This window comes from Bacillus sp. 05T21, assembly GCF_056396785.1.
Genome location: NZ_JBFTMD010000011.1, coordinates 57,672 through 115,342 on the forward strand (window position 1 = coordinate 57,672; position 57,671 = coordinate 115,342).

Below are 57,671 nucleotides of genomic sequence, written 5' to 3' on the forward strand. Positions count from 1 at the left end.
ACAGACGATGAAGTAGAGCATATTTATAATGTAACGTACTTTTTATATGAAGAAATAGCAGAGTAGTATAATAAACCCCCACCTTATTAAAAATATAGGGCGGGGGTTTATTTCGTTTTTTATACATGAGAATGATTTTCATGTATAATAATGTAAGATTGGAGGAATTTCACTATGAGTTCATGGCTATTATTCGCACTATTATCAGCAATTGCTGCTGCCCTCGTATCTATTTTTGGAAAGATTGGCTTAGATGGAATCGATGCCAACGTTGCAACAACGATTCGCTCTATTATTATGGCATTATTTATGGTAGGAGTTATTATTATACAAGGTAAATTTCAAAATATCGGTGATGTCCTCCTAAATAAAAAAGCACTGCTATTTATCACATTAAGTGGAATCGCTGGTGCTTCGTCATGGCTATTTTATTTTCTTGCATTAAAAACAGGAAAAGTTTCACAAGTAGCACCTATCGATAAATTAAGCGTAGTATTTTCCATTATTCTCGCGATGATTATATTAGGTGAAAAGTTAAACTTTATGACTGGTATTGGTGTAGTCTTTATTACAGCTGGTGTATTATTTGTTGCTTTCAGCTAAAAAACCGCTATTATTAGCGGTTTTTTCTTTTCCTTATGTAAATCCACACAATAAATGTTACAATTGCCGAAACTAATAAAATCCATATTCCATAATGATGGAAACTATATTCAACAAAGCGCCACTTCTCTCCCAGTTTCCAACCTAAGCCAATAAAAACACTTATCCAAATTAGTGCACCACCGTAAGCATACAAACAAAACCGCCACAATGTTAAATTTGAAACTCCAGCAAAATATGCTGTTAAATGACGTACTCCCGGTATAAAGTAGCCAATCATTAAAAGAAATGGACCGTATTTTTCAAATAAAATATGTGTTTTTTCAATATGATGTTCCTTAATTCTAACTTTCGGACCATATTTTTTTAAAACAGGGAGCCCAAGTTTTAAACCTAATATGTAACTTAATGTAATGCCAAGCATTGCACCTGCCATTCCACTTAAAAAAGCAGCTGTTCCTGACATAACTCCTTTTGAAATGTTATATCCGATAAAAGTCAATAAAAACTCATCCGGTATAGGTAATCCAACAATCCCGCCAGCTAAAGCTATAATAATTCCAAAATATCCATAATGTGCGATTAACTCGCCAATATGTTGTTCCATTCGGAAGACACATCCTATACACGATCGTTATTCCATATTGTGCCCATTCTATCTTTAAGACAAACATGGTATACATATTCACTATACATTGTTTTTATAATGAACTCTACTTCTATTCCATTCCTTAAACAGAGATTTAATCAGTGGGGTTTTTTATCCATCCCAACTGATTATTAGCCTGAACCAATCGGGATTTTACGGGCAGCAGGGCTCCTACTTAGCTTCCCTGCATTCGCTAAATTTTGGTGTGGGAGTCTTACTGCCTATAAATAGCGAGATAAAAAAATAAAAATTCATAGGCTTATTTTTTTGTTACAATAAAGGGAAGTTACTTTTTGCAACGGTTTAACTCTCAAGAAAAATGATATATCTAGCAAAAACATAGTTTGGTCTATATAATGCAACTTCTACCTATTAGAGTAACATGCACCCYTTTACATACAACATCATTTTTCTAAATTATACAGGGGGAACGAACATGACCATTGAAAAACAATTTATCCAAAAGATTTACTATAAAACATTTTTAACAGAAGACTCTTCCATTCCGGTAGCGGAAGTACTCGGTGAAGCATATATAAATGAATCAAAAAATGAATTCTCCAACATATCTAATATTCGCTTTGCACAAGGTGAAGTTTATTTCCAAACTAACGACTTTGAAGCCGCTATATTCAAATGGGAGAAAGTAAATAATGAACTTGCTCTCTGGGCTATGAAGAATATTGCAGATGCTTATTTCGAATTAGATTTCTTACCAAAAGCAGAAGAAATTTATAAATCTATCCAAACAGAAGATACAACTCTTACGATGGAAGTTTCCCTACAACTTCTTTCTCTTTATATCGAGCAAAATCGTTTAGGTCTAGCATTTAAGACGATTAGTGACGCTGTTGCGTTTCAACCGGACTATCCAAATATTACTGCAATCGCTCGATCGTTCTATGAAAAACAAGAAGATTGGAATAATGCTATTGAACTAGCGGTTCAAGAAGGAATTCGAACTAAATCTTTACACTGGTTTGATACTTTAATCAATTATGTAAACAGAGGCTTTACTAACAAGATAAAACCTGAGTATTTCTATGAATCTTTAAAAGCCTTATATGCTATTGATCAAGTTCAGTTTAAAGAACTTGTTATTTCACTTTGGAACAGCTATGAAAATGAATCATTCCATCTACCTTGGATTCAAACAATAAATCACCTATTCTTACATATTGAAGTAGATGCTAATGATGATTGGAATGAAATTTCTACTCGCTATCAAGAGACGTACTTCGAATTGATTACTGGACAACATTTCATGCACGAATTACAAGGACTTGTACCAGATTTATTAACAAATTGGTTTAGTTTAACGAAAGCGGAAGATTCTTTACTTGTCTCCGCAGCAGTATTAGCATGGAATGAAGTTTCACCGACAACTCTAGAATCATTACTCGTAAAAAGCGCATTTGCCTTACTTTCAAATGCATCAGCTCATGCAAATGTTGATATGGCAGACGTATCAGCATTATTTGAAACGATTGCTGTATGGGCTGAGAAGAATGATGTAGATTTAGGTCATCAATTCACACTACTTGTTCGTGAGTTATACGATTTAACTGTTACACAACTTCTAGTAGCAGGAGCTAGCGATTATGATAAATCAGCCTTTATTAACTCTATACTAGGAGAAAATATATTAAATGAGGCTATAACAACTTCAATTACATTTAAAGATGATAGTCAAACTGAAATAACTGAGCTTACAGAACTAGATATACGAAATATACCAAACTTTGACGAACTTCATAACATACTAGCGGTACCTTCTCAGTCAAAACTAGAAAGAAAATGTATTGAAGTTAAATTACCAAGTAGATTTTTACGAAAAAATAAGTTTTCATTCCTTGTCACACCTACTGTGCATGGACAACTTGACAAAAACAGCTCTCACTTTGAATACTTACAGGCAGCAGATAGTCTCATCTATGTACTAAATTCAGCTTCACCATTACATGATGAAGAGCTCGATACATTATTATATATTCGTGAGCAAGTACCAAATTTACAAATTAAATTCGTCTTACAAACAATTGATACGAATACTAGTGAAAATATCACGAACAGCATTAAAAAGAAAATACTCGTACATTTCCCAGAAGCACACTTTTTCCCTTACTCTCCTTCACAAGAGAGTAGTGAACAGCTAGGTAACGTAACAGACTCTATTCTTTCTAACCTTACTCAGCGTAACGTGGAAAAAGAACGCATTGAAAAATTATTATGGTTTATCCAAAAAACAATTGCATACCTTGTAAATGAACGTGTGGAATTAGAAAATACGTTAGTGAAATCCGTTCGCTGGAATAAACATATTTTAGTAAAACTTGATGGTTTTATTAATAATCTTACTGCCATTCAAAAAGATAAAATTCGTTCTATTACAGAATCTTATCTCTTAACGAAAGAAGAGATTACGCAGGATATACATTCTCAAATTCCTGAATTGTTGCAGAGTTGCTCTGACCTCGTTCAAGAAGATAGTGATTTCAAACTGGTCCATGAAGAACTAAATGTAGCAATGAATGAAAGAATTCAAAAACATGTACAGCAAGTGCTTCTTCCTAAATTTACTGGGTCTATTCAAGAATGGATTGAAACTGCTCATAATGAATTCATTCAAGCTCAGGCTTATTTAGATGAAATGAGCGATACCTTTAATAAGCTCTATGAGGAAGAGCGTATTAAACTTCCTTGTGATTTCAAATTACTAGATGACTGGGATAGAGATGTTGCAAGAATGACGAATAGAATTACAGTAGCTAACATCAATATTTTATTACGCTTTACACCGACACAATTTTTCTTAAAGAGTGCAGGGAAATTATTCGGTAATATGCAAAAAAATCAATCTATGCTATCAAATAAATATAAACAATATATTGAAACAGAAGATTATACAGAAGTTGCTCAGATGATTTCAAAACAATTCTTCCTTCAATTTGAAGTATTTGAAGGTGCGCTAGAGCGGGATATCATGATGTTCTTTAAAGACCCTCTTAGCATATTGAAACAAACCGTAGAAGCGGCCCAACTTGAAATACAAGAAGATGAACAAACATTAACAAAGCTAAGAACGAACCCAGAAACTTATCATGATCCTTTAACACTCTTTAAATTGCAATTGTTACAACGAAAATTCATGTTAAATATCGACCAAAATAATGAACATATTGCTTCACAAGAAACAATAAATAAAACACCAACTGTTTAAATAAGAAAAACCAAGCAACTAATTCGCTTGGTTTTTCTTATTTTTAATCTACAATTTTCACATGTTCAAATGGATAATATATCGCCATGAACTTTCCTAATACTTCTGTTCTATCAATTAGCCCTAAGCCGTTCCTACTATCCCTACTAACTAAACGATTATCTCCCATCACAAAAATTTTATTTTTAGGAATTGTAATCGGTCCAAAATCTTCAGTTAAATTGATAAGTAATTTTTCTGCCTGTTTTTTATTATTCTTTAAATACTCTTCATTTTTCACTTGATGATTAACATATAATTGATCATTCTTCATCTCAATTACATCTCCTGGTAATCCAATAACTCTCTTCACGTAGAAATTATCTGTCTTCACGACAATAATATCCTCTCTCTCATAACTTTCAAATCTCTTTGCAAGTTTATTAATAATTACTTTATCTCCATCTTGTAACGTCGGCCTCATCGACGCTCCTTTTACAGTCGTAGGAAAAAACAAAAAGATTTTCGCCAAAAACACCAATAAACATGCAATTGCAATTATTTCAAAGAATTCACGCAAACGTTTTTTCTTTTGCATCATTCCACCATCTCATCATCTTTTTATTTTTATTATAAGTACTCCGACTAGTTAATTTCCACAAAATTCTGAATTATAACATTAGAATATTACAAATATAAAAATAATAATCTCTATAAATTTATTATTTTTATATACTATATTTTCCATCTATCAAGCAGGATTCCCCTTATGAAATCCATACTTAGAAAGTATAAAATACTGCACAAATTAAACAAACAAATATAATAGCATAGCAATAAAAAAGATACTCTCAAAATAGTTTATCAACTATTTTTGAGAGTATCTTTTTATAATCCTACATATACAATACACATCTGCGCTGCGACATATGTAAACCAAATCCAAAGCGGTTCATACTTCAGTTTGCGCCCTCCGATATCTGTCACGCCGATAATAAAATCAGAAATCACAAACAGTAAACCACCAAGTGCTGGTATCCACCATATTCCTATATTCCCGTAATATAAGGCGAATGCAAAACATGCCATTCCTCCAACCCACAAACCGTAAATTAGAGCGCCTATTGTAAAAAGTTTGTCTTGTTTTTCATTTCGAATAAAGAAAAACCACCCTATAATTAGAAAGAGCCCGTATACGAGTAAACCGATCCAAAAACCATTCCATGAAATACCTGTTTGTAAAAATGCTTTCACATAGAAACAATGTGCAAGAGCGAAAGTAACCATTCCTCCAATTAATCGATGACCAATTGGAATTAATCCTGCCATAAATAAATCCCCTACAGTTGATAAAGTCATACCGAGTGCAACCCACGTACTGTACTCAGCCGATGGATCTTGTAACCATATCCAAATTGCACTTCCTGTTAAAGAAAAACTAAGAATAAGACGAACGGCTAAAGGTAACGGCATATTATTTCTCGTTCTCTTCGTCTGTCCTATTGCATAAATTGCTCCCATTAAAAAAAGAATAATTTGCCCGACTAACACAATGTAAAGTACATTCATAATATGTTCTCCTCAATAAATGCTTTATTCTATCTTTTTTTCGTTACATATATCACGTTCTCCTTTTTCTATGTAAAAAAAGAAGAACAATACTGTTCTTCCATTTTAATCGTTTTTCTGTTCTCTATGCTACTTGTTTTTCTTGCTCAACTTTCTTTTTAACCGGTTTACGATTTACTACAATAATTCCCGCTGCGACACATGCTAAACCAAATAGTACAAAGGAATGGATTGCTTCCCCTAAAATTAGACTTGATAGTAGCACACCAAACACTGGTATAAAGAACATATACATCGAGACTTTCCCTACTTTGTTATACTTCATAATTGTATTCCATATACAGAATCCCGCTGCTGATAAGAACGATAAATATATGAGCATAAGTATTGCATGTAGATTAAATGTGAATGGCATCATTCCAACTTGAAATGCACCTATACATAGCAATCCAATTGATCCGAAAATCATCTGATATGCTGTCATATACCCAATATCTAATGTTTTACTACCTTCTTTTGCTAGTATATTTCCATACGAATACATCATTGCTGCCCCAAGAAGTAATAAGCTACCTATTCCAAAATGAAATGATAAACTTCCATCACTCGGTACATTCACTAAAATCACACCGCAAAAACCGATAGCTACTCCAATTACTTTTCGCCTATTTAGAGCATCATCTTTATATAAAAAGTGTGCGAGTAAAATTTGAAAGAATGATGATGTTCCTGAAATAATCGCTCCTTCAATTCCTGAGCTGTAACTCATTCCAATATAAAAACATATATATTGAAGAAAAGTTTGAAACAAGCCAATTTGAACTAACTGCTTTCCTGTTCCTTTTTTGAACTTCATATCTTTTCCTAACGCTTTAAAAAATAATAAGAGCATTACACCAGATAAGAAAAAGCGATAGCCAGCAAATAATATTTGTTCCCCGACTTCTTGTGGCTGAATTCCAAGTTCAGCATAGCTTAATTTAATAAAGGGAAATGCGCTTCCCCATAAAAATGTTGCTACTATTGCAGCAATAAACACGCCAATCGGATGGGTAAAAAATTTCTCTGTCTTCAACTTGATGTCTTCCTTTCCGACCTTTTTATGAACAATATTCATATATACCAAAGGAAATGCGAAAAAACAAGTTTTCAGTTTATCCCGCTATTCGCCGGGCAGTAAAACTCCCACCTCCAAATTCGGCTGGGGCAAAGAAGTTAGCTGGGAGCCCTGCTGCCCGTAAAAGCCCGATTGGCGAGGGCTAATAATCAGCGGGAGATGAACAAAACCCTCACTAATTAAAGTTTCACTTTATACTAAAACAAAAACATATCATCTAAGAAAAACATATGCTATACTATAGAATAATTACAATATAATAACTATTAAAACCAGATTCAACAGAAATGCTGCTATCCATTATGGATGGCAGCTTTCGTCGTTTTATAGGGGTTTCGATTTTGATTCTTTTTCTCAATAAGAATTCGGAAGGAGCGAGTATTAATGAACGCAGAAGTAAAAACATTACAAGCACAAAAAGATATTTCTCATCCCTCTTTATGGGATACATTAAAGAAACATTATGAACTTATATTTGCAATCGCATCTGGTATTTTTATTTTAGCTGGTTGGTTATTCACAAAAAATGATGCAATAAGTGCAGGTATTACTTTATATATCCTTGCTTATGTAGTTGGAGGATTTGCAAAAGCAAAAGAAGGTATTGAAGACACAATTGAAGAGAAAGAGCTAAATGTTGAAATGCTCATGATTTTTGCAGCTATCGGTGCCGCAGTTATTGGTTACTGGGCAGAGGGTGCTATTTTAATCTTCATCTTTGCATTAAGCGGAGCAATGGAATCTTATACATTAAGTAAAAGCCAAAAAGAAATTTCAGCGCTTCTTGATCTACAACCTGAAGAAGCATTACGTATTTCAAACGGAATTGAGGAACGTGTTCCAGTTGAACAATTACAAATTAACGATATTATTTTAATTAAGCCAGGTGAGCGTGTTCCTGCTGATGGCACAATTCATACTGGTGAAACAAATATTGATGAAGCTGCTATTACAGGAGAACCCATTCCGAATGAGAAAAAATTCGGCGATGAAGTATTTGCCGGCACTGTGAATTTACGTGGTGCTATTGAAGTTAAAATTACGAAGCCGAGCGATCAAACATTATTCCAAAAGATTATTCGTCTCGTTCAAAGTGCACAAAGCGAAAAATCCCCATCACAACTATTCATCGAAAAATTTGAAGGAACATACGTAAAAGGTGTACTACTTGTTGTTGCGCTTATGATGTTTGTTCCTCATTTCTTACTTGATTGGAGTTGGAATGAAACGTTTTATCGCGCAATGATCTTACTTGTAGTCGCTTCTCCTTGTGCGCTAGTTGCAGCCATTACACCAGCAACTTTATCAGCAATTTCAAACGGAGCGAGAAACGGTATTCTCTTTAAAGGTGGTATTCATTTAGAACGTCTAGCTTCAGTAAAGGCGATTGCCTTTGATAAAACAGGAACATTAACACAAGGAAAACCTACTGTAACAGATGTATATGTTCGAGAAGGCATAGCAGAAAGTGAAGTACTTTCTATTACAGCAGCGATTGAAAGTCACTCTACACATCCTTTAGCAGAAGCGATTGTTAAATATGCAAAACATGCTTACGACATTACGATAAAAAAACCAGAAAACGTTGAAGATGTAACTGGTTTTGGATTAAAAGGAATATTAGAAAACAAATCTTATAAAATTGGTAAAGCTGATTTTATTGGAGAAGAAACAAAGACATTTCATAATGGCATTTCTGCTTCACTTGAAAAAGAGGGGAAAACTGTCGTTTATATTAGTGATGAGGATGGTATTCTTGGACTGATCGCTTTAAAAGATACCCTTCGCCAAGAAACGATAGCGGCTATTCGTGATTTGCAAAGCATTGGTGTCGAAGCAATCATGATTACTGGTGATAATGAAGAAACAGCAAAAGCAATTGCCAATGAAAGTAATATAAAAGAATATTACGCATCATGTTTACCGGAAACAAAAGTTGAAACGATAAAGCAGTTAAAAGAAAAGTACGGCATAGTCGCCATGGTTGGAGATGGTATAAACGATGCACCTGCACTCGCAACTTCTAGTATTGGTGTTGCAATGGGTGAAGGAACAGACGTAGCATTAGAGACTGCAGACGTTGTTCTTATGAAAAACGAATTATCTCGTCTCTCTCAAGCAATCCGTTTATCAAAACGAATTAACCGTATTGTGAGGCAAAACGTTATCTTCTCTTTAGCTGTCATTGCAATGCTGATTTGTTCTAATTTCTTGCAGTTTTTAGCTCTTCCATTCGGTGTTATTGGACATGAAGGAAGTACCATTCTTGTAATCTTGAATGGCTTACGATTATTAAAAGGAAATAAGTAACGGGTCCCTGATAAAGGACCCGTTTTTTTTAATGGTAGCTATTGTGACCGTTCGCACTACTGCTCGTTTTATGCTTTGGATGCGAACTGCTCTTTTGTTTATTATTACTTTTATTATTGTGGTTCTTTTTATTATTACTCATGAAATATCCCCCCTGTTCCCTTTTATTATGGAACAAGAGCTCATTTTTCATTACGGGAATTATTGTCACCCGTTCTATAATGATGGAGTAAACCATTAATTTCACCGCCAAGTAAAATTACCCACGCAGTTAAGTAAAACCATAACATTAAAATAATGATACCACCGAGACCACCATATGTATTAGCGTAATTTGCAAATTTATCTACATAATAGGCAAATGAGTACGATACCACAATCCATCCTACAGTAGCAAATATTGCTCCCGATATGACTTCTCTTCGCTTTAATTTCCGATCAGGCGCAAATGTATATAAAAAGCTAAACAAAGCGATTAAGACAAAGAAACTTGCTACTAAACGCGTAATACTCCAAACATAAGAAAAACTATCCGATAAACCAATTGCTTTAAACACGGCTGCCCCAATCACTTGTCCAAATACTGGGACGATTAGTGCAAACACAATCATAAAAATTATCGCTAACGTGAACACGATAGATAAAGCTCTTGTTTTAATAAAAGAACGGGTTTCTGTTACATCATAAGCACGGTTAAAAGCGTTCATAACCGCATTCACCCCGTTTGAAGCAAACCATAACATCGATAGTAAACCGAATGATAATAAACCACCATTTTGTTCGTTTACAACTTTATCTACGTTTACTTCAATTAAGTTCATCGCATCTTCTGGTACGTACGGTTCTAATAAATTGAGCACACTTTCTGTTTGAAGGTCAATAAAGCCAAGAAGCGTAATTAAGAAAACAAGCCCAGGGAAAATCGCAAGCAAGAAGAAATAAGCGAGCTGTGCTGCTAAGCCCGCTACATCATCGCGCATCGTCCGGTCATATAAATCTTTCCCAAACGAAAAAGTGCGATTTCTTTTTGCTTTTTCTAGAAATTTCCTCATATTTTTTAGACGCTTTTCTTCTCTTCTTTATTTTGCTTTAGCTCAATGTATGCTTCAGTTTTTTTTTCCTCTGCATTTGAGTCTTTCATAAATAATTCACGCGCTTCTTTCATACCACCATCTTCAGCTACCACTGGCTCTTCTTCTGCTTTAAGCTCATCTACCTTTGGAGATACAGCTTGAATTTCAATCGTTTCCGGCTTTTCTACTGGCACGATTTTTTTCTTACTAAAAATTTCTTTCGTTTCTTTTAACGTTTCTACAACAGACGGCGTCAATTTTTTGATTTCTGCTACTTTCGCTTTCACTACATTAAAATCAGCAAGTTCGCGTCCTTTATCTGTAACAGTTTGCACTTTTTCTTTTATCTTCGCATTTTCACCAATTTCAATCATCTTTGTTTTTGCTTTTTCTGCCGTGTTTTTTACTTTTTCACGGTTTTCTTTCTTTAACATAGATACAGCTACACCTGCAGCTACACCAATCGCAATGTTTCGAGCAATATTATTTTTCTTTGCCATATTCCTTCACCCTTTCATTTCTTATATTAGAAAGTATTACTTTCTAAGCTTCCTCATATTCCTTGTTCATTTCGAATGAAAGCTACTAGCTTTGCACACCCTTCTGTTACAAGGTCATACACTTCTTGGAAGTTCCCTGTAAAGTAAGGGTCAGGAACGTCTGTCCAGCCACCGTCTGGAACAAAATCGGACAGTCTACCAATATAGCCTCCAGTTTTACCAAAACTTTTTAAATCCGCTATATTCTTGTTGTCCATGGCAATAATATAATCAAACTTTGTTAAGTCTTCTTTTTCTACTTGGCGTGCTTTAATTCCTTCAAAAGAGACTTCATTTTCTTTTAAAATTTTTTTTGTTCCTTTATGTGGTGGATGACCAATATGCCAATCTCCAGTTCCTGCAGAATCAATGACAATTTTCTCTTCGAGTCCCTCTTTTACGACAAGATCCCGAAAAATTGCTTCTGCCATTGGAGAACGACAAATGTTCCCAAGACAAACAAACAATACTCGGACCATATTTTTGTTTCTTCCTTTCTTGGTGCAGTTCTTGCTATATACTTATATAGTATAAACAACCAATTATTAATTATAAAGGAAATCCCTACTAATTTAATAGGATTGAAAAGTTTCATTAACGAAAATGATAAAAAAATGTTAAGATAACCTTATGTTATTTTAAAGGGGGACACTTCGGTGGATTTATCCGTAAAATCAGAAGCAAACGTTGAATATATGGTAGAAGCTATTAAAGAAAAATTACGCATGGTTAATGCTGGAGCAATGAGAGCTGCTAGTTTTAACGAAGAAATGTACGAGGACTTACGTGACATTTATGAGCACGTTATGAAACGTGAAACATTCAGTATTAGTGAAATGCAAGCTATTACAGAAGAGTTAGGTACATTAATTAAAAAATAACAAAGAGCCTCATAGATAGAGGCTCTTTTTAATTTCAACAAATTCATGACAACTCTACGCTTTTCCTCATCACATTCTAAAATACTGTACAATGAAAGTAGAACCTCATCTTAGATTTTTTTCTCCATACATACTACTCTAAAAAAATTGCCACACTACCATTGCTAACTGTTTTTACTGGGGGTGCTTACTTATGAGCAATTGGTACAGTAAGACGAAAGATCAAACATTAATAGACCTAGAAACAAATGAACAACACGGTTTAACAGATGAAATCGTAAATGAACGTTTAAAGCAATATGGCCCTAATGAATTAACAACAAAACAAAAACGTACTTTATGGCAACGCATTTTCTCCCAAATTAACGACGTCCTCGTATACGTCCTTATTATTGCTGCCCTTATTTCCGCCTTTGTAGGTGAATGGGCCGATGCAAGTATTATCGCGCTCGTTGTTATTTTAAATGCAGTTATCGGTGTCATCCAAGAATCAAAGGCCGAGCAAGCTTTAGAAGCACTAAAGAAAATGGCGACACCTAAAGCTATCGTAAAACGAGACGGCGAACTAAAAGAAATCCCATCTGAGCACGTCGTTCCAGGTGATATCGTTATGCTTGATGCCGGACGATATATACCATGTGATTTACGGCTTATCGAAACTGCTAATTTAAAGGTTGAAGAATCTGCTCTAACTGGTGAATCTGTCCCCGTTGATAAAGATGCAGTCTACCATCCTTCCATGCAAAGTGATGAACAAGTACCGTTAGGCGATCAAAAAAACATGGCTTTTATGTCGACGCTAGTAACATACGGACGTGGCGTCGGCGTTGCTGTTGAAACTGGGATGCACTCACAAATTGGTAAGATTGCTACCCTTTTACATGAAGCAGACGATGATATGACACCACTTCAAAAAAGCTTAGCACAAGTAGGAAAATATTTAGGCTTTGTCGCTGTAGCTATTTGTGCTACTATGTTTCTCATCGGTTTTTTACAAGGACGAGATACTTTAGAAATGTTTATGACTGCAATTAGTTTAGCTGTTGCAGCCATTCCAGAAGGTTTGCCAGCTATCGTTTCTATTGTCCTTGCCATCGGCGTTCAACGTATGATTAAACAAAATGTTATTATTCGTAAACTACCAGCTGTTGAAGCTCTCGGTTCTGTCACAATTATTTGTTCAGATAAAACGGGTACATTAACTCAAAATAAAATGACTGTTACTCACTTTTATAGTGATCGCACATACGATCATTTAGAAAATTTGAATGTAAATAATGATATACACCGCCTACTATTAGAAAATATGGTTTTATGTAACGATGCTTCTTACGGTACCGACTCACAAACAGGGGATCCTACAGAAATCGCCCTTCTTGTTGCCGGAAGCTCTTTTAACATTCAAAAAGATCAGTTAGAAAATACACATGAACGCGTTAACGAGCTCCCTTTCGATTCAGATCGTAAAATGATGTCAACCGTGCATACATACGATGAAAGCTACTATAGCATGACGAAAGGTGCTATTGATAAACTTTTACCTCACTGCACCCATATCTTTATAAATAACAAAATCGAGGTCCTAACAGATTCTGATAAAAATCAAATATTAGACGCTGCCGGGTCAATGTCTCAAGAAGCTTTAAGAGTACTTTCATTCGCATTTAAACAATACAATTCAAGCGATGTGGATATAAATCATCTCGAAGAAAATCTCATCTTTATCGGTCTTGTCGGTATGATTGATCCACCACGTACAGAAGTAAAAGATTCCATTACAGAGTGTAAAAAAGCTGGTATTCGTACAGTTATGATTACTGGCGATCATAAGGATACCGCCTTTGCAATTGCCAAAGAACTTGGTATCGCTGAAGAAAAATCTGAAATTATGATTGGAACTGAATTAGATAACATTTCAGATACAGAACTAGCAAGTAAAATTAATCATTTAAATGTATTCGCTAGGGTCTCTCCAGAACATAAAGTGAAGATCGTAAAAGCATTACGTGCAAAAGGAAATATCGTTTCTATGACTGGTGATGGTGTCAATGATGCTCCATCTTTAAAGCAAGCTGATGTTGGCGTAGCGATGGGCATTACAGGAACAGACGTCGCAAAAGGCGCAGCAGATGTAGTTTTAACAGACGATAACTTCTCATCTATTGTGAGAGCTGTTGAAGAAGGAAGAAATATTTATCGTAATATTAAAAAGTCTATTCTCTTCCTACTCTCTTGTAACTTCGGCGAAATTATAGCTCTCTTTTTAGCTATTTTACTCGGCTGGGCAACACCACTACGCCCTATTCACATTTTGTGGGTAAATTTAATTACAGATACACTGCCTGCATTATCACTCGGTGTTGATCCTGAAGATCCAGATGTGATGAAGGAAAAACCACGACATGCGAAAGAAAGCTTATTTAGCGGCAGCGTTCCTTTTCTTATTTTCAATGGGGTTGTAATTGGACTTCTTACTTTAACAGCCTTTATCGTCGGGGCAAAGCTCTATACAGGAGATACAAATTTATTTCCTCTCTTCCCAGATCAAATTGATGAAGACGCTCTATTACACGCTCAAACGATGGCATTTGTCGTTCTTAGTTTTTCTCAACTCGTTCATTCATTTAACTTACGTTCAAGAACGAAATCAATTTTTTCAATTGGGATATTTACAAATAAATATTTAGTCTTCTCACTTCTAATCGGTGTTCTTATGCAAGTGTGTATTATCTCCATCCCACCTCTTGCCAATATATTCGGTGTGCATGCATTAACAATGCAAGATTGGGGATTTGTTCTCTTGTTAAGTATCATTCCGCTTGTTGTAAATGAAATCATTAAATTATTTAAGAGAAAATAAAAGGCAATGAGGACTGTTCCTCATTGCCTTTTATTTATCCTTGTAATTCTTTTTTGATGTTCTCTGTTAATGTAGCCATGCGCTTGCGGCTTTCTTCACGCTCACGTTTATTTTGCTCTTCAATTTGTTGTGTTTCTTGCATACCTCTTGAAATAATGTTCCAAGTTTCCTCAAGTGTTTCCATCTTAATACTAGAAGAACCTGATAATCTCGCTACTTCCACACTTTGAGTTGCGATATTTTGTGCATTTTTCTTAAGTAATTCATTTGTACGGCGATCAAGTTCAGCCATAGAATCCGCAACAAGCTTTTGACGTTTCGCATTTACCGCTTGAATGATACCATTTTTAAAGATAGGAATCGTTGTAATAAATGCTGTATTGATTTTACCGATTAATTTATTGTTACCGCGTTGAATCATACGAATTTGTGGTGCTGTTAATAGAGCAACCATACGTGCTTTTTCTAAATCATCAATACGCTGTTCTAAAATTTCAACAGAGTTTTTAAGCGATTCTAATTCAATACCCGCTAACTGATCATTATTACGTATGCGCTCTTCGTACATCGGAACTAACTCTGTATTTAAACGCTCTAATAACATTTCCCCTGCTACTACGTATTTTTCTAAGTCTAAATAATACTTTAAGTTTTGCTCATATAAACCATCTAACGTACCAATTGATTTTTTCATTTCATCTTGATACTTCGTAATTTCTACGTATACTTTATCCATTTCGCGACCCATCGTCTGATACTTACTAAAGATTTGTTCAATCATTTTATCTGCTTTTTTGAACATACGTGAGAAGAAACCACTTTTCTCTTCCGCAAAGTCTTTACTATCAAATCTGTCCATAATTTTACCGAGCTGTTTTAATAATTCACCAGAGTCTTCTACTTTCGATAAAGACATTGTATGTAAAATTTGATCAGCGAAACGTGAAATTTCCATAGAAGGTTCTTTTCCGAGTTCAATTAATTCTAATTGATCTTTAATGTCTACTGCGTTATAAATACGTTGCACTTCTGCATCTTGTCTAAGTTGCAAGCGAACATCTTGTGCGGTTTGCTCATTCAATTCTGTTTTCGAATCTAGTACGACTGGGTTATTCATATGGTATTCTCCCTTTCCTTATAAAAATGGACGAAATAGTCCTTTTATTGTTTGTGATAAATTTTTATAGGCTGATGAACCATGAAATTCAAGATCGAAATTAACTTCTTCAAGCCAATGTGAATCAAATGCTCCTGATTGAATATACGGTTCAATATCGTTTCTCCCCGTTGGATTAAAGTGGAATACATCTACTCCAATTTGATTTAAAAATAGTAATAACACAGCATCAGAACGACTTAATTCTCCGCTCTTCTCATTATTAAATATAACAATTTTCGGTACTTCTTGCGAATAATCAAATTTCTCAAGCTGCTCTAAAATGTTCGGTGGTATTTGAGAGAGTTGTGCGAAAACATACAGCGCTACATCTTGTTTCGTCTCTTTCGCAATTGGTTTACACATTTCACTTTCACACGTATGGATCATTGCTTCTGCAATACCATGTTGTAATCCTTCTGGTAAACGCTTATGCGGCCACCAATGGCTGTTCATAATTAAATCCGGATGTAACTTTCCCCCGCGGTCCAATGCATCTCGATAATGATATTGGAAATTTGCTTTTTGTTCTTTCGTAAACGGGAATGTATTAATTAATAAACTGTTATCAAATGATGTAACAGCCTTTAATCGCTGAAAATACTCTTTATCATTTTTTGAAACACCTGATATTTTCGCAAATAAAGAAGGGATATAAATGTGTTTATTCTCAACAAAGAATGTCGGGCGTACAAATGCCTTTTCTTTCGTAATTAAAAAGAGTTCATCATACGTTGTTTTAAGCGTACGAGCTACAGGCGTATACGAACGGAATTGCCACGGCTTGTACAACAGTGAATTATCGTGGTGAAGTACTTGCTCAATTTCTTTTGAAGCTTGATACGCTACTGTTGCAACACGTTCGCGGCGGCGATCTGGAAATGGCTCAAGAGAAATACGACCTGCATGAGACACAACAAAACTTCTTCCTTCCTCATCAATATTCTCAAATCCATCTTTTCCTTCTGGGTGATAATAAAGCACATCACAGCCGAGCATAATAAGAAAGTGTAAGAAATATATACGACTCTCCGTCGCATCACCGTACCAAACGATACGCGGCATTTGCTTCTTATAATTAATTGTAGAAAACCACTTTGCTACGTAATTTTCACTTAATTTAATCATATCGATTAAGAAACGCCGGAATCCTTCTGTTTTTAAAGATTGATTATGTTGCTTCTCATACAATTTCAATACAGAAATAAACGTCGTATGTATATAATGCTGTAAATCAGGATTGTCTACTTGCGGTAATAGTTGTTTTCCAGACAAATGTGCTACAAGCCTATTGACGGTAAGTCCATTCGGCGCTTCTTGATGTAATGCAAAAACTTCTTGAATATGGCGCAGTTTTTCGGGATCAATCACCTTATTTAAATTTTGTTCATGCAAAACCTCGATCCCTTTTGCTTCACTATAATCAAATAACACATTGATATATTCATCTACATCATTAGGGACACCAAGAATTCGACTTGCTATGTAACTAAATTTCATCTCATTCTCTGTCAGTTCATATTGTGGACGTTTTTCTAAAAGCGCTTCAAATTGCTTTAAATCTGATTCTTCTTTTAATGCACATGGTTGAAGTGTAAAACGTGAAAACACAACAGTTCACCTCCAAAAACATTTACGTTTTTTCTAAAGTTTCTCTTCTATTATAAACTATTTTTAGTTATAAAAAATGGGCGCTCGCATAACGAGCAAACCCATTTCAATTATTTATGTTCACTTTTAGTAGCTGCAACTTCTTCTTTAGCTTGTCCAGAATTCTTCATGTAGTGAAGTATAAATGTTGCTCCAAACGCTATAACTAAAATAATAAAGAACAGCGTATGACTTACTTCAATATGAATGACAGACAGTAGCATTTTTGCTGCAATAATTAAAATTAAAATATATGCTGTCGTTTCAAGTTCTGGAATACGCTCTAACAATTTTAAGAATACACCAGCGATACCACGCATCATTAAAATACCGAGCATTCCACCTAATAGTAAAATCCAAACTTCATTCGATACACCAAATGCAGCAAGTACACTATCTACAGAGAATGCGATATCCATTAATTCAACCATCGCAACCGTCCCCCAGAAAACACCGAACATTCTGAAGAGAATACTGTTTTGGTTCATACCATGGGCTTCCGCTTCTTCTGAATTGCCTTTTCTTTTATCAATGAAATATTTAATTGATAGCCAAGCTAAGTAAAGCGCACCTAACACTTTTACCCAGGCCAATTTAATTAAGAACATTCCGATTCCAATTGCAATAAAACGGAATACATAAGCTCCAATCAGTCCATAGAATAATGCTTTTTTTCGTTTTTCTTCTGGAAGATGTTTTACCATTACTGCTAATACGAGTGCATTATCGGCAGATAATAAGCCTTCAAGTACAACAAGTGTACCTATTAACCCCCAAGATACTGGATCTTGTAACACTTTAATCCACATGTCCAAGTCGAAAAACTGAGCATACGTATCAAGGATTCCTTGCAAAATACTCATCTTACCTTTATCCCCTATTCTTTGCTAGATTTATAGAAAGGTCAAAAAAAGGAAACGAATGTCGTTTCCCTTCTTATGCATCCAAGCCATACGCTTTTACAAGCGCACCTAATCCACCTTGGAATCCGCTTCCTACTGCACTAAACTTCCACTGTCCATTATGACGATATAATTCACAAAAGACAACTGCTGTTTCAATGGAGAAATCTTCCCCTAAATCAAAACGAAGAACTTCTTCGTTTGTTTCTTCATTTGCTAAACGAACGAATGCATTTGCAACCTGTCCAAAGTTTTGATTACGGCCTTCACCATCATAAATTGTAACTGTAATAGCAATTTTATGAACATCTGCTGGAACCTTTTTCAAATCGACAACAAGTTGCTCATCATCACCGTCACCTGCACCTGTACGGTTATCTCCTGTATGTAAAACTGATTCACAAGGAGACTGTAAATTATTATAGAAAATAAAATCAGTTTCCTTCGTACATTTCCCGTTCGCATCTAATAAAAAGGCAGATGCATCTAAATCGAAATCAGATCCACCATCATAAGATTTAATATCCCATCCAAGACCAATTACTGCTCTTGATAAACCTGGGCTTGTTTTAGCTAAATCTATTTTCTGTCCTTTTTGCAATTGAATAACCATATATATTCACCTCTATATTTTAATTTTTAAAAATATATCCATCAATAAATACGCGTTTCACTGATGGATATATAAATCTATTACTCTACATCTAAACCAAAGTTATTACATAGAGAACCTAATCCACCTTGGAATCCACTTCCGATTGCATTGAATTTCCATTCACCTGCGTGACGGTATAATTCGCTTACTACTACAGCTGTTTCAATAGAGAAATCTTCTCCTAAATCGTAACGAATTAATTCTGCATTCTTTTCTTCATCCATAATACGTACGAAAGAATTAGAAACTTGTCCGAAGTTTTGGCTGCGGCCTTCTCCATCATAAATTGTAATTGTGAAACAAATACGCTCAATGTTAGCAGGAACATTTTTCAAGTCTATTTTAATTGTTTCATCGTCGCCTTCACCTTCGCCTGTACGGTTATCTCCTAAATGCTCTACAGCACCATTCGCACCTTTTGGATTATTATAGAAGACGAAATCCTCTGCTCCTGAAACTTTACCGTTAGCACCTACTAAGAAGATACTAACATCTAAATCGAAATCGTTTTGTCCATCATAACGATTCGTATCCCAACCAAGTCCTACAAGAACTTTCGAAAGACCTGGATTTGTTTTTGTTAAGTCTACCTTTTGTCCTTTTTTCAATGAAATAGATGCCATATTATACTATTCCTCCTTGGTTTATTTTATTGGTAACGTGATACAATCTCACTTAAGTTTTTATCTTGTGTTCCTTCTCCCACTGCTGAAAACTTCCATTCGTTTCCATGTCGGTACATTTCACCTGCAATTAAAGTCATTTTGCCAGCATAATTATCTGACAAGTTATAACGCGCTAATTCTTCACCTGTTTGTGGGTTTTGAATACGAATATATGCATTGCGAATCATCCCAAAATCTTGACGACGATTTACACAGTCATAAATATTTACAACGAATACTAGACGATTAATACGGCTCGGAACTTTATGTAATTCTACGAAAATTGTTTCGTCGTCACCAGCGCCTTCACCTGTTAAATTATCTCCTGAATGAATGATACTACCACAAGTAGAAAGTTTGTTGCCGAAGTAAACTAAATCATTTTTGTTTAAAAAACGATCCCCTTCTAACATAACAACTGATGCATCACAATCTACATTTGGTTTACTTCCAAATAATGAAGACAGAAATCCACCTGATTGCCCAATTGGATCCCAGCCTAAGCCAACCTGCATTTTCGCTACTCTAGGTTGTCCTTTCGTTAAATCAATCTTTTGTCCTTTTTCTAAAATAATAGGCATGAAGTTTCTTCCTTTCTACAAAGCATTTTCCAACTCGGAAAACATTGTATTCTTCTCTTATATTGTAGCATTATTTATCTAATGAGAAAAAGGATAAATTCTCAATTATATGAAAACAGATACTATATTTATTTATACTGATGTAATAAGTGGTAAATAGAGCCAATCATTCCTGCACAATTACCGCTTTGCGCAAGTTTAATCTCACAATTACTATAAATCTCTTGATTTAAGTATGTTCCTATCTCTTCCTTCACTTCATTTAAGAAATCATCTCCTCTTTCAGTAATTCCCCCACCAATAATAATCATTTTCGGATTAAAAATATAAGCAAGATTGCTAATACCAATCGCCAAATGTTTAAAGAAAATCTTCACGGCTTGAGTAACACCGCTATCACCCTTATCATATAATTCGAAAATTATTTTACCATCCCACTCCTTTTTACCTTTATATCTTCGTACAAGATGAATTAATCCCGAAATTGAGGCAACCTCCTCAAAAGTTTTCCCTTCTATTAACATGTTCCCCCATTCCCCAGCGCCAAACAAATGTCCACGGTATAACTCTCCATTTATAACAATTGCTCCACCAATGCCCGTTCCAAGCGTAAGCATAATAAAATCGCTTTCTCCCCTCCCTGTACCTTTCCATTTCTCTCCTAAGGCTGCACAATTAACATCATTTTCAATAGATACAGGAACTTTTAATACTTCTTGTAATCTCTCAACAATAGAAATATTAGCATAACGCGGAATATGATCCACACCTCCCGTTATAACTCCTTTATCAATATCAACAATTCCCGCTGTACTAATACCAATTCCGGAAATAGTATATTCAGTCATTAACTTTTTTGATAAATATATAAGCTTTTGAACAATTTGTTCCCCGCCCAAGTGAATTTCTGTCGGGACCTTTTTATGTATTAGTACTACACCTATTTCTGAAACAATTCCATATTTAATTTGCGTACCACCAATATCAAATGCAATATATTCTTTCATCCGTTGCCACTTCCTCTACTGTTATGAGTGTAAATTCTCCATCACTCTACTGTTTGCAAGGAATTTACATTAACTCTTTTCTCCCTTTAGAAATACACCACCTTTTTCTATATATAGTTTTTTTTGCATAAAACTCTTTTTCCTATGAAATATTACAAAGGGGTGTATTTTAGATGGAACAATAATTTTTTCTTCAGGAGGAAAACAATGACAAAAATATTCATTTTAGCATCAACACTTTCTTTATCCTTTTTTAGTGGCTTAAATATTGGTAATGCTGCAACTGAAAACTTCAATCCAATAACAAACGCTATTGTACAAAATAACGATAATTTAGCAGAAGGTAATTCAAAAGATAATAATAAACCTCCAGGAAACAATGGCTCTCAGGACGATAGTGGTTCTGACGGCAACGGCTCTGGTGGCAGTGGTTCTGGCGGCAGTGGTTCTGACGGCAACGGTTCTGGTGGCAGTGGTTCTGGTGGCAACGGTTCTGGCGGCAGTGGTTCTGGCGGCAGTGGTTCTGACGGCAACGGTTCTGGTGGCAGTGGTTCTGGCGGCAATGGTTCTGGTGGCAACGGTTCTGGTGGCAGTGGTTCTGGCGGCAATGGTTCTGGTGGCAATGGTTCTGGCGGTAATGGTTCTGGTGGCAATGGTTCTGGTGGCAGTGGTTCTGGTGACAATGGCTCTGGTGGCAACGGTTCTGGTGGCAACGGTTCTGGTGGCAATGGCTCTGGTGGCAACGGTTCTGGCGGCAGTGGTTCTGGTGGCAGTGGTTCTGGTGGCAGTGGTTCTGGTGACAATGGCTCTGGTGGCAACGGTTCTGGCGGCAGTGGTTCTGGCGGCAGTGGTTCTGACGGCAACGGTTCTGGTGGCAGTGGTTCTGGTGGCAGTGGCTCCGGTGGCAGTGGTTCTGGTGGCAGTGGCTCCGGTGGCAACGGTTCTGGCGGCAACGGTTCTGGTGGCAGTGGTTCTGGTGACAATGGCTCTGGTGGCAATGGTTCTGGTGGCAGTGGCTCCGGTAGCAATGGTTCTGGTGGCAGTGGCTCCGGTAGCAATGGTTCTGGTGGCAATGGTTCTGGTGGCAGTGGTTCTGGTGGCAGTGGCTCTCAGGGCGGCAACCGTGTTAAAGGCGACAGTAGTTCTCAAGGTGGTAATGGTTCTCAGGGTGGCAACCGTGTTAAAGGCGATAGCGGCTCTCAAAGCGGTAACGCAAAAGATAATGCAACAAAACAAGGCAATAAGCTGCCTAATACTGCAACGCATTATCCTGCATCTATTTTAATTGGTCTTTCGACATTCCTAATTGGTGTGTTACTATTTATTCGTCGTAAAAACGCAAAATAAAAAAATCATCCTTCCATCTAAAAATACATGAAACAGATTATAAAATGAAACTTTAATCAGTGGGGATTTTGTTCATCCCCCACTGATTATTAGCCTTCACCAATCGAGCTTTTACGGGCAGCAGGGCTCCCACCTAACTTCTTTGCTCCAGCCGAATTTTGAAGTGGGAGTTTTACTGCCTGGAAAATAACGGGATAAAACTAAAAAGGACTTTGATTGCATTTTATTATGCAATCAAAGGTCCTTTTTGTCATCTAGTAGCAAGAGTATTAATACGCTTTTCCCCAATACACCATCTGCTTCGCTTTTTTACTACAGCAAATACATTCGTCAGCTAAACTTTCTTGTTCGAACGGAATACAACGTGAAGATACTCCAATTTCTTCTTTTAATTTTTCTTCACAAGCTAGTTCTCCACACCACATCGCTTTAATAAATCCTTGCTTTTCATCAGCCGCTTTTTTCATCTCTTCGAAATTCGTCACACTATACGTATTCTCATCGCGAAATACTTTTGCTTTGCTAAATAAAGAATGGTGAATTTCCTCAAGTAGTGCTGGAATGCGTTCTTCTAATTGATCCATTGATATAAATTCTTTTTCTTTCGTATCTCGCCTTACAAGTACAACTTGATTCTTTTCAATATCCTTTGGACCAACTTCTAATCTAATTGGAACACCCTTCATTTCATACTCATTAAATTTCCAGCCAGGTGTTTTATTGCTAGCATCTATTTTTACACGTGCAACCTTCTGAATACGTCCTTGCAACTCTGTTGCTTTTTCTAACACACCTTCTTTGTGCTGAGCAATAGGAACGATAACAACTTGTACTGGAGCGACTTTCGGTGGCATTACAAGTCCGTTATTATCGCTATGAACCATAATAAGTCCACCTATCATTCTTGTTGATACACCCCAAGATGTTTGATGTACGTATTGCCATTTACCGTTACGGTCTAAAAACTTAATATCAAATGCTTCAGAGAAATTCGTTCCAAAGTTATGAGATGTTCCTGTTTGAAGTGCTTTTCCATCATGCATTAAACTTTCAATCGTATAAGTTGCCTTCGCTCCTGCAAATTTTTCTTTTTCTGTTTTTTGCCCTTTAATAACCGGAATCGCTAAATACTCTTCACAAAAAGCAGCATATAGATTTAAAATATTTAATGTTTCAATTTGAGATTCTTCTGCCGTTTCATGAATCGTATGACCTTCTTGCCATAAAAATTCAGTTGTACGAAGGAATGGTCTCGTCGTCTTCTCCCAACGAACTACTGAACACCACTGGTTATATAACTTTGGTAAATCATTATATGATTGAACAATTTTTGAAAAATGCTCACAGAATAGAGTTTCAGATGTAGGGCGTATACAAAGCCTTTCCGCCAATTTCTCATCTCCGCCATGAGTAACCCATGCTACTTCAGGAGCAAATCCTTCAACATGATCTTTCTCTTTTTGTAATAAACTCTCTGGAATAAACATTGGCATGTACACATTTTCATGACCAGATTCTTTTAATTTTTCATCCATCACTTTCTGGATATTTTCCCATAATGCATAACCGTATGGACGTAAAATCATACAACCTTTCACACTTGAATAATCAACAAGCTCCGCTTTTTTTACAATATCGGTATACCACTGAGCAAAGTCTTCTTCCATTTTCGTAATGGCTTGTACTTGTTCTTTTACCATAGTTATTCTTCCTCCTTTAGAAAATAGAAAAAGCCCGCGTCCCCAAATAGGGACCGAGCTTTGTCGGCGTTACCACCCTGATTCATACACAAAAAAATTGAGTATGCTCTCTTTTTGATAACGGGAATTTCCCGCTGCATATGCAGAACTCAAAGGTAGGTTCCATATCGCCTCTTTAAGAATCTTCCAGCCAAAAGGATTCTCTCTCTGCAAAAAGGTAAGACATGTACTATTCCTTTTTCATCGTTATAATAAAATAAATTTGTTGAATATCATAATATAAATTTTATTTCAAAACAAGAGCCAATTTTCTTGTTTTTATACATTTTTTTCAATTATCACTGTTTTATACGTAACTTTTCCGAACTATTTTTACAAGTTGATGAGCAACCATACCAATTAGTGTACCAATTAAAACGAAGAAACAAATAAATCCGTATCCCATTCCTTCCCAACCACCAATAGCGATCATTGTTACAGGAAAGAAAGCTAAACAAAGAAGTACTAAACTAAGTGCAAATATAATATCAAACTGTTTGTCTGGAAAACGTTTCTTTAGTAAATATGACATAAAAAATACAAGGAGAACGGTGACTCCACCAATGATGTAAAAGATACCAAATCCATCTAGCCAATCCATAGTATTCCCTCCTTCCATTCATTCCCTTATACTTATTATATGTTTAATTTTTCTGAAAATAAATAACAAAATTTTATTCAAAAATATATTTTTACCACCAGGTATTAATAGTAATATATAAGAATAGGTTTTATATAATCAGGAGGGAAACTTTATGGATAAAGCATTAACAAATCACGTCATCATTTTATCTTTTGACTGCTTATCAGCTTTAGATTTTCCTATATTACAAAAACTACCGCATTTCCAAACTTTAATAAAAAAGGGCGCGATTGCGAAAAAAGTGGAGCCAATTTATCCTTCTGTAACATATCCAAGCCACTCAACAATTGTAACCGGTAATTATCCTAATAAGCATGGCGTTGTCAGCAATACATTACTTCAACCAGGACGTGATTCACCAGATTGGCATTGGTACCGAAAGTTCATTAAAGGGACAACTTTATATGATGAAGCACGCAAAGCAAATTTAACGACAGCAGCCCTTCTATGGCCTGTTACTGGAAGAGCAAATATCGATTACAATTTACCAGAAATTTTTCCAAATAGACCGTGGCAAAATCAAATTTTAGTTTCATTATTTAGCGGTAGCCCGCTATATCAATTAGATTTAAATCGTCGTTTCGGCCATATACGAAATGGATTGTCACAGCCTGAGCTTGATGATTTCGTCCTTGCTTCTGCCGTACATACAATCCAGACGAAAAAGCCTAATGTTATGTTTGTACATTTTACTGATTTAGATACGCAAAGACATTACCATGGCTTCGAGTCCGAGGAAACAGTAGCTGCAATCCATAGACACGACGAACGCCTTGGAAAAATTATTCATGCATTAAAAGAAAGCGGGATATACGAAGAAAGTACAATTATTGCACTTGGCGATCATAGCGCTTTAAGTGAAAACAAAGCAATCCAATTAAATGTCCTATTTCGTCAAAAAGGACTTATATCCGTAAATAAAAGTGGCAAGTTACTAGATTGGAAAGCTTATTGCCAAAGCTGTGATGGATCTGCCTACGTACATGTAAGAGATAAAAATGATACTGAAACGATTAATGAGATTCAACTTCTTCTTGAAGGACTTCTTCAGGATAAACAAAATGGAATTGAATTTATTCTGCACGATGAAGATGCAAAAGAACGTGGTGCTGATGGTAATTGCTTATTTATGCTAGAAGCCATGGAAGGTTATTACTTCATTGAAAATTATACAGGTGATTTCATAAAAGAAATTACTAAAAAAGATGTTACTTCTAGTAAGAAATATACATTTGGAACACATGGATATTCCCCAACAAAACCTAACTATGAAACAATTTTTATGGCTGCTGGGAAAGGCATTCAAAGTGGCGTTACAATCCCGTATATGAGACTGATTGATGAAGGTCCCACTATTGCTAGGTTACTCGGTTTGCACTTAGGTGAAACAGACGGAGCAATTGTAGAGGATTTACTTCAATTGTAAAGAACTGTGTATATATGTAAAAGTTATGTAAAAATCATCACTGTTTCTCTTTTTACAATTTTTATTTTTGTACACTGTTAGTAGAACAAATTTAAGGGGGAACATTATATGAAAAAAATGTCCAGACAAGAAAAAAGCTGGATATTATATGATTGGGCGAACTCGGTATATTCGCTCGTCATTACAACCGCATTATTTCCAATTTACTTTAAAGCAGCTGCAAAAGAAGCTGGACTATCTGGTGCAACTTCAACAGCCTATTGGGGATATGCAAACTCGTTCGCTACACTTTTAATTTCTATACTCGCTCCTATTCTCGGCACGGTTGCTGATTATAAGGGATTTAAAAAACGATTTTTCACATTCTTCTTTGGACTCGGTATCGTATTTACAAGTATGCTAGCAGTTGTTCCAACATCTCAGTGGTACTTATTACTAGGATGCTATATGCTCGCATTAGTTGGCTTTGCTGGAGCAAATATTTTTTATGATGCATTTCTAGTAGATGTTACCTCTGGAGATAGAATGGACCGAATTTCTACGCGAGGTTTTGCATTAGGTTACATTGGGAGCACAATTCCTTTTATCGGTTGTATTGCTCTTATTATTCTTGCTCAAAAAGGAACTATCCCCTTATCAGTCGGAATTGCTAGTCAAATTTCCTTTGCAATAACAGCTCTTTGGTGGGGACTATTTACGATACCAATGCTAAAAAATGTAGAGCAAACACACTATATTGAACGTCATCCAAGACCAATTGCAATGAGCTTCAAGCGCCTTGCTAATACGTTTAAAAATATTAAAGAATATAAAACTGTATTTATGTTCCTAATAGCTTACTTTTTCTACATTGATGGGGTAGATACAATTATCACTATGTCTACTGCTTACGGAACAGATCTCGGTATTAGTGCAACCAATCTATTAATCATCTTATTTGTAACACAAATTGTCGCTTGTCCATTTGCTTTATTATATGGAAAACTATCGGAAACATTTACCGGTAAAAAAATGCTATATGTCGGTATTATCATTTATATCATTATTTGCACATATGCTTATTTCTTAAAAACGACACTTGATTTCTGGATTTTAGCAATGTTAGTTGCCACTTCTCAAGGCGGTATTCAAGCACTTAGCCGTTCATATTTCGCAAAACTAGTACCGAAAGAATCTGCAAATGAATTCTTCGGATTTTATAATATCTTTGGTAAATTCGCAGCAATTATGGGTCCGGTATTAGTTGGTGTCACAACACAATTAACAGGAAAAACAAACGCTGGTGTCCTTAGTATTATTGTCCTATTTATTATCGGTGGATTCTTATTAACTAGAGTACCCGAAAATGATACGTCCGTTACACCACCTAATCCGAAAACTAAAACAATATAAGAGAAAGATCCCCTTCACACAAGAAGGGGATCTTTCTCTTATATTTTTAACGATAACGCCCCACAATTAAAAACTCTAAAGCTTGTACAAAAATAATTTATCGACAGTTGTTCCTAATACTTCTGCTAACCGGAATGCTAGCGCTAAGCTTGGATCATATTTATTATTCTCAATTGCATTTATCGTCTGTCTTGATACGGTACACTTATCCGCTAATGCACCTTGTGAAATATTATTTGCAGTGCGCAATTCATAGATTTGATTTTTCACACCGTTTCTCCTAACCTGTAAAATCGTTTTTACATCATCAGTATATAGTTGGTACATTTCATTGTCAAAAGACTGTACAAGAAAAGAGAGCAATTCTGCTCCGTTACAATGGTTATTTTGAAGCTAACGAATTCGTCAGTTCCTCTTTATTAGCAAGCTCTTCTTTTTTTATTTGCATACGTAGAACTGGACCTATTGCCAATAAAATAAGTGACGTCGCTATACAAAATACAATCACTAGTGAAGTCATTTCCTTCAATCCTCCAGCTAGCGATGTTCCGATTAACATAGCACCCATAAATAATGGTAAAATTGTTCCATTTACTCTTCCAATCATGTTTTCTGGTACAAGCTGAATCATAAGCGTACCGACAACGATATTAACACAAGCTAAACAAATACCTGTTCCAAACCTCATGAAACTAGTAATCCAAAATGATGTAGATAGCCCTTCTACTAAAAATGACATCGCTAATATGCTCATACCGAATACAAACATCTTTTTCGGATTCACTTTTGAAGCGAAAACAGCAGCAACAATACCACCGATTAGCATACCTATTCCATCCGCTGCCGCTAAATATTGAACGGCTTCTTTTTCCATTCCAAGCCGTTCTATTACAAGAAACACCTCTAACGGATTTGTTAGTCCAACTGCTAATCCCATAATGGTGAAAGTGATCGTAATCATACGTAAATTTTTCGTATGAAGAACGTACTTCCAACCCTCTTTTATATCATTTTTTAATGAATCTCTCACCACTTGCTCTTGTTCCACCCATTTTGGTAAAAATGAAAGAGCGATAGCAGATAACAAAAATAAAATAATTAAGCTATATAGTGACGTAAATAAACCAAGTTGTGTGTACACAAGCGATCCTACCACTGGTCCAAAAATCATAAATAGCGACTGTAATGTTTGATTAAATGCAATTGCATTTGCTACCTGTTCTTCTTTTACATAGCGTTTAAATATACGCGAAGATGATGGCTGAGAAAACTGACCTACAATCGCGGAAATGAGTGTTGCAAAAAATATAGCCTGCCAATAATCCAGCTTTAACAACAAGACAATTCCTACAATAGACAGTACACTTAATACATCTCCAGCAACCATCGTTCTTTTCGGATTCCAGCGATCAGCTAGTGCCCCACCGATAAACGAGAAAATAAAAATAGGTGCATATTCCATAACCGATAACAAAGAAACTGAAACTGGATCATTATTCGTTCGCTCCATTATGAAATACAAAAGAGCCATATTTCTAATCCAAATTGCAAATTGTTGTAAAATATCAGATGCCATAACGAGCATAAATGCTCGGTTTTTAAATAAAGCGTTCATTTTCATTCCCCTTTCATAAACCGACCGTTCGGTCTAATTTATTTTGTAAGAAAAGCAACTGACCTATTATTCAGCTGCCATTCCTTTTAACAATACATCTATTGCCTTTTTATAAATACGTTTCAGCTCTTTATAATCTAACTCGTAGTAAAGTACTCCAAGCCCCGATAATAATCCATTCACAATATACATAAGATCACGTGTATCATCTTCTTGAAACTCTCCAGACTGTATACCTGCTTCAATTAATTTCTCAACCATAACATATGATTCTCTAGTTAAAGCTAACAGTTCATCCAGAATTTCTTTACTTACAACTTGGCTCATAGAGAATTCCTCTATTGCATTTGAAATGGGTTGCTGTATGTCCTCTACATAATATTCCGCGAGACCATATAGTTTTTCAATACTAGTACTATACAACTTCTCTTTTTCATTCCATTTTTCAAGCCAATCATACGTATGCTGTTTCACTACAAATAAAAATAATTCTTCTTTACTTTTAAAGTGATAATAAATGCTTCCTTTACTTCTCTCTGTAATTTCACAAATCTCTTCCATAGATGTAGCTGCATAGCCCTTCTGTGAAAACAAACTTTCTGCTTTATAGGCAATTTCTTTCTTTATCTCTTCTGCGCTTCTTCTCATATTCACACCTCTTTAAACCGACCGTTCAGTCTAATAATAACAAATAAAAAACCTCTATCGCAAGAGGCTATACTCCTTATTTAAGAAAACGTACTTTCAAACCACATTCGAATCATATGTATTATTCCAAATTTAAATCCTAATTTAGTAAGAAATACGGTTCCCTTTTCATTTCCCCTAGCATGTTAAAAATATTTAATCAAACGTTTGTTTAACTGTTTTTATGCATATGTAAGCTAACTAATTAAACGTTTGTTTAAAAAGAAATACGCCCCCTATAGGGCGTATTCTCATCAATCACCGCCGCCTCCACCACCGCAGCTACCTCCACTATCTCCACCAAAAGAACCTCCGCAATCATGTGAACCTCCATCGTGCGAACTATCATTATCCGATCCAGCAAAGAAAAATAATGGTGATGAGCTGTTGGATGAATTATGAATGTTATTTTGTTTCGTAAGATTTACCTTCTTTTTGTTTGATCGAACTGCTGTTACGATCGTTCCAACTACAACAAATAATAGTATGACAATAATAAATTCCATATAAAAGCCCCCCTTAATCTTCGAATAATTGAATGGTTCTCTCTAAATTTTCAAGTGAAATGAAGCGCGATTCACGAAGGATCTCTTTTCCATTATAAAATAATAAAACTGTTGGTCCTGTAAATACTGCATATCGCCCCGCGATCTCTTGCATGTCTTGCAGTAATATTTCTACTTTCTCTACGTAATCATAATTCTCTAATACGCAATTTACTTTTCTTAACATAACATCACAAACACTACAATTTTCCGTTTTAATAAACAGCAGTACTAATTGTTGTCCTTCAATATATGTCGCTAATTCTTCTATCGTTTCAAATGTATTCATCTTATCCCTCTTAGCGTAATTTACGAAATACTTTATCCTGATACATACGAAAAGCTGAACTATCTTTAATCTTTCTCTTTTCCATTACTTGCTGAAAACGCAGCGTTTTTGCTGTTAACTCTTCTTGTAATTCTTTTTTCTCTACTTCATCATAACAGCACGCAATTAAGTCTTCTATCTTTAATATATCTTTTTGTAGTTCCATTTCTGGTGGAATCATACCCGCATTTTTTAAGATTTTATAACTCATTCTAAGTTCTGGAGGTACCATTGAAAGGTCTTCTAATTGTAGTGGTTTTCCTTTTCCCGGAATATTATCAAGATCACCATTCCGTATTGCTTGACGAATTTTTTCCTCAGCAATGTTCAAAAACACATCCACACTATCCGCTCCTTTACATATTTCTACTATTATTTTACATGAAATTTCATCATCCTGCTACGTCATTCAAGATTGACTTCGTAAAATTTTTCCAGGTTTATCCTGCTATTTGCCGGGCAGTAAAACTCCCGATTGGTGAGGGCTGATAATCAGTGGAGGATGAACAAAACCCCCACTGATTAAAGTTTCACTTTATTTAAACGATAATCGAACACAAATTTTACGAAAAATCGAAAATAGATATTATAATAACCTATTATGATTATATTTAGTTTCTAATATGAAGTTTATGTGAAGTTCATCTGAATTTCACATGAATTCCCTTTAAGTTCTATTGTCTTCCCATACTAATCACATTATCCTTTACATATAGGAATCATTTCCATTCCGTTTCAAACTATCTATATATAGATACAAAGATAGTAGCCTATTAGGGAAAGGCATCTAGTATTATTATAAATATAACCAAAGAAAAAGAACTCTTATGGTGCGCTTATAAGCGCACCATAAGAGTTCTTTTTCTTAAAATTCTCACGTAAGAGTTCTTGAAAATCATGTTACTCACAAAGAAAAGGCATTAGCTCATAAAAGCTAATGCCTTTTCTTTGTGAGTATTGTTAAACGTTCCATTTTTCGATATTCCATATTTTCGTTATCCATGCTTCATAGAAAGATGGCTCATGTGAAACAATTAAAACTGTACCTTTATATTGTTTTAACGCTTCCTGTAAAGCCGTCTTAGTCTCTGTATCCAAATGGTTAGTTGGTTCATCTAAAATTAAAACATTGCTTTTAGTTACGATAAGTTCGCATAATCGTACTTTTGTTTGTTCTCCTCCACTTAATAACTGGATAGATTTTAATACATGTTCTTCTTTCAATCCGCACTTTGCTAATGCTTGTCGGATTTCTTTTCTTGTCATATCTGGTCTCCCTGCCCATACTCTTTCTAGTGCAGTTATTTCTGAGGAAAATTCCTCTTGTGCAAAATAAGCGGGTTTTACTCGTTCCCCAACAGAGACTGAGCCGCCTAACGGTTTTATTTGTCCTAGTAATGTTTTTAACATTGTTGTTTTTCCAATCCCATTATGACCAATAATCGCAATCTTTTCCCCTTTTTTCACTAGAAAATCCAATTCCGGAAATAACGGTTCACCATAACCAATTTTCAGTTTCTCTACCTGTAATATACGACTCACTGGCTCAGTATAAACATTAAAATCAAAACGGGCGCGAGGTACATCGTTAACCTTTTCAACCTTTTTCATTTTCTCTAATACTTTTTCACGACTTTTCGCTTGTTTCGCTTTACGAATTTTATTTTTTTGAATAAAACCCTCTAAATGTGCAATTTCTTTTTGTTGTTTCGCATACGCCGCTTGTAATTGTTTCCTTTGTAATTGATAACTTTGCAAAAAGGTTTCATAATCTCCTACATAGCGCTTAACCTTTCGTTCTTCTAGATGATAAATAACATTCGTAATATTGTTCAAAAATATTTCATCATGCGAAATGATAATATAAGCTTTTTCATACATTTGTAAATACGATTGCAACCATTCTATATGAGCTGTATCTAAATAGTTAGTTGGCTCATCTAATAATAAAACATCCGCTTTTTCTAAAAGGAGTTTCCCAAGTAACAACTTTGTCCGCTGACCACCACTTAACTTTGAAACATCCTTTTCCAATCCTATTTCAAACAAGCCTAAGCCGGTTGCTACTTCCTCAATTTCTGTATGAATTTGATAAAAATTAGAATTCTCCAATATAGTTTGTAACTCTCCATACCTTACTAACAATTTTTCTACTTCTCCTGCTCCAGCCATCTCTTCTGTAAGTTTTAACATGTCACGTTCCAACTCATACAGGTTAGAAAACGCACTTTGCAAGTATTCTTCAATTGTTATGCCTTCTTGTAAATCTATATGCTGTTGCAAAAAGCCAATCTTCACATGTGGAAACCATTCAATGCTTCCATCATCATGTATAAGTTCTCCTGTTAACAAGCGTAATAATGTGGATTTTCCAATTCCATTTTTCCCTACTAGCCCAACATGTTCGCCCTTTAATAATCGAAAGCACGCATTATATAAAATGGTTTTCTCACCATATGAATGACTTACATTTTCTACTGTTAATATACTCATCTTTTTTCTCTCCTTTTCTTATGATCCATAAGCTAAATAGAGAGAACAACAGTATAAAGCCTTATTTAGTTATACATATAAAAATGGGTAAGGTGAATACACCTTACCCATTACATATTATCGTAAGAAAGGATTAAGGTTCTTTACCTGCTGTCTTCAATTTAGCTTCATCTTTAAAAATGGGCAGACTTCTCCCGTATCAAGCTAAAACCATTTGAAGAACAGTTGATAAAGTCATTTTATCCTTTCACTCCTTTAACATTTGTTATATTAAGAGTATAAACCACTCTGTTATATTCTATTCTCTACTTTTTCTTTTGTTCCTTCTTCCAATTTATCCGATGTTAATGAATCCACTATTTCCCCTATAGATTTCATCTTTCTCCTTCAATAGAAAAAAGCCTCTTAACAGCAATTATACAAAAAACTGTTAAAAGACTTTTTTCTATTTTTTCATATAAGGAGCCAATACTCTTAAAATTTCTTCCTTATCCTTCTTTAACTCAAGAGATGTTAACATATCCATCGTTCGCGGCCTAGGTAATTCCACTTGTACCTCTCCAACTATTGATGCTGGTCTTTGAGATAAAATAAATACGCGATCAGAAAGTAAAATTGCCTCATCTAAGTCATGTGTAACCATAACAATTGTTTGCTTTTCTTGATGCCAAGAATTTAAAAGCCAACTATGTACTTCCATTTTTGTAAAGGCATCTAATTTTCCAAAAGGCTCATCCAGCAGCATAATTGGCTTTTCACATAAATACGTACGAAGGAAACTAATTCTTTGACGCATTCCACCTGATAATTCATCTGGATAATGATCTGCATATTCATCTAGCTCAAATTGCTTTAATGCTTCCATTCCTTCTGTTAGCCTTTGTTTTTTAGGCTTCCCTTCGATTTCCAATGGAAGAACGATATTTTGCAAAGCCGATCGCCACGGTAGTAATAAATCTTGTTGCGGCATATAACTAACAACATCTTGTTTTTTTACATACTCCTCGTTATAAAACACTTCTCCGCTCGTTGGCTCTTCAACACTTGCAATCATATTTAATAATGTACTTTTTCCACAACCACTCGGACCTACAAAAGAGACAAACTCTCCCTCTTGTATAGAAGCACTAATATTTGCTAATACATTCTTTCCATCGAAAGCTTTTACAACATCTTTTATTTGTAATCCACTCATTTTTCACTTGGAAGGAATTCATTTGTAAAGGCATCTTTTACATCGATTTTCTTTTTAATAACTTTGTTGTCATATAAGAAATTCATGTAATTCGTCCAAATCTCTTCCTTCTGTACTCCCCACGCTTTTGCATCATCTTGATACTTTGTACTTAACCACTTTTGGCTTTCTTGTACTAATTCTTTATTCACATCTGGAACAGCTTTAATTAAAATATCCGCAGCTTCTTTCGGTTCTTTAATTGCAAAATCATAACCTTCTGTCGTTGCCGTCATAAATTTTTTCACAAAATCTTTATCTTGCTTCGTATGTTTTTCACTTGTAATAATAACAGGACTATAGAAATCAAGCGCTGGATCTAAGTCTTTTACCATAATTGTATTTAACTCTTTCCCTTGACGCTTCGCTTCAATTCCATCCCATCCATAATAAATCCATTCAAAGTCTGCATCACGACCGATTGATTTAAAGAAATCTGTTTGTCCAAGAATAATTTTTTCAACTTTATTAAAATCAGCTTGATGTTTCTCCATAATCGTCTTTAACGTCGCTTCTTCTGCTGGTCCCCCCCAGCCGCCATAACGTTTACCTTCAAAATCTTTCGGTGACGTCATATTATCTTTTTTTAGAGATGCAAAAGCAGAGGTATTATGCTGAATAATTGCACCAACAGAAACAACTGGGATTCCTTCAACACGAGCTAATGTTACATTTTCTTGTGCGCTTATCGCAAAGTCTGCTTTCCCAGAAGCAATCATCTGCTCTGCCGTTACATTATCACCAGGCTGGATAATTTCTACATCAAGCCCTTGCTTTTTGTAATAATCTTTCGTTTGCGCTACATATAAGCCAGTATGATTCGTATTTGGAAACCAATCTAAAACGACTTTTACTTTTTTATCTTTACTTGAACTTTCTTCTTTCTTCGCCGGATTACATCCGGCAACAGTTACTGCTAATAATGCAGCTAACATAATTTTTAAACCTTTTTTCATTTTCTGCCGCCCTTTCTGTATATCCATGGTGCTGTTATTCTTGCCATAAATTCAACAATAAAGTACAGACATAATGTCACCATGACGATAATCGCTGCAACACCAAATACTCGAGCCGTTAAAAAGGATTTCGTTGCTCTTGTAAGCATAACTCCTAATCCTTCGCTGGCACCAAGCCATTCCCCAATAATCGCCCCCATCACACTATATGTAACAGCAATTTTTAAACCTGAGAAAAAGTATGGGAGTACTGCTGGAAACTTTACTTTCTGGTAAACTTGCCATTTCGTTGCCTTCATTGTTTGTAACAGTTTCAGCATATTTTTATCTACCGTTTGGAAACCTTCTAAAATGCTAAGCGCAATTGGGAAGAAACAAACAAGAATAACAACCATTACTTTTGGCAACATTCCGTATCCAAACCAAATAATAAATAATGGTGCGAGCACAACGATTGGAATTGTTTGCGAAATAACGAGCAATGGATTCATTAAAATCCGAAATAAAGGGATGACATCCATAATGATAGCAATACTCGTCCCAAGTAAAATTGCAAAAAACAACCCAATTATTACTTCCTGTAACGTTTGCACTGTATTCGGTAATAGTAAATCTTTCATTCCAATTAACTCTTGCACAATTGCAGACGGCTTCGGTAAAATCCACGGCTCAATTTTAAATAATGAAACAGATCCTTCCCATATAGCAATGAGAAGGATAAGCCAAATTGTTGTGATTATTTTAGATCGCTTCTGGTTTTGCATATTCATCACGGTACTTCCAAACTTTTTCGTCAATCGTTACGCCTGTACTTGGACGATAGTGAATTTTAATAGAAGTGATTACTTCTTCTGCTCCAGCATCGACGCAAGCTTGTTGCGCGCGTTTAATGACGTCAAGAAGTACATCTAATTCTCCTTCCAACGTTGTTTCCATTGCCCCTACTTCATAACGAACTCCCGACTGTTGTACAACTTCAATTGCTTTATCAACAACGGAATACACATCTTTGTTCTTCGCTTGTGGTACTACTGAAAATGAAATTGTAACTTGTTGTGACATAATAAAATCCCCCTTACAAAATATGGTTTCAAAAAAAGAAAAGGCTTTCCTACCATGTAGGAAAGCCTTGTATACAAGTTATTCTATAATAACTTATGCTACATCACTTTAAAGTAACTCCCTACGCTGGCATTATCCAGATCAGGTTGAGGGTCGATGTATACTTACATCCTCTCAGCCAATTGGCTCCCCGGTTCTTAATTCGTTTTCATTGTAGCATGATTTATTTTATTGAACAAACAAAAGCATGTATAATCATTTCATTTAACTTTTAAATTCCCCAATTAACTCTTGTAACTCCTGTGAAAGCCAACTTAAAGAACTAGCTAATTCAGCAATATCTTGTACAGACATTTCCTGTTCTTTCATACTCTCTTCAATATTACTACTACTATTCGCATACGTATTTGCGATATGTGATAGTTCATTTACAACACGAACAATATTTTGGCCATTTTGCAAAATATCACTTGAATTGCTAGAAACAGCTCTAACTTGATTTGTAACAGATTGTGCTGATTTTGAAATTTTTTCAAAGAAAGCACCACTACTTTCAACAAGTTTAATTCCAGATTCTACTTCTTTTGAAGCTTTTTGCATTGAAACAACAGCTTCTTCCGTTTCAGCTTGTGTTTCCCCGATTAATTTTGCTATATCTTTTGCTGATGCTTCCGTCTGCTCTGCTAATTTACGCACTTCATCAGCAACAACGGCAAATCCCCTTCCGGTTTCCTCAGCACGTGAAGCTTCAATAGAAGCATTTAAAGCTAGCGAATTAGTTTGATTTGGAATACCTGTAATTACTGTTACAATATCACTAATTTCTTTTGATCTTGTTTCCAAAGAACAAATAATAGAAGATAAATCTTGTACTGCATTTTGTATTATGTTCATTTGATTAATCGCCTGTTCAATAACACCATTTCCTTTTACTGAATAATGCTCCATACCTTCAGACTCTTTCGCCATTTGTTTTGCAGCATTCGTTATCTCTTCCATCTTATCTTCCATTTCATATACAATACCTAAATACTGTGGCACTGAAGTTTCTTGTGACTGAGCGCCGGCTCTTAACCCCACCATAGAACTTACAATTTCTTGAACTGCCATGCTATTCTCTTTCGTACTCACTGACAATTCTTGTGAAGATGAGGAAACCTGTTCTGCTGTCTGCTTCACTTTATCTATAATTCCTTTAAACTTCTCGATGGTATTATTAAAATACGCATTAATAATACCAATATCATCTGGTCTTTCCTCTAATTTAATACTTAAATCACCTTCACCGACTTTGCGCAATCCTTCACGTAAATCTCGCAATGGAGCAAGTGCGTTACGCACAATTAAGAATTGAATAACAGTTGCAATTAAAACAGAAATACAAATAAACATTAAACCTTGTATAATGAAGTTTTCCTTTGTAATAGGAACAATAGAGGCATCTAGATCGGCTGCAACAATTGCCACAATATTATCTTCTCCATCTATAATTGGCTCTAATATCGTTACCCATGATCCTAATGCGTCTTCATATACTTCTGTTATGTTTGCTTTTTTCGTGCTCATTACTTTATCATATGCTTTCATCCAACGATCTGGTTGTTTGTAATAGTCTCCCGGCTTTACTTCAACAACATTTGCTAAACCTGTAGACAAATCGAAGATTTGTAACTCACCTTTTTCATTTTTTTTCGCTCCAACAATATACGTTTGTCCAACACTGTTCAATTCTTTCGTTGATTCATCTAATTTCTCTGTTAACTTCTCTCTCTTTTCTCTTTCTGCCGTTGGGTCTTTTGCAACATCCCTCAATATTTCTGCGTCTAATTTATGTAATACCGTATCTCCAGTTTCAAAAGAATGCCTTTCGAATATAGACATCATACTATTTTGAAACATGTTAAAACTTAACGCTCCCATAGTACCAACAAGCGTCAAAATAACTAATACAGTTAACAATACATTCTTTTGAAGAAACGATAGCTTATGCCAATATTTTTTCATGCACATTACCTTCCTTAATTCAGTTAATACAAAATAATAATTTCAAAACACAACTTTAATTGATAACAATTCTCAAATGAAAACCAAAAAAAAAAGACCAATGAAAAAGCATTGGCCAAGACCAACCCTATCCGTCCGGCAACTGGCTAGCTTAGCCCTTCGACCTTAGCCCCTGTAGTTTTGCGTCCTCATGTTTCCATAAGTTTGCCTTTCTCGCTGAACGAGTTGAACGATATGGGAGTTCTATGAGAATTAAAATATTCTCTTCCAAATATTACAACATAAAAATTAAAATGTCCATCCATTTAAAGATGTAAATATAAAGTTTTAATGTATTATTTTTTCGAAATAATTTAACAAAGTACGTGAATGTTACATTTCTTGTGTTATATAATAAAAAATGTATATAAAATAAGGATTATTACGGATGTTTATTTAATTTTCATTCAAATTAAATTATTCGAATATATCTTAACTTACGAATTTCGGAGGTAGTTTATCATGTTTTGGCTACAATTTCTTACGTTACTACTCTGCATTTTTATTGGCGCACGCCTAGGCGGAGTTGGTCTAGGAGTAATGGGTGGCGTTGGTATGGCAATACTTGTTTTCGTCTTCCACTTACAACCTACAGCCCCTCCTATTGATGTAATGCTTATGATTTTATCAGTAATTACAGCTGCCGGTGCTTTGCAAGCCGCTGGAGGGATGGACTATCTTGTTCATCTAGCTGAGAAAGCTTTACGAAAAAATCCAAAGCGTATTACTTTTTTCGCTCCAATTGTTACGTATTTATTCACACTATGTGCTGGCACTGGTCACGTTGCTTATTCTGTACTTCCCGTTATCGCCGAAGTATCTCGCGAATCAGGAATTAGACCTGAACGACCAATGTCAATTGCCGTTATCGCTTCCCAGCAGGCAATTACAGCTAGTCCAATATCGGCTGCAACAGTTGCACTTTTAGCAATGTTAGCCGACTATAAAATCACCTTGTTAGATATTTTAAAAGTCAGTATCCCTTCTACTTTTATTGCTTGTATGGTAGCTGCATTCGTTGCTAGTAAAATGGGAAAAGAATTAAATGAAGACCCTGAATACTTGAAGCGATTAAAAGAGGGAATGATCCCTAAACTTGAAGAGAAAAAAGAATTTGCGGGTGTAAAAGGCGCTAAATTATCAGTTATCCTTTTCCTAGTAGGAACTTTCCTTGTCGTACTTCTTGGTTCATTTGAAGCCCTTCGTCCGGGATGGATGGTTGACGGGAAGTTAGCTCGTCTTTCCATGCCAAACACAATTGAAATGGTCATGTTAACCATTGCTGCTCTTATTATTATTTTCTGTAAACCAAATGTGGAAAGCATTGTAACTGGTAACGTCTTTAAAGCAGGCGCAACAGCAGTTGTTGCTATTTTTGGTATCGCTTGGATGGGAGATACTTTCTTCAACGGAAACTTAAATATAATTCAAGGATCAATTCAACACTTAGTGACAAGTGCACCATGGCTATTTGCTATTGCACTATTCATTCTATCTATTTTACTGTATAGCCAAGCAGCAACAGTTCGTGCTTTAGTGCCACTCGGACTATCACTTGGTATTCCGCCGGCATTACTTATTGCGATGTTCCCTGCAGTAAATGGATATTTCTTCATTCCAAACTACGGGACAATCGTTGCTGCAATTAACTTTGACCGTACTGGTACAACAGGAATTGGTAAATATGTTTTAAATCATAGCTTTATGATTCCGGGCCTGATCGCAACCTTTACTTCTATCGGAATTGGAATGCTCTTAATTTCAATTATGTTTTAAATAAAGTGAAACTTTAATCAGTGGGGGGTTTTGTTCATCCCCCACTGATTATTAGCCCGCACCAATCGGGCTTTTACGGGCAGTTGATCTCCCACCTAACCTCTTTGCTAAAGCCGAATTTTGAGGTGGGAGTTTTACTGCCCGGCGAATAGCGGGATAAACGCACAAACCTACAATTTTAAAGGGTTTGTGCTTTTTTAATCAAACGTTTGTTTAAATAAATTGAAACTTTAATCAGTGGGTTTTGTTCATCCCCCCACTGATTATTAGTCCGCACCAATCGGGCTTTTACCGGCGTAAGACTCCCACAAATAGCAGGATAAACGAAACAACTCATTTTGCGACTCTACAAACTCTTATTTACTTCCTCAACTAATTTCTTCGTACTTTCATACGCAGATTCCGCTAAGCTAATCGCTGAAATAACTGAAACACCATCCGCACCCGCTTCTATAACAGAAGCTGTATTTTCAATTGTAATCCCACCAATCCCAACGATCGGTATTGCAATCTCTTGTTCCCTAAAATACTTTAGACCTTTCGTTCCTTGAACCGCTTTTGTATCTTTTTTCGTACTCGTCGGGAAAATTGGACCAACTCCTAAATAATCGGCTCCATTTTCAATCGCCCAGCGTGCTTCTTCAATTGTATGTGTAGATACTCCAATAATTTTATCTCCCATTTTTTTACGAACAGATGTAATTCCTTCATCATCTTGTCCAACATGCACGCCATCTGCATCTAACTCGAGGGCTAGTTCCACATCATCATTTACGATGAATGGTACATCGTACTCCTTGCAAAGCGCTTGCAGTTCTTTCGCAAAATCAATACGTTTCTCTCCCGTTAAAGCCCCTTCCCCCTTTTCACGAAATTGAAAAATTGTTATACCGCCTTCAAGTGCATCTCTCAATACTTGTAGTGGCTCCTTCGTACAATTGTTACTTCCCATAATAAAATATACTCGTAATAACCTAGACATTTCATCCATTGTAATGCGCGACATCTAGTTCCCCTCCTTACTGTATAACCTCAATCTTTCCATACTTCTCAATATCATCTGAAGTTGTATTCGCTAACTGATTTAAAAATTCAATTTGAAAGCTTCCTGGTCCATTCTCTACTGTTTTCGAAGCCGCTATTTCTGCTGCTACTCCATAGAATGTTAATGCGGCTACTGCTGCCTTTACATAATCCTTTTCTACCGCTACAAATGCTCCTATTACAGAAGTCAGTAAACAACCTGTTCCAGTAACTTTCGTTAAAATAGGATGGCCATTTCGAATAAGAATAGTTCGCTCTCCATCTGTAACAACATCTTCTTGTCCAGTAATTATCGCAACTGTATTTAATTCATCCGCTGCCTGTTTTGCAATATTTACAACATTACCGTTTCCAGTACCAGCATCTACACCTTTAATTTCCCATTTCTCATTAATAACGTTAGCTATTTCAGCCGCATTTCCGCGGATAACAGCTAAATCGATTTCAGCTGGAATATATCTCGCAACTTCTGTTCGATAAGAAGTTGCTCCTGCCCCAACTGGATCAAACAATACTGGTACATCATTCTTATTTGCTGATTTACCAGCAAGTAACATCGCTTCTACCTCTTCAGGACGAAGTGTACCCATATTTAAAACAAGGGCTCCCGCAATGCTAGCCATTTCTGCTACTTCTTCTTTTGCATACGCCATTACAGGCGATGCCCCTAACGCTAACAAACCGTTAGCTGTAAAGTTTGTTACAACGACATTTGTAATATTATGAACGAGTGGATTAGACTCTCTCACCAAATCCACTACTTTACTAATTTCTTTCATATTCATCCTTTTCATCTCCTAACTATAGTAATGGGAGATACACAAAAAGGCACTTTGCGCGTACGCAAAGTGCCTGAACATGTGCTTTTACACTCTCCCTACGCTGGCATTATCCAACAGGTTCAAATGGTCAATGACGGACTAGTCATACTCTCAGTTTGCATCCACAAACTCCCATGTGTTTATTATTCATCTACTTCAAAGTCTACTCTTATTCTAGTAAAATAACAAGTTCTTTACTTTTATAGAATGATAGAGATCAGAACTCTCCTGGTTCAACCATTCTTCGCCTTTATATAAGTAAAACTCTCACACGTATATTTCACCACAAATAACTCAAACCGTCAGCAAGACTGAATAGAACAAAGATGTATGCTATATTTAACGTATGGAAATTTGAAAGGATGTTTTTAAATATGGCAAAAAGTATTGTAATTGCTGAAAAACCTTCTGTTGCACGTGATATCGCACGTGTACTGAAATGTGATAAAAAAGGGAACGGCTATCTTGAAGGTAGTAAATATATTGTTACTTGGGCTTTAGGTCATCTCGTTACATTAGCTGATCCAGAAAGCTATGATGTGAAATATAAACAGTGGAATTTAGAAGATTTACCAATGCTACCGGAGCGTTTAAAACTAACCGTTATTAAACAAACAGGGAAACAGTTTAACGCTGTAAAAAGTCAGCTTCTTAGAAAAGATGTAAATGAAATCATTATAGCTACTGACGCCGGTCGTGAGGGAGAGTTGGTCGCACGCTGGATTATCGATAAAGTAAAAATGCAGAAACCGATTAAACGTCTATGGATTTCATCTGTTACCGATAAAGCAATTAAAGATGGCTTCGCAAATTTAAAACCAGGAAAAGCATATGACAATCTATACGCTTCGGCTGTCGCACGTTCAGAGGCTGACTGGTATATCGGGCTTAATGCGACTCGAGCATTAACTACTCGCTTTAATGCCCAACTAAATTGTGGTCGTGTTCAAACACCTACTGTAGCCATGATTGCAAGCCGTGAAGATGAAATCAAACATTTCAAAGCTCAAACTTACTATGGTATCGAAGCTCAAACAGCTGAGAGATTAAAGCTAACTTGGCAAGATACAAAAGGAAATAGCCGTAGCTTTAATAAAGAAAAAACTGATGCAATCGTGAACAAAATTAGTAAACAAAATGCTACTGTTGTAGACATTGATAAAAAACAAAAGAAATCGTTCGCTCCTGGTCTTTACGATTTAACTGAGCTACAACGTGATGCGAATAAAATATTTGGTTACTCTGCGAAAGAAACATTAAACATTATGCAAAAATTATATGAACAGCATAAAGTTTTAACGTACCCTCGTACAGATTCACGCTATATTTCATCTGATATTGTCGGAACACTTCCAGAGCGTCTGAAGGCTTGCGGAGTTGGAGAATACCGTCCTTTAGCACATAAAGTATTGCAGAAACCTGTAAAATCTAATAAATCATTTGTTGATGATAGTAAAGTAAGCGATCATCACGCAATTATTCCAACAGAGAGCTATGTAAACTTCTCAGCTTTCACAGATAAAGAACGTAAAATTTATGACTTAGTTGTAAAACGTTTCTTAGCTGTTTTATTCCCGGCCTTTGAATATGAACAACTAACATTGCGCACGAAAATTGGTGACGAAACGTTCATCGCACGCGGAAAAACGATTTTACATGCTGGCTGGAAAGAGGTTTATGAAAATCGATTTGAAGATGATGATGCAAGCGATGATGTAAAAGAACAAATCTTACCTCGCATCGAAAAAGGCGATACATTAAACATAAAACTAATTGTCCAAACATCAGGTCAAACGAAAGCACCTGCACGTTTTAATGAAGCAACATTACTTTCAGCGATGGAAAACCCAACAAAATACATGGATACGCAAAACAAACAACTTGCTGACACGTTAAAGTCAACTGGTGGATTAGGTACTGTAGCTACACGAGCTGATATTATCGACAAGTTATTCAATTCGTTCTTGCTTGAAAAACGTGGTAAAGATATTCACATTACTTCAAAAGGCCGTCAGTTACTTGATTTAGTGCCAGAAGAACTGAAATCTCCTACACTAACTGGTGAATGGGAGCAAAAGTTAGAAGCTATCGCTAAAGGAAAATTAAAGAAAGAAGTATTCATTTCAGAAATGAAGAACTATACGAAAGAAATTGTTGCTGAAATTAAATCGAGTGATAAGAAATATAAACACGACAACATTTCAACGAAGTCTTGTCCAGACTGTGGTAAACCAATGTTAGAAGTAAACGGTAAAAAAGGTAAAATGCTTGTATGCCAAGATCGCGAATGTGGTCACCGTAAAAATGTATCCCGCACTACAAATGCACGCTGTCCTCAGTGTAAAAAGAAACTAGAACTTCGTGGTGAAGGAGCAGGCCAAATTTTCGCATGTAAATGTGGCTATCGTGAGAAACTTTCTACATTCCAAGAGAGACGTAAAAAAGAATCCGGCAGCAAAGCTGATAAACGCGACGTTCAAAAATATATGAAACAGCAGAACAAAGAAGAAGAACCATTAAACAATCCATTCGCAGAAGCATTAAAGAAATTAAAATTTGATTAAACAAAAAGGTTCCTACCACTATCGGTAGGAACCTTTTATTTTTAATGAATAATTTTACTTCCTTTTGCGTTCTCAACAAACTTTTCACTTGATTTGTTAATTGGTGTTTTCAGTAATAATGCAGCCACAACCATGATTACTACGAAAGCACTTAACACAAGTAAATCTCTAGTTACTATATCCCAAAGCATTCCACCTACTGTTTCACGAATTGCACTAATAGCATATGTGAATGGCAAGAACGGATAAATCGCTTGGAAGAATGGTGGTGTCATTTGAATTGGGAACGTACCGCCCGATCCTGCTACTTGTAGTACAAGTAAAATAATCGCCATCGATTTCCCAACGTTTCCGAAAATAGAAACGAGTGAGTACACGATACAAACAAATACTCCCCCAATAAATAAACTAAATAACACAAACCAGAACTTATCGACTACGTACGTACCGAGTAAGAATATATCTCCCATTGATACGATAAACGCTTGTGAAAGACCTATCGTTAAGAATGTTAATAAACGTCCGAAGTAAACTTCATGGCTCTTATAATTCGCACCCTCTTCGTGTACTTCTACCGTTAATAATGAAACCATTAATAATGCGCCTACCCATAATGCAAGCACTGTATAGAATGGTGACATTGCTGAACCGTAGTTCGGCATTGCAAATAATTTATTCTCTTTTAAATTTACTGGATTTGCAAAGTAGTCACTTTGCTTTTCAACATCATTCTTTAATAAGCGTATGATGTCTTTTATATCCTCTTCAGATTCAAAATCACGAATTTTATCTGCTAATTCTTTAATCTTTTTCTCAGTCTCCGGCATTTCAGCTTTAATGTCTGCTAATTTCTTTCTACCGTCTACTAAGCCTTTGGATGAATCTTCTAGTAATTTTTTAACATCTGGAAGCTTTTTGTCTGCATCATTTAAAATTTGAGTTGTATTTTTCGACATCTCTTTTGTACGAGCAATTGCTGTATTAAAGTTCGGAACAATTTCTGAATCATACGTGGACAATACATCTGCTAATTGAGCTGCTCCACCTTTTGCTGCATTGTTAATACTTTCAATTACATCTTTTGTAGGTTTCTGGCCATTGTTAAGAAGTGTAATCCCCTTATTCGTTGCCTCTACACCTTTTTGCAAACTGCTTTTCGCTTTATTTAATTTTGCAATTCCATTATTAAGGTTTTTATCACTATTTACATCTGCTAAAACCTTATTTGTGCTTTCTAGAACGGGAATCATATCATCAATTAAACCGATTCCAGATTGGAATTGACCATTTAAGCTATTTAAAGCTACTTTTGTTGAATCTAAACCATTAACACCTTTATTTTGTATATCTTCTTTTGCTTTTTGTAAATCTGCTTTAGCACCTTCAAGGCCATTTTTCGCTTTATCGTAATCTGCTTTTGCATTATCATATGCTGCATTTGCATCAGCTTTAGCTTGATCTACTGTACTAACTGCTTTTTGATAATCTGCTACAAATGTTTCATTATAATCTTTTTCAGCTCGATCGATTAAAGCATTTGTTTCATTTAGTTTCTGATTGATTCCATCTCGCACATCTTGTTTTACTTCTTGACCTGTGCTAATCAAATCATTTAAACGTTTAAATCGATTATTTAAATCTTGTTGTCCATCTTTAATAGCTGTTAAATGCTCTTTTCTTGTTTTAAAGAAATTTTTCCCAAACTCAGTTTGAGCTCCTTGCTCTAAACGAGCCATAACATCAATTACATAAGAGAGATTGTCAATATGCGTTTGAAGATTATTAGATATAGTTGAAATGTTTTTCTTAGCTATCTCTGGGTCAACGCTCCCATTTTGCAATCCATCCATAACACTTTGTGCATAAGCTGTTCCTGCACGGGATGAACTTAAAACATTATTGACTGTTTGATTAATATTTTGCGCTATATTTTTATAACCATCACTATTCAACTTAGAAAGGTCCGGTCTCGCTGGGAATTCAGGCAATCCATTCATTCCAGACAAATCAGGAATAGCTAAATCCACACCCGGATTCATTAAAAAGTCAGTAAATGCAGCTGCGCTATCCATAACACCTTTGGCTGCTACTAAATCATTTCTTATCGTCCCTGGAGCATTCTTTAATGTTTGATCTTGTCTTGCAAAGAACTTATCTAAATTTGCCAACGCTTCTTGCCCATCATTTATTACACTCTCTACAACAGGTAGATCTTTTTGTGCTACTTTCACGATATCTTCCGCTCGAGTCGCATCATCTAATGCCTTATCCACAAGTGTATTCATTTCTGGGAACTGTGCTTCTAATTTAAATACGAGATCCTTGACCTTCTCAATACTCGGTAAGTTAGTTTCTAAATCGATTCCAAGGTCATTGAAGATTTTAAAAATCTCACCGTTTGCTGTTTTAACAAAGTTTTTACTAACCTCTTCTGTAAGACCCGATGCACCTTTAGCTGTAATTTTCGGTGCAATCGCATTTACTTTTTCATTTACATAGTAATCAAGTTCTGGTTTCTGTGGATTTTCATTCAAGACCGTTGCAATCTTTTCAGAAAAATCTTTTGGAATAGTAATACTTGCGGAATAATCTCCACGCTCTACTCCATAAATTGCTTGCTTTTCATCAACAAACTTCCACCCGAAATTTTTGTTCTTCTTAAGTGAATCTACAATTTCTTCCCCGATGTTAATATCTTTCCCTCTTAAATTTGATCCAACATCTTGGTTAGAAACTGCAATTTGGATTCCTTTCGTATTTCCGTAAGGATCCCAAGAAGCTTTAATGTTAAACCATGCATATAACGATGGTAAAATCATTAACCCTAAAACAATAACAATTGCAGCCCAATGTTTGGCTACATTCCGTAAATCTGTCTTATAAATACGCCAAATTTGTTTCATAAAAGTTATCACCTAATTATATATTTTTCCTTCTTTAGAAAATGATACATACATTTTGTAATTATATCACTTTCTACATCGTGGATTAAACGAAAACATACTATTTTTCCCATTAAACATTTCACTTACTTCATTATATAACGAAGTAAAAAAAGTATGCATACAAAATGACCGAATTAGTTTTACATTCAATAATAACAAATATATAGGAAATGTCATAAAAAATACAAGTATTTTCTCTTGGGAATACTTGTATTTATCAAAAAACCCTCCCAGCTTTTCATTATCTGTGAGGGTTTCTTCTATTATATATCTAATTGTACTTCTACACCGAAATGGTCAGAAATTACATTTCGATTTGTTCCATTAAAAATGACTTTTGAAGAAGTAACTGTTTTACTTTGATTGCTTAATATTAGGTCGATTCGTAAGTTTTGTTTATTTTCATCCCAACCAGCAATCTCACCTTGGACAGTTGTTCCTTCATCCTTCTTTATCGCTAGTTCATATGTGTCATATAAACCTTTTTGCATCATATGCTCATAACCCTCTCCTTCCAAACGAGCATTGTTATTAAAATCACCCATTAAGAAGGAAAGTTCATTGCTATTTACACGCTCCATTAAACGATCAACTTGGTCTTTGAATGATTCTTCTTCATCATTCCACCAGCCAAGATGGCAAGAATAAAACGTTATATTCTTATCATTATAAGCAATTGTTGCACTTACAATTTTGCGTGTTTTCCAATACGTTGTATCCTTATTTTCTGAGACAAAGAACGTATCTTCCTTTACAATGTTGTGCTTTGTTATAATTGCTAATCCTTCTTCGTACACATCATATCCAATATGAGAGAAATCCCAAATAATATTGTATTCTTTTACATTTAATGCTCTTAACTCTTCTAGCAGTAAAAGTCCAAAATTATCTTTTTTCTTGTTACCGCATACATTTTCAGCTTGTATAGACTGACTTACTTCTTGCAATGCGATCACATCATAATCTTCTTCTTGAATTGCTTTAGCAAGATACTTTATTTTTTCAATTTGATTCTCTTCTTGCCAAGAGTGACAATTTAAAGTTAGCAACTTCATATTATTACGCACCTAACATATCTTGAATGTCTGACTTTAATACGTCAGCTTTCGGGCCATATACGGCTTGTACACCTTTATCTTTAACAATAAGTCCTAAAGCACCATTTTGTTTCCATTGTGCTTCTGGTGCAACAACATCTAAATCTTTTACTGTTATACGTAAACGTGTCATACAAGCATCCACGTCAGCAATATTATCTTTTCCGCCCAATAAATCAATAACTTTTGTTGCTAATGAACCATCTTGTACATTTCCTGTTCCTTCTGTTGACTCATCTTCATTATCAATATAGTTACCTGCACGCCCTGGCGTTGGTAAATTGAATTTTTTAATTAAGAAGTTGAATAACGTAAAGTTAAGGCCGAAGAACACTAATGAAACAATGACAAAGTTGATTAAATCTCTCGTTAAACCTGCATTGATCATCATTGGTGTACGTGTAATTAACTCAATAAATCCAAATGCATGAACACGTAAATTAATTAAATCCGCTAATGCGAATGCAAGTCCTGTTGTAATTGCATACACAACATATAATACTGGTGCAATAAACATGAACATGAATTCAATTGGTTCTGTTACACCTGTTAAGAATACTGCTAATGCAGCTGATAAGAACATTGGTTTATATTTTGCACGTTTTTCTTTATCAACATTACGGAACATCGCAAACGCAATCCCCATTAACGCTGCCGTTGAGCCGATAACTTGTCCAGCTTTGAAACGAGCTGGTACAACGTTATTTAATAACTCGTTATATGCTTTCGTATCTCCATTTGCTAATAAGTTATTTAAATCTGTAATCCATGCAAGCCATAACGGATCTTGTCCCGCTACAATTTGTCCAACCTTTGAGCCAGTTAACATCGTATATGTTCCGCCTAGCTCTGTGTAGTTCATCGGAATTGTTAACATATGATGTAATCCAAATGGTAATAATAAACGTTCTAACGTTCCATATACAAACGGTGCAATAACTGGTGCACTATCTTTAGATGCTGCAATCCAGCGACCAAATTCATTTAATCCACTTTGGATAAATGGCCATACAAGTGATAATACAATCGCAGTGACTGTAGACCAAACAATTACAACGAATGGTACGAATCGTTTTCCATTAAAGAATGCTAATGCCTGTGGCAGTTTATTATAATTGTAGTATTTGTTATATAAAGTAGCTCCTAAGAAACCTGTGATAATCCCTACGAAAACTCCCATGTTTAATGCTGGTGCACCAAGTACAGAAGTAAAGTAATCTTTTACAAGTAAATCTCCTGCTAAAAATGAAGAAACTGTCGCTTTTGAATCCGTTAACATTTGAGCGTTTACGCCAAATATAGCTCCTGTAATTCTGTTTGTTAAGACGAATGCTAATAGTGCTGCAAATGCACCACCTGCTCGATCCTTCGCCCAAGATCCCCCAATTGCTACTGCGAATAAGATGTGTAGATTTGTAATAATTGCCCAACCGATGTCTTCCATTACTCGAGCAATTGTATGAACTGCGTTAATATCCCCAGCAGACATCCCAATTAACTTACCGATGGAAATCATTAAACCAGCTGCTGGCATTACAGCTACAACCACTAATAATGCTTTCCCGAACTTTTGCCAAAAATCAAAAGACGTAATTTTCATCTGTTCTTCCTCCCCTTTATTTATAACAACATAATGATTTAAATTATAATTTCTGTTTCTCTTATGAAAACGATTCCTTATGTTACTTTTTTCTCTTTACGCAACCGTTTTCATAAATCTATTTTAATAAAAGCGTTTTCACATTGCAATAGAAATTTATTTTTTTTCATAAAAAAAGATGCTCAAGGAGCATCCTTTTTCATTATGAAATGCGATAAACCCTTGTTTCATAAGGTTTTAACGTGATTGTAGTTATTTGTTCATGTTCCGCAACTTTATAGTTATTTAAAAGCAAACGTTTGCGTTCTAATGCGAATAAACTCGCATTATACACAGCTTCCTCTTTTGAGATATTACTAATTACAATGACTTTTTCATCCTGTAACGTACGTGTATATGCATAAATTTGTGGATCGTCTTCTAAAAGTAAATCGTACGTACCGTAGTTCAGTACATCGTGCTCTTTTTTCAAGGCAATCATTTTCTTATAGAAATTGAAAATAGAGTTCTCTTCATTTTTTTGCTTTTCAACATTAATTTCTTTGTAATTTGGATTCATGCTAAACCAAGGTGTACTTGTTGTGAAGCCAGCATTCATTTCATCGTTCCACTGCATAGGTGTACGTGAATTATCGCGGCAAGAAGCCCATATAATTTCCATCATATCTTGATGTGATACGCCCTCTGCAATTTTCTCACGATATAAATTTTTAATTGCTACATCATCGTAATCTTCAATATTTGGGAACTGAACATTTGTCATACCAATTTCTTGTCCTTGATAAATAAACGGTGTGCCGTGCATAAAGAAATACATCGCTCCTAAAGCCGTTGCACTTTCACGCCAATATTCTTTATCATTTCCCCAAGTAGACACAATACGTGGCTTATCATGATTTTCAATATATAAAGCATTCCATCCCTTATTTTCTAAACCTTTTTGCCACTTTGTTAATACTTTTTTCAACTCAACAACGTCAAGGTCTTTCTTCTTTTCTGCATCCCATAAGCTTAAATGCTCAAATTGGAATACCATATTGAATTTACCGTTCTCTTCTCCAACCCAAAGATCAGCATCTTCAACTTTCACACCATTTGCTTCTCCAACAGTCATAATATCGTATTTAGCAAATGTGTTTTCTTTTAATTCTTCTAGTAATGGCTGAATACCATTTACATTCATATGTTTGTCAAAAGAAGGCACATACTTTAACCCTTTTGGGTTTGGCATATCCTTGAGGCCATCTTCTTTTTTTATATGACTAATCGCATCGACGCGGAAACCATCAATACCTTTATCAAGCCACCAATTAACAGTATCATATAAAACTTCACGAACTTCTTTATTCTCCCAGTTCAAATCTGGTTGTTTACGCGAGAATAAATGTAAATAATATTGCTCTGTCACTTCATCATATTCCCATGCAGAACCATTAAAGATACTTTCCCAATTGTTTGGTTCCGCGCCGTCTTTCCCATCCTGCCAAATATACCAATCACGCTTCGGATTGTCTTTAGAAGAACTTGATTCAATAAACCATGGATGTTCATCACTTGTATGATTAATAACTAAATCAATAATAAGCTTCATGTCACGCTTATGAACTTCATCTAGTAGCATATCAAAATCTTCCATCGTACCAAATTCATCCATAATATCTTGATAGTCACTAATATCATAACCATTATCGTCATTAGGTGATTTATACATTGGACAAATCCAAATTACATCTATACCTAAATCTTTTAAATAATCCAGCTTTGCAATAATCCCCTGTAAATCTCCAATACCATCACCATTTGAATCCATAAAGCTACGTGGATAAATTTGATAAGCAACTGCTTCTTTCCACCATGTTTTCTTCATAATAACTCTCTCCTTTTGCATCTCGATTTTTTATGCAAACGTTTTCGTAACACTATCATAACAAAATATGGAGAGTTTGCAACGAGAATTTTTCACACTACTATTAAATATCTACATTCCATTACGAAATCATCCCCTATTTCATTGTGATCGCATAAGTTTTATTACTATCAGACTTGATTAGCTTACTTTCCAAAATATAAAGTGTGAGTCTTCACCTTCCACTTATCTTCTTTGCTTTCACTAGATTTTGAGGTACGAGTATCATTTTCCGTTAATGCAAAATTCTTACTTGTCACATTAACCGATTGCGTATCTGATTGAATTCAAAAAAGATGATTCCTGTTTTCATACAGAGATCACCTTCTTAAAGTTACATTATTTGTTTAGTACCCTTTAAAAGGGTGACATTTCAACTTCCTTCTCCAAACCAATTCATTTCATTACCTATATAATTTAATTGCCCTGCTTCTTCTTCTTTCTTCTTCTCATATAAACAGAAAGTAAGAGTACAAATAAAATAAAGATTGGCACGGCCATCATCCAATCTTTGGACGTAGATGGTTTTGAAATCATTTCTTTTTCTTTTACTTCATAAGGAATTCGATGCCCTCTAATTAACAAACGATGTGTATTCACACCATAAGGAGTACATGTAATTAAAGTTGCATAATCTTTATTTTCCACAATTAATAAATCGTCTACTTCATGCGGCAACACAACTTTAATTTGATCTACTTTATAAGCGAGGACCTTATCTAATGAATGGATATAAAAAACATCCGATTCCTTCATTTTATCTAAATCAGTAAATAATACTGCAGAAGGTAAACCTCGATGCCCCGTTAAAACAGTGTGTGTGCTTGTCCCACCTACTGGCAATGAAGATTTATCTAAATGACCTACACCGCGACTCAAAGCTGCCTCTGAAGTCCCTTGATAGATTGGAAGCTTCACATTAATCTGAGGTATCTCAATATACCCCATTGTATCGCCTAGATTTAAAGCATCTGCATAAGAATTTTGATTATCTTTTGGTTGTTCAGCAAATGGATCTGCAAATGTTTGCCCAGAGCTTTGAACTTGCTTATTATGCTCATCCGCCTCTTTTTCTCGACGCTCGAGCTCTTTCTTTTGAAGGGACTTTACAGCTTTATCATAGGAACTAACTTGAGAATAATGTGTTCTTGTCGCAAACCAATCGCTTACAGTTGGATACAAAAATATACCCAGTCCTAATAAAAAAATGCATCCAAAAACGATATTTTGTTTCATAGTACCCCCTTTAAGTATTTAAAAATATTAAAAAGAGGAAAGCTATTCGCTTCTCCTCTTTTTATGCTATATCATTATCATTTCTAAACCTTAATTTTTCGCTGTATTTCTTCTGAAGAAAACAAATGCTGCTACAACCATCAACACGAGACCTACTACAGTAAATAGCATTGTTCCCATACCACCTGTTGAAGGGAGTACCCAACCACTTTTATTATTCTCTACATTTAATTTAATAGTTTGGTGATCCGCATTAATTGTTACATCAATTGGATCTCTTAATTTTTGATAAGAAGCTTTTGTACCATCTTCTTTTTCATAAGTCGGTGCTTTCGTTTCAACTACTTGGTAGTCTCCGTATGGAATATTATTCCATGCAATAATACCATTTTCATCAGATACACCTTTTACTTCTTGCTTTCCTACTACTACCACATTACCTTTTTTATCTTGTAATTCGAATTCTGCACCTTGTAATTTCTTATTATCAGCACCATCAACTTTCGTCAACTCAATGCTACCAGTTGTTGGGACAACAATTACCGGCTTAGATTCTTTGTGACCTGTTACATTATTATTATTTTCAAAATCGATTGTAGCTGTATTTGGAATTTTCGTTCCAGCTGCTACATCTTCTTTAATCTGTGATTTAATTTGTAAATGCAACTCTTTTTTTTCATCTAATTTTGAGAAATCTTTCACAGTCGCTGTTACTTTTTTGCCTTCTACAACTACTTCTACCACACTTGAATCTACTTCTACACCATCGATGTACACAACTGGTTTTCCTTGAATTTCTAATCGATTATCTAACGTATCTGTTACAACATACTGTTTATATTCTTTAATATCTTCTGGAATTAATGTTTTAATATCATAGTTGTAATCTGTTTGTGTATTAATTGGTAAGAATTCTAAATCTTTATTAATCTTTTTATCAATCGTTGGCTCTTCATAGTTCTTCACTTCCACAGTCTCTACTTTACCAGATGTAATTGAACCGTCCTCATTAATTGTACCTGATTCAGTAATTGAAAATGCATGTTCTGTTGGATCTGTAACATAACCTTTTGGTGCTTCTTTCTCTTGGAAATAATAATTACCATACTCTAAACCTTCTACACGAATTTTACCATCTTTACCTGTTACTAACTTTTCTTCAACTAATTTACCATCCTCTGTATATAAAGAGAATTTTACCCCTGGAAGTACTTTACCTTTTGCACCTATTTTTGTTAATTCTACTGCTCCACGTTTGATTTCATTCTTTGGATACATGTGAACATCGTAGTTTAGCACATCGCCCGTTTTACTTGTCATTGGAATGTCGACTGTATACGTATTTGGATTTAAGTTAACATGTGCTGGTCCAGCAACTTCTTTTACTTCATAACGTCCTAACGGTAAATCTGTAAATACTGCCTCACCTTTATCAGTTGTTGTCATTTTGATTGACTCTGCGTTTGTTACAGGCTTTACATATTCCTTTGCAATCTTCCCATCATTTGAAATCTTTTCGAATGACGCAATTTGCTTAATTTCAAATGTTACACCTTTTAATGGCTTAACGTCCTCAGGTACTGTTTGATTCGCAGAACCATCACCTTCTACACCTGGCTTCCCATTTTTTTCTTGTTCGTACTTATGAATGGTTAAAGAACCTGTATTTTTTGATGCTGCACTCACAAACATACTAGGCAACATAGAAAACGTTAATGCTAAAATTAACAACATACTAAAAATCTTTTTCATATTATTCTTCCTCACTATCTCTATAAATTTTTCAATTTAAAACTCTATTACTTATTCCTTTTATTTCGAACATATAAGAACACAACTAGTAACATTAAAATCCCACCGATGGAATAGAAAATGCCTGTTCCTATACCTCCCGTTTTCGGGATTTCCCACTGACTCTTTTGATTTTCTATTGTTATTTTGTGTACTGATGATCCGACTTCTACTGTAATTGGCTCTTTCAAAAGCATATAACCATCTGGGGCTTGTACTTCTTTAATTGTATATTTTCCGAACAGTAATGGATTGGAAACTGCCCTACCATTTTCATCGGTTGTTAATTTCCCAATCTCTTTACCATCTTTGTCTAAAATCTGAAACACAGCATTTTTTAATTTCAGATTGACATCTGTAGCATCGACCTTCGAAATTTCAATTACACCTTTTTCTAGCAATTCATTTTCAACGGTCTTCTCTATCGGCGTTTTTGTGTCTTTCGTTATTTCAAAGTCGTATGATTTATTATCTAGTTTATAACCTTCTGGAGCTTCGACTTCAACTAGCTTATATTCACCAATTGGTAAATCCATTGCCTTAGCTTTTCCATCTTCACCCGATGTAATTGTTTGAATGACATGATTATCTTTATCTCGGACTTCGAAAACAGCACCTTTTAATGGAATATTGCTGCCTTTTTCTACTTTCGTAACTTCTAACTCCCCAGCACCAACTATATCTTCAACTAGTCCAGCATCGATTGTCATATTATGTTCATCTTCACCAAGTTTGATCATTTCTGAATATCCATCTTTATCAACATTAGAATCAATTTTTTCATCGTTACCAACGTTTTTATTTGTCCATTTGTAACCATCCGGCAACATAAATCTCACTTGGTATTCACCCGGATCTAAATTTACAAACTTGTAATAACCAGGATTTCCTTTTTTGTCATTACCAGTTCTCGTCATACTAATAACTTTTCCATCTTTATCTAACAACTCTACGACTACACCATTCACACCAGTGTTTCCATCGTTTTGAATGCCATCTTTGTTTTTATCCAGCCAGACGTAATCTCCTAATGAACTCTTTTTCGAGGCATGTAGCTGTACACCCACTCTGTTTGGCTCTGCTGGTTGAATCCAATTTCCTGTTACATCATTTATCGCACTATATCCAAATGAATTCCATGCAATTCCCGCCGAAGCATCTAGATCAACAGGTGCACGCATTGACCATTCTAGTGTCGCTGCTTCGCCTGGATATACAAGCTTATTCTTATCAAATTCAAATTTAACTGCCGTTACCTTTGTTAAATCCGCCGGTGGCTCTAAAGACCACTTCGGATCATTTGCACCATCCGGGTTCACAAAAGCATCATTTCCTTGAATTAAATCATCACGCTTAGGTTTTGAAACAGTCGTGTAATAAATCTTAATGAAATCACCGTCAGTAAGTTGAATTGGTGATGTTAAGTATGGGGTCCATTTACTACCACGCTCTTGTGAATGATTCTGCGTTTGTAAAACTGACTGGTCACCCTCTGCAGGGAATATATCAATTAAGACACCATTCCTAACCGCTACGGTCCCACCATTTTCAATTTTTAAACGATACTTCACTTCTCCACCTGGTACTGTCGTCGCTACTTCTGGTGAACCTTTCCAACTATCATCTAGTTCACCTTTTACATATTTAATTGATTTTAAAGATTGCTCTTCTTCAATCTCAACAGCATCTTGACTTTCAATAATTGGGTCATTTATGTCACCATCACCATCAAGATCATTTTCATCTTTTCCTGTTGGTTGTCCCCACTTATCTGCAGATACTATTGTTGAGACATTAGACATTAAGCCCGCCTTATTATAGTACTTGCCTGCCATCGCAAAGTTATTAACCTTTACTTTAAACTTAACAGTCACAGCGTCTCTCGGTGAAACATCTAATTCAGAGAAAGTCCATCGTAAAAGGGTTCTTCCTTTTTCTTTATAGTTCGGAATCGTTTCTACCTTT

General features: G+C 35.5%; 48 protein-coding genes, 1 pseudogene, 3 riboswitches and 1 other annotated feature (2 of these 53 cut by a window edge). Of the genes and pseudogenes, 11 read left to right on the forward strand and 38 right to left on the reverse strand.

Annotated features, from left to right (window positions below; all coding sequences use genetic code 11):
• Together AC1DKZ_RS19170 and AC1DKZ_RS19175 are read left to right on the forward strand one after the other, a co-directional pair.
• Positions 1-66, forward strand: partial view of a BH0509 family protein gene (locus tag AC1DKZ_RS19170; RefSeq protein ID WP_000817786.1) — the 3' portion only. 81 nt of this gene lie to the left of the window's left edge; only the last 66 of its 147 coding nucleotides appear in the window; the start codon falls outside the window, past its left edge; its stop codon occupies positions 64-66.
• Between the two features lie 108 nt (positions 67-174).
• Positions 175-603 carry an EamA family transporter gene (locus AC1DKZ_RS19175; protein ID WP_002091176.1) on the forward strand — a complete coding sequence of 143 codons (429 nt, stop codon included), beginning with the start codon at positions 175-177 and terminating at the stop codon, positions 601-603.
• A gap of 13 nt (positions 604-616) precedes the next feature.
• Here the strand turns inward: AC1DKZ_RS19175 and AC1DKZ_RS19180 are convergent, their stop codons facing one another.
• Positions 617-1,210, reverse strand: coding sequence for a DedA family protein (locus tag AC1DKZ_RS19180; protein ID WP_002091181.1), 594 nt, complete (start codon positions 1,208-1,210; stop codon positions 617-619).
• A gap of 478 nt (positions 1,211-1,688) precedes the next feature.
• On the opposite strand from AC1DKZ_RS19180, the gene AC1DKZ_RS19185 reads away from it, so the two are divergent.
• Positions 1,689-4,472 carry a tetratricopeptide repeat protein gene (locus tag AC1DKZ_RS19185; RefSeq protein ID WP_431182626.1) on the forward strand — a complete coding sequence of 928 codons (2,784 nt, stop codon included), beginning with the start codon at positions 1,689-1,691 and terminating at the stop codon, positions 4,470-4,472.
• Positions 4,473-4,515: 43 nt separating this feature from the next.
• On the opposite strand, the gene lepB is transcribed toward AC1DKZ_RS19185, so the two are convergent.
• The 3 genes from lepB to AC1DKZ_RS19200 form a co-directional block, all read right to left on the reverse strand.
• Positions 4,516-5,052, reverse strand: a complete 537-nt coding sequence (gene lepB / locus AC1DKZ_RS19190) for a signal peptidase I (protein ID WP_002010249.1) — start codon at positions 5,050-5,052, stop codon at positions 4,516-4,518.
• A gap of 287 nt (positions 5,053-5,339) precedes the next feature.
• A complete protein-coding gene (locus AC1DKZ_RS19195) occupies positions 5,340-6,020 on the reverse strand; it encodes a lysoplasmalogenase (RefSeq protein ID WP_476996856.1) in 681 nt (226 codons plus the stop codon).
• Positions 6,021-6,144: 124 nt separating this feature from the next.
• A complete protein-coding gene (locus tag AC1DKZ_RS19200; RefSeq protein WP_002139517.1) occupies positions 6,145-7,095 on the reverse strand; it encodes a DMT family transporter in 951 nt (316 codons plus the stop codon).
• A gap of 426 nt (positions 7,096-7,521) precedes the next feature.
• Here AC1DKZ_RS19200 and AC1DKZ_RS19205 point away from each other — a divergent pair, with 426 nt between their 5' ends.
• On the forward strand, positions 7,522-9,447 hold the full coding sequence (locus tag AC1DKZ_RS19205) for a heavy metal translocating P-type ATPase (protein WP_476996857.1): 1,926 nt from the start codon (positions 7,522-7,524) through the stop codon (positions 9,445-9,447).
• 182 nt (positions 9,448-9,629) lie between these two features.
• Here AC1DKZ_RS19205 and AC1DKZ_RS19210 read toward each other — a convergent pair whose 3' ends face one another.
• Genes AC1DKZ_RS19210 through AC1DKZ_RS19220 form a run of 3 tightly spaced genes read right to left on the reverse strand, consistent with a single transcriptional unit; the run spans position 9,630 to position 11,538 of the window.
• The gene (locus AC1DKZ_RS19210; RefSeq protein WP_002063656.1) at positions 9,630-10,499 is read right to left on the reverse strand and encodes a YihY/virulence factor BrkB family protein; all 870 of its coding nucleotides are present in this window, start codon (positions 10,497-10,499) and stop codon (positions 9,630-9,632) included.
• 5 nt (positions 10,500-10,504) lie between these two features.
• Positions 10,505-11,020: a DUF4075 domain-containing protein gene (locus tag AC1DKZ_RS19215; RefSeq protein WP_002115844.1), complete on the reverse strand. Its 516-nt coding sequence runs from the start codon at positions 11,018-11,020 to the stop codon at positions 10,505-10,507.
• Between the two features lie 53 nt (positions 11,021-11,073).
• Positions 11,074-11,538 carry a low molecular weight protein-tyrosine-phosphatase gene (locus tag AC1DKZ_RS19220; RefSeq protein ID WP_002091191.1) on the reverse strand — a complete coding sequence of 155 codons (465 nt, stop codon included), beginning with the start codon at positions 11,536-11,538 and terminating at the stop codon, positions 11,074-11,076.
• Positions 11,539-11,715: 177 nt separating this feature from the next.
• Between AC1DKZ_RS19220 and AC1DKZ_RS19225 the strand changes: the two genes are divergently transcribed.
• Positions 11,716-11,940 (forward strand): DUF1128 domain-containing protein, encoded by a 225-nt coding sequence (locus AC1DKZ_RS19225; RefSeq protein WP_002010236.1) that lies wholly within the window; start codon positions 11,716-11,718, stop codon positions 11,938-11,940.
• A gap of 193 nt (positions 11,941-12,133) precedes the next feature.
• Positions 12,134-14,800, forward strand: coding sequence for a cation-translocating P-type ATPase (locus AC1DKZ_RS19230; protein ID WP_476996858.1), 2,667 nt, complete (start codon positions 12,134-12,136; stop codon positions 14,798-14,800).
• A gap of 34 nt (positions 14,801-14,834) precedes the next feature.
• Here AC1DKZ_RS19230 and AC1DKZ_RS19235 read toward each other — a convergent pair whose 3' ends face one another.
• The 7 genes from AC1DKZ_RS19235 to AC1DKZ_RS19265 form a co-directional block, all read right to left on the reverse strand.
• The gene (locus AC1DKZ_RS19235) at positions 14,835-15,917 is read right to left on the reverse strand and encodes a toxic anion resistance protein (protein WP_002029585.1); all 1,083 of its coding nucleotides are present in this window, start codon (positions 15,915-15,917) and stop codon (positions 14,835-14,837) included.
• 18 nt (positions 15,918-15,935) lie between these two features.
• Positions 15,936-17,567: a YceG family protein gene (locus AC1DKZ_RS19240; protein ID WP_476996859.1), complete on the reverse strand. Its 1,632-nt coding sequence runs from the start codon at positions 17,565-17,567 to the stop codon at positions 15,936-15,938.
• A gap of 110 nt (positions 17,568-17,677) precedes the next feature.
• Positions 17,678-18,469 (reverse strand): TerC family protein, encoded by a 792-nt coding sequence (locus tag AC1DKZ_RS19245; protein ID WP_113937979.1) that lies wholly within the window; start codon positions 18,467-18,469, stop codon positions 17,678-17,680.
• A gap of 73 nt (positions 18,470-18,542) precedes the next feature.
• Positions 18,543-19,121: a TerD family protein gene (locus tag AC1DKZ_RS19250; protein WP_002091197.1), complete on the reverse strand. Its 579-nt coding sequence runs from the start codon at positions 19,119-19,121 to the stop codon at positions 18,543-18,545.
• 80 nt (positions 19,122-19,201) lie between these two features.
• Positions 19,202-19,786 (reverse strand): TerD family protein, encoded by a 585-nt coding sequence (locus tag AC1DKZ_RS19255; protein WP_002010225.1) that lies wholly within the window; start codon positions 19,784-19,786, stop codon positions 19,202-19,204.
• Between the two features lie 26 nt (positions 19,787-19,812).
• Positions 19,813-20,409, reverse strand: coding sequence for a TerD family protein (locus AC1DKZ_RS19260; protein ID WP_113937980.1), 597 nt, complete (start codon positions 20,407-20,409; stop codon positions 19,813-19,815).
• A 128-nt stretch (positions 20,410-20,537) separates the two neighbouring features.
• Positions 20,538-21,416, reverse strand: a complete 879-nt coding sequence (locus AC1DKZ_RS19265; RefSeq protein WP_404449305.1) for an ROK family protein — start codon at positions 21,414-21,416, stop codon at positions 20,538-20,540.
• 207 nt (positions 21,417-21,623) lie between these two features.
• On the opposite strand from AC1DKZ_RS19265, the gene AC1DKZ_RS19270 reads away from it, so the two are divergent.
• Positions 21,624-22,763 (forward strand): cell wall anchor protein, encoded by a 1,140-nt coding sequence (locus tag AC1DKZ_RS19270; RefSeq protein WP_476996889.1) that lies wholly within the window; start codon positions 21,624-21,626, stop codon positions 22,761-22,763.
• Between the two features lie 269 nt (positions 22,764-23,032).
• On the opposite strand, the gene proS is transcribed toward AC1DKZ_RS19270, so the two are convergent.
• Together proS and AC1DKZ_RS19280 are read right to left on the reverse strand one after the other, a co-directional pair.
• Complete coding sequence (proS, locus tag AC1DKZ_RS19275; protein WP_476996860.1) at positions 23,033-24,463, reverse strand: proline--tRNA ligase; 1,431 nt, start codon at positions 24,461-24,463, stop codon at positions 23,033-23,035.
• Positions 24,464-24,508: 45 nt separating this feature from the next.
• Positions 24,509-24,716: a binding site (T-box leader), on the reverse strand.
• A 93-nt stretch (positions 24,717-24,809) separates the two neighbouring features.
• Complete coding sequence (locus AC1DKZ_RS19280) at positions 24,810-25,103, reverse strand: YesK-like family protein (protein WP_002124993.1); 294 nt, start codon at positions 25,101-25,103, stop codon at positions 24,810-24,812.
• 154 nt (positions 25,104-25,257) lie between these two features.
• On the opposite strand from AC1DKZ_RS19280, the gene AC1DKZ_RS19285 reads away from it, so the two are divergent.
• Together AC1DKZ_RS19285 and AC1DKZ_RS19290 are read left to right on the forward strand one after the other, a co-directional pair.
• Positions 25,258-26,571: an alkaline phosphatase family protein gene (locus AC1DKZ_RS19285; RefSeq protein ID WP_476996861.1), complete on the forward strand. Its 1,314-nt coding sequence runs from the start codon at positions 25,258-25,260 to the stop codon at positions 26,569-26,571.
• Between the two features lie 108 nt (positions 26,572-26,679).
• Positions 26,680-27,963 (forward strand): MFS transporter, encoded by a 1,284-nt coding sequence (locus AC1DKZ_RS19290; RefSeq protein WP_404457654.1) that lies wholly within the window; start codon positions 26,680-26,682, stop codon positions 27,961-27,963.
• 75 nt (positions 27,964-28,038) lie between these two features.
• On the opposite strand, the gene AC1DKZ_RS19295 is transcribed toward AC1DKZ_RS19290, so the two are convergent.
• The 13 genes and pseudogenes from AC1DKZ_RS19295 to AC1DKZ_RS19355 all read right to left on the reverse strand — a co-directional run bounded on the left by AC1DKZ_RS19295 (position 28,039) and on the right by AC1DKZ_RS19355 (position 38,887).
• Positions 28,039-28,290: a helix-turn-helix transcriptional regulator gene (locus AC1DKZ_RS19295; RefSeq protein ID WP_476996890.1), complete on the reverse strand. Its 252-nt coding sequence runs from the start codon at positions 28,288-28,290 to the stop codon at positions 28,039-28,041.
• A gap of 55 nt (positions 28,291-28,345) precedes the next feature.
• Positions 28,346-29,578 carry an MFS transporter gene (locus AC1DKZ_RS19300; protein ID WP_431182618.1) on the reverse strand — a complete coding sequence of 411 codons (1,233 nt, stop codon included), beginning with the start codon at positions 29,576-29,578 and terminating at the stop codon, positions 28,346-28,348.
• A 66-nt stretch (positions 29,579-29,644) separates the two neighbouring features.
• Positions 29,645-30,226 carry a TetR/AcrR family transcriptional regulator gene (locus AC1DKZ_RS19305; protein ID WP_113710405.1) on the reverse strand — a complete coding sequence of 194 codons (582 nt, stop codon included), beginning with the start codon at positions 30,224-30,226 and terminating at the stop codon, positions 29,645-29,647.
• Positions 30,227-30,306: 80 nt separating this feature from the next.
• Positions 30,307-30,390, reverse strand: a pseudogene (locus tag AC1DKZ_RS19310) (histidine kinase); the annotation flags it as partial.
• Positions 30,391-30,519: 129 nt separating this feature from the next.
• On the reverse strand, positions 30,520-30,771 hold the full coding sequence (locus tag AC1DKZ_RS19315; protein WP_000394370.1) for a hypothetical protein: 252 nt from the start codon (positions 30,769-30,771) through the stop codon (positions 30,520-30,522).
• Between the two features lie 13 nt (positions 30,772-30,784).
• Positions 30,785-31,099 carry a thioredoxin family protein gene (locus tag AC1DKZ_RS19320; RefSeq protein ID WP_476996862.1) on the reverse strand — a complete coding sequence of 105 codons (315 nt, stop codon included), beginning with the start codon at positions 31,097-31,099 and terminating at the stop codon, positions 30,785-30,787.
• A 10-nt stretch (positions 31,100-31,109) separates the two neighbouring features.
• Positions 31,110-31,481: a DnaJ family domain-containing protein gene (locus AC1DKZ_RS19325; protein ID WP_431182616.1), complete on the reverse strand. Its 372-nt coding sequence runs from the start codon at positions 31,479-31,481 to the stop codon at positions 31,110-31,112.
• A 617-nt stretch (positions 31,482-32,098) separates the two neighbouring features.
• A complete protein-coding gene (locus AC1DKZ_RS19330; protein ID WP_476996863.1) occupies positions 32,099-33,631 on the reverse strand; it encodes an ABC-F family ATP-binding cassette domain-containing protein in 1,533 nt (510 codons plus the stop codon).
• A 445-nt stretch (positions 33,632-34,076) separates the two neighbouring features.
• Positions 34,077-34,826: an ABC transporter ATP-binding protein gene (locus AC1DKZ_RS19335; RefSeq protein WP_107887811.1), complete on the reverse strand. Its 750-nt coding sequence runs from the start codon at positions 34,824-34,826 to the stop codon at positions 34,077-34,079.
• Positions 34,823-35,821, reverse strand: coding sequence for an ABC transporter substrate-binding protein (locus AC1DKZ_RS19340; RefSeq protein ID WP_002124979.1), 999 nt, complete (start codon positions 35,819-35,821; stop codon positions 34,823-34,825). The genes AC1DKZ_RS19335 and AC1DKZ_RS19340 overlap by 4 nt, the downstream gene beginning before the upstream one ends.
• A complete protein-coding gene (locus AC1DKZ_RS19345) occupies positions 35,818-36,591 on the reverse strand; it encodes an ABC transporter permease (RefSeq protein WP_002091231.1) in 774 nt (257 codons plus the stop codon). The genes AC1DKZ_RS19340 and AC1DKZ_RS19345 overlap by 4 nt, the downstream gene beginning before the upstream one ends.
• Positions 36,563-36,883 (reverse strand): MTH1187 family thiamine-binding protein, encoded by a 321-nt coding sequence (locus AC1DKZ_RS19350; RefSeq protein WP_000082898.1) that lies wholly within the window; start codon positions 36,881-36,883, stop codon positions 36,563-36,565. Before AC1DKZ_RS19350 ends, AC1DKZ_RS19345 begins: the two co-directional genes overlap by 29 nt.
• 101 nt (positions 36,884-36,984) lie before the next feature.
• Positions 36,985-37,086, reverse strand: a riboswitch (TPP riboswitch).
• A 61-nt stretch (positions 37,087-37,147) separates the two neighbouring features.
• Entirely contained in the window at positions 37,148-38,887 is a 1,740-nt protein-coding gene (locus AC1DKZ_RS19355) for a methyl-accepting chemotaxis protein (protein ID WP_476996864.1), read from the reverse strand.
• Positions 38,888-39,021: 134 nt separating this feature from the next.
• A riboswitch (cyclic di-GMP riboswitch) is annotated at positions 39,022-39,106 on the reverse strand.
• Positions 39,107-39,388: 282 nt separating this feature from the next.
• Between AC1DKZ_RS19355 and AC1DKZ_RS19360 the strand changes: the two genes are divergently transcribed.
• A complete protein-coding gene (locus AC1DKZ_RS19360; protein ID WP_088293248.1) occupies positions 39,389-40,702 on the forward strand; it encodes an anaerobic C4-dicarboxylate transporter family protein in 1,314 nt (437 codons plus the stop codon).
• Positions 40,703-41,048: 346 nt separating this feature from the next.
• Here the strand turns inward: AC1DKZ_RS19360 and thiE are convergent, their stop codons facing one another.
• Positions 41,049-41,708, reverse strand: a complete 660-nt coding sequence (thiE, locus tag AC1DKZ_RS19365) for a thiamine phosphate synthase (protein ID WP_476996865.1) — start codon at positions 41,706-41,708, stop codon at positions 41,049-41,051.
• Between the two features lie 13 nt (positions 41,709-41,721).
• The gene (gene thiM / locus AC1DKZ_RS19370; protein WP_016126511.1) at positions 41,722-42,531 is read right to left on the reverse strand and encodes a hydroxyethylthiazole kinase; all 810 of its coding nucleotides are present in this window, start codon (positions 42,529-42,531) and stop codon (positions 41,722-41,724) included.
• A gap of 72 nt (positions 42,532-42,603) precedes the next feature.
• A riboswitch (TPP riboswitch) is annotated at positions 42,604-42,713 on the reverse strand.
• A gap of 228 nt (positions 42,714-42,941) precedes the next feature.
• Here thiM and topB point away from each other — a divergent pair.
• A complete protein-coding gene (topB, locus tag AC1DKZ_RS19375) occupies positions 42,942-45,131 on the forward strand; it encodes a DNA topoisomerase III (protein ID WP_002124971.1) in 2,190 nt (729 codons plus the stop codon).
• A gap of 41 nt (positions 45,132-45,172) precedes the next feature.
• Here topB and AC1DKZ_RS19380 read toward each other — a convergent pair whose 3' ends face one another.
• From AC1DKZ_RS19380 to AC1DKZ_RS19410, 7 genes are all read right to left on the reverse strand, one after another.
• Complete coding sequence (locus AC1DKZ_RS19380; RefSeq protein WP_476996866.1) at positions 45,173-48,034, reverse strand: YhgE/Pip domain-containing protein; 2,862 nt, start codon at positions 48,032-48,034, stop codon at positions 45,173-45,175.
• A 305-nt stretch (positions 48,035-48,339) separates the two neighbouring features.
• The gene (locus tag AC1DKZ_RS19385; RefSeq protein WP_427279406.1) at positions 48,340-49,131 is read right to left on the reverse strand and encodes an endonuclease/exonuclease/phosphatase family protein; all 792 of its coding nucleotides are present in this window, start codon (positions 49,129-49,131) and stop codon (positions 48,340-48,342) included.
• Positions 49,132-49,135: 4 nt separating this feature from the next.
• The gene (locus AC1DKZ_RS19390; protein ID WP_476996867.1) at positions 49,136-50,773 is read right to left on the reverse strand and encodes a PTS transporter subunit IIBC; all 1,638 of its coding nucleotides are present in this window, start codon (positions 50,771-50,773) and stop codon (positions 49,136-49,138) included.
• Positions 50,774-50,975: 202 nt separating this feature from the next.
• On the reverse strand, positions 50,976-52,640 hold the full coding sequence (locus AC1DKZ_RS19395) for a glycoside hydrolase family 13 protein (protein ID WP_404457617.1): 1,665 nt from the start codon (positions 52,638-52,640) through the stop codon (positions 50,976-50,978).
• 456 nt (positions 52,641-53,096) lie between these two features.
• A complete protein-coding gene (locus AC1DKZ_RS19400) occupies positions 53,097-53,915 on the reverse strand; it encodes a class C sortase (protein WP_476996868.1) in 819 nt (272 codons plus the stop codon).
• Positions 53,916-54,005: 90 nt separating this feature from the next.
• The gene (locus AC1DKZ_RS19405; protein WP_476996869.1) at positions 54,006-55,667 is read right to left on the reverse strand and encodes a SpaH/EbpB family LPXTG-anchored major pilin; all 1,662 of its coding nucleotides are present in this window, start codon (positions 55,665-55,667) and stop codon (positions 54,006-54,008) included.
• Positions 55,668-55,714: 47 nt separating this feature from the next.
• On the reverse strand, positions 55,715-57,671 hold the 3' portion of the coding sequence (locus AC1DKZ_RS19410) for a SpaA isopeptide-forming pilin-related protein (protein WP_476996870.1). The gene runs 1,673 nt beyond the window's last position; only the last 1,957 of its 3,630 coding nucleotides appear in the window; its start codon lies beyond the right edge, outside the window — the gene reads right to left on this strand; its stop codon occupies positions 55,715-55,717.

What these genes read in the sequence shown, in the direction of transcription:
- AC1DKZ_RS19175 (WP_002091176.1), top strand. Translation starts at nt 175, where the DNA reads ATGAGTTCATGGCTATTATTCGCACTATTATCAGCAATTGCTGCTGCC.
- AC1DKZ_RS19180 (WP_002091181.1), bottom strand. Translation starts at nt 1,210, where the DNA reads ATGGAACAACATATTGGCGAGTTAATCGCACATTATGGATATTTTGGA.
- AC1DKZ_RS19185 (WP_431182626.1), top strand. Translation starts at nt 1,689, where the DNA reads ATGACCATTGAAAAACAATTTATCCAAAAGATTTACTATAAAACATTT.
- lepB (WP_002010249.1), bottom strand. Translation starts at nt 5,052, where the DNA reads ATGATGCAAAAGAAAAAACGTTTGCGTGAATTCTTTGAAATAATTGCA.
- AC1DKZ_RS19195 (WP_476996856.1), bottom strand. Translation starts at nt 6,020, where the DNA reads ATGAATGTACTTTACATTGTGTTAGTCGGGCAAATTATTCTTTTTTTA.
- AC1DKZ_RS19205 (WP_476996857.1), top strand. Translation starts at nt 7,522, where the DNA reads ATGAACGCAGAAGTAAAAACATTACAAGCACAAAAAGATATTTCTCAT.
- AC1DKZ_RS19210 (WP_002063656.1), bottom strand. Translation starts at nt 10,499, where the DNA reads ATGAGGAAATTTCTAGAAAAAGCAAAAAGAAATCGCACTTTTTCGTTT.
- AC1DKZ_RS19215 (WP_002115844.1), bottom strand. Translation starts at nt 11,020, where the DNA reads ATGGCAAAGAAAAATAATATTGCTCGAAACATTGCGATTGGTGTAGCT.
- AC1DKZ_RS19220 (WP_002091191.1), bottom strand. Translation starts at nt 11,538, where the DNA reads ATGGTCCGAGTATTGTTTGTTTGTCTTGGGAACATTTGTCGTTCTCCA.
- AC1DKZ_RS19230 (WP_476996858.1), top strand. Translation starts at nt 12,134, where the DNA reads ATGAGCAATTGGTACAGTAAGACGAAAGATCAAACATTAATAGACCTA.
- AC1DKZ_RS19235 (WP_002029585.1), bottom strand. Translation starts at nt 15,917, where the DNA reads ATGAATAACCCAGTCGTACTAGATTCGAAAACAGAATTGAATGAGCAA.
- AC1DKZ_RS19245 (WP_113937979.1), bottom strand. Translation starts at nt 18,469, where the DNA reads ATGAGTATTTTGCAAGGAATCCTTGATACGTATGCTCAGTTTTTCGAC.
- AC1DKZ_RS19250 (WP_002091197.1), bottom strand. Translation starts at nt 19,121, where the DNA reads ATGGTTATTCAATTGCAAAAAGGACAGAAAATAGATTTAGCTAAAACA.
- AC1DKZ_RS19255 (WP_002010225.1), bottom strand. Translation starts at nt 19,786, where the DNA reads ATGGCATCTATTTCATTGAAAAAAGGACAAAAGGTAGACTTAACAAAA.
- AC1DKZ_RS19260 (WP_113937980.1), bottom strand. Translation starts at nt 20,409, where the DNA reads ATGCCTATTATTTTAGAAAAAGGACAAAAGATTGATTTAACGAAAGGA.
- AC1DKZ_RS19265 (WP_404449305.1), bottom strand. Translation starts at nt 21,416, where the DNA reads ATGAAAGAATATATTGCATTTGATATTGGTGGTACGCAAATTAAATAT.
- AC1DKZ_RS19270 (WP_476996889.1), top strand. Translation starts at nt 21,624, where the DNA reads ATGACAAAAATATTCATTTTAGCATCAACACTTTCTTTATCCTTTTTT.
- proS (WP_476996860.1), bottom strand. Translation starts at nt 24,463, where the DNA reads ATGGTAAAAGAACAAGTACAAGCCATTACGAAAATGGAAGAAGACTTT.
- AC1DKZ_RS19280 (WP_002124993.1), bottom strand. Translation starts at nt 25,103, where the DNA reads ATGGATTGGCTAGATGGATTTGGTATCTTTTACATCATTGGTGGAGTC.
- AC1DKZ_RS19285 (WP_476996861.1), top strand. Translation starts at nt 25,258, where the DNA reads ATGGATAAAGCATTAACAAATCACGTCATCATTTTATCTTTTGACTGC.
- AC1DKZ_RS19290 (WP_404457654.1), top strand. Translation starts at nt 26,680, where the DNA reads ATGAAAAAAATGTCCAGACAAGAAAAAAGCTGGATATTATATGATTGG.
- AC1DKZ_RS19295 (WP_476996890.1), bottom strand. Translation starts at nt 28,290, where the DNA reads ATGTACCAACTATATACTGATGATGTAAAAACGATTTTACAGGTTAGG.
- AC1DKZ_RS19300 (WP_431182618.1), bottom strand. Translation starts at nt 29,578, where the DNA reads ATGAACGCTTTATTTAAAAACCGAGCATTTATGCTCGTTATGGCATCT.
- AC1DKZ_RS19305 (WP_113710405.1), bottom strand. Translation starts at nt 30,226, where the DNA reads ATGAGAAGAAGCGCAGAAGAGATAAAGAAAGAAATTGCCTATAAAGCA.
- AC1DKZ_RS19315 (WP_000394370.1), bottom strand. Translation starts at nt 30,771, where the DNA reads ATGGAATTTATTATTGTCATACTATTATTTGTTGTAGTTGGAACGATC.
- AC1DKZ_RS19320 (WP_476996862.1), bottom strand. Translation starts at nt 31,099, where the DNA reads ATGAATACATTTGAAACGATAGAAGAATTAGCGACATATATTGAAGGA.
- AC1DKZ_RS19330 (WP_476996863.1), bottom strand. Translation starts at nt 33,631, where the DNA reads ATGAGTATATTAACAGTAGAAAATGTAAGTCATTCATATGGTGAGAAA.
- AC1DKZ_RS19335 (WP_107887811.1), bottom strand. Translation starts at nt 34,826, where the DNA reads ATGAGTGGATTACAAATAAAAGATGTTGTAAAAGCTTTCGATGGAAAG.
- AC1DKZ_RS19340 (WP_002124979.1), bottom strand. Translation starts at nt 35,821, where the DNA reads ATGAAAAAAGGTTTAAAAATTATGTTAGCTGCATTATTAGCAGTAACT.
- AC1DKZ_RS19345 (WP_002091231.1), bottom strand. Translation starts at nt 36,591, where the DNA reads ATGAATATGCAAAACCAGAAGCGATCTAAAATAATCACAACAATTTGG.
- AC1DKZ_RS19350 (WP_000082898.1), bottom strand. Translation starts at nt 36,883, where the DNA reads ATGTCACAACAAGTTACAATTTCATTTTCAGTAGTACCACAAGCGAAG.
- AC1DKZ_RS19355 (WP_476996864.1), bottom strand. Translation starts at nt 38,887, where the DNA reads ATGAAAAAATATTGGCATAAGCTATCGTTTCTTCAAAAGAATGTATTG.
- AC1DKZ_RS19360 (WP_088293248.1), top strand. Translation starts at nt 39,389, where the DNA reads ATGTTTTGGCTACAATTTCTTACGTTACTACTCTGCATTTTTATTGGC.
- thiE (WP_476996865.1), bottom strand. Translation starts at nt 41,708, where the DNA reads ATGTCGCGCATTACAATGGATGAAATGTCTAGGTTATTACGAGTATAT.
- thiM (WP_016126511.1), bottom strand. Translation starts at nt 42,531, where the DNA reads ATGAATATGAAAGAAATTAGTAAAGTAGTGGATTTGGTGAGAGAGTCT.
- topB (WP_002124971.1), top strand. Translation starts at nt 42,942, where the DNA reads ATGGCAAAAAGTATTGTAATTGCTGAAAAACCTTCTGTTGCACGTGAT.
- AC1DKZ_RS19380 (WP_476996866.1), bottom strand. Translation starts at nt 48,034, where the DNA reads ATGAAACAAATTTGGCGTATTTATAAGACAGATTTACGGAATGTAGCC.
- AC1DKZ_RS19385 (WP_427279406.1), bottom strand. Translation starts at nt 49,131, where the DNA reads ATGAAGTTGCTAACTTTAAATTGTCACTCTTGGCAAGAAGAGAATCAA.
- AC1DKZ_RS19390 (WP_476996867.1), bottom strand. Translation starts at nt 50,773, where the DNA reads ATGAAAATTACGTCTTTTGATTTTTGGCAAAAGTTCGGGAAAGCATTA.
- AC1DKZ_RS19395 (WP_404457617.1), bottom strand. Translation starts at nt 52,640, where the DNA reads ATGAAGAAAACATGGTGGAAAGAAGCAGTTGCTTATCAAATTTATCCA.
- AC1DKZ_RS19400 (WP_476996868.1), bottom strand. Translation starts at nt 53,915, where the DNA reads ATGAAACAAAATATCGTTTTTGGATGCATTTTTTTATTAGGACTGGGT.
- AC1DKZ_RS19405 (WP_476996869.1), bottom strand. Translation starts at nt 55,667, where the DNA reads ATGAAAAAGATTTTTAGTATGTTGTTAATTTTAGCATTAACGTTTTCT.